This window comes from Nocardia macrotermitis, from assembly GCF_009604405.1.
GTDB lineage: Bacteria > Actinomycetota > Actinomycetes > Mycobacteriales > Mycobacteriaceae > Nocardia > Nocardia macrotermitis.
Genome location: NZ_WEGK01000028.1, coordinates 1 through 55,696, shown reverse-complemented (window position 1 = coordinate 55,696; position 55,696 = coordinate 1). Strand labels below are relative to the sequence as shown.

Annotated in this window: 60 protein-coding genes and 2 pseudogenes (1 of these 62 cut by a window edge); 37 read left to right on the top strand and 25 right to left on the bottom strand. The window is 66.4% G+C overall.

The window, feature by feature from the left end:
• The 3 genes in view from NRB20_RS36100 to NRB20_RS36090 are tightly spaced (at most 59 nt apart) and all read left to right on the top strand, a layout consistent with a single transcriptional unit that may run on beyond the window.
• On the top strand, positions 1-560 hold the 3' portion of the coding sequence (locus tag NRB20_RS36100; protein WP_153415916.1) for a class I SAM-dependent methyltransferase. The gene continues 67 nt to the left of window position 1, outside the view; only the last 560 of its 627 coding nucleotides appear in the window; its start codon lies beyond the left edge, outside the window; it ends in the stop codon at positions 558-560.
• A gap of 37 nt (positions 561-597) precedes the next feature.
• Complete coding sequence (locus NRB20_RS36095; RefSeq protein ID WP_153415915.1) at positions 598-1,080, top strand: DinB family protein; 483 nt, start codon at positions 598-600, stop codon at positions 1,078-1,080.
• Positions 1,081-1,139: 59 nt separating this feature from the next.
• The gene (locus NRB20_RS36090; RefSeq protein ID WP_153415914.1) at positions 1,140-1,511 is read left to right on the top strand and encodes a gamma-glutamylcyclotransferase family protein; all 372 of its coding nucleotides are present in this window, start codon (positions 1,140-1,142) and stop codon (positions 1,509-1,511) included.
• Here NRB20_RS36090 and NRB20_RS36085 read toward each other — a convergent pair.
• Positions 1,508-2,482 carry an Lrp/AsnC family transcriptional regulator gene (locus NRB20_RS36085; RefSeq protein WP_319945847.1) on the bottom strand — a complete coding sequence of 325 codons (975 nt, stop codon included), beginning with the start codon at positions 2,480-2,482 and terminating at the stop codon, positions 1,508-1,510. The genes NRB20_RS36090 and NRB20_RS36085 overlap by 4 nt on opposite strands.
• A gap of 129 nt (positions 2,483-2,611) precedes the next feature.
• Here NRB20_RS36085 and NRB20_RS36080 point away from each other — a divergent pair, with 129 nt between their 5' ends.
• Complete coding sequence (locus tag NRB20_RS36080; RefSeq protein ID WP_153415912.1) at positions 2,612-3,556, top strand: alpha/beta hydrolase fold domain-containing protein; 945 nt, start codon at positions 2,612-2,614, stop codon at positions 3,554-3,556.
• 112 nt (positions 3,557-3,668) lie between these two features.
• On the opposite strand, the gene NRB20_RS36075 is transcribed toward NRB20_RS36080, so the two are convergent.
• Complete coding sequence (locus tag NRB20_RS36075) at positions 3,669-3,959, bottom strand: hypothetical protein (RefSeq protein WP_153415911.1); 291 nt, start codon at positions 3,957-3,959, stop codon at positions 3,669-3,671.
• 188 nt (positions 3,960-4,147) lie between these two features.
• Positions 4,148-4,459 carry a helix-turn-helix transcriptional regulator gene (locus tag NRB20_RS36070; RefSeq protein WP_319945846.1) on the bottom strand — a complete coding sequence of 104 codons (312 nt, stop codon included), beginning with the start codon at positions 4,457-4,459 and terminating at the stop codon, positions 4,148-4,150.
• 63 nt (positions 4,460-4,522) lie between these two features.
• Between NRB20_RS36070 and NRB20_RS36065 the strand changes: the two genes are divergently transcribed.
• The 7 genes from NRB20_RS36065 (at position 4,523) to NRB20_RS36035 (ending at position 9,275) form a co-directional block, all read left to right on the top strand.
• Entirely contained in the window at positions 4,523-4,735 is a 213-nt protein-coding gene (locus NRB20_RS36065) for a type II toxin-antitoxin system VapB family antitoxin (protein ID WP_153415910.1), read from the top strand.
• Positions 4,732-5,172: a PIN domain-containing protein gene (locus NRB20_RS36060; protein WP_153415909.1), complete on the top strand. Its 441-nt coding sequence runs from the start codon at positions 4,732-4,734 to the stop codon at positions 5,170-5,172. Before NRB20_RS36065 ends, NRB20_RS36060 begins: the two co-directional genes overlap by 4 nt.
• A gap of 68 nt (positions 5,173-5,240) precedes the next feature.
• Positions 5,241-6,119 (top strand): LysR substrate-binding domain-containing protein, encoded by an 879-nt coding sequence (locus tag NRB20_RS36055; protein WP_153415908.1) that lies wholly within the window; start codon positions 5,241-5,243, stop codon positions 6,117-6,119.
• A 54-nt stretch (positions 6,120-6,173) separates the two neighbouring features.
• Entirely contained in the window at positions 6,174-7,094 is a 921-nt protein-coding gene (locus NRB20_RS36050; protein WP_319945845.1) for an alpha/beta hydrolase, read from the top strand.
• Positions 7,091-8,161 (top strand): quercetin 2,3-dioxygenase, encoded by a 1,071-nt coding sequence (locus NRB20_RS36045; RefSeq protein ID WP_153415907.1) that lies wholly within the window; start codon positions 7,091-7,093, stop codon positions 8,159-8,161. The genes NRB20_RS36050 and NRB20_RS36045 overlap by 4 nt, the downstream gene beginning before the upstream one ends.
• 50 nt (positions 8,162-8,211) lie before the next feature.
• The gene (locus tag NRB20_RS36040) at positions 8,212-8,538 is read left to right on the top strand and encodes a hypothetical protein (protein WP_153415906.1); all 327 of its coding nucleotides are present in this window, start codon (positions 8,212-8,214) and stop codon (positions 8,536-8,538) included.
• A gap of 47 nt (positions 8,539-8,585) precedes the next feature.
• Positions 8,586-9,275, top strand: coding sequence for an O-methyltransferase (locus tag NRB20_RS36035; RefSeq protein WP_153415905.1), 690 nt, complete (start codon positions 8,586-8,588; stop codon positions 9,273-9,275).
• A gap of 17 nt (positions 9,276-9,292) precedes the next feature.
• Here the strand turns inward: NRB20_RS36035 and NRB20_RS36030 are convergent, their stop codons facing one another.
• Complete coding sequence (locus NRB20_RS36030) at positions 9,293-9,910, bottom strand: TetR/AcrR family transcriptional regulator (RefSeq protein ID WP_153415904.1); 618 nt, start codon at positions 9,908-9,910, stop codon at positions 9,293-9,295.
• Between the two features lie 100 nt (positions 9,911-10,010).
• Here NRB20_RS36030 and NRB20_RS36025 point away from each other — a divergent pair, with 100 nt between their 5' ends.
• The 3 genes from NRB20_RS36025 (at position 10,011) to NRB20_RS36015 (ending at position 13,082) form a co-directional block, all read left to right on the top strand.
• Positions 10,011-10,733: a GntR family transcriptional regulator gene (locus tag NRB20_RS36025; RefSeq protein ID WP_153415903.1), complete on the top strand. Its 723-nt coding sequence runs from the start codon at positions 10,011-10,013 to the stop codon at positions 10,731-10,733.
• A gap of 125 nt (positions 10,734-10,858) precedes the next feature.
• Positions 10,859-12,352 carry an NCS1 family nucleobase:cation symporter-1 gene (locus tag NRB20_RS36020; RefSeq protein ID WP_153415902.1) on the top strand — a complete coding sequence of 498 codons (1,494 nt, stop codon included), beginning with the start codon at positions 10,859-10,861 and terminating at the stop codon, positions 12,350-12,352.
• 4 nt (positions 12,353-12,356) lie between these two features.
• Positions 12,357-13,082, top strand: coding sequence for an aspartate/glutamate racemase family protein (locus tag NRB20_RS36015; protein WP_153415901.1), 726 nt, complete (start codon positions 12,357-12,359; stop codon positions 13,080-13,082).
• Between the two features lie 16 nt (positions 13,083-13,098).
• On the opposite strand, the gene NRB20_RS36010 is transcribed toward NRB20_RS36015, so the two are convergent.
• On the bottom strand, positions 13,099-14,427 hold the full coding sequence (locus tag NRB20_RS36010; protein ID WP_194290135.1) for a Scr1 family TA system antitoxin-like transcriptional regulator: 1,329 nt from the start codon (positions 14,425-14,427) through the stop codon (positions 13,099-13,101).
• 996 nt (positions 14,428-15,423) lie between these two features.
• Between NRB20_RS36010 and NRB20_RS36005 the strand changes: the two genes are divergently transcribed.
• A complete protein-coding gene (locus NRB20_RS36005; RefSeq protein WP_153415899.1) occupies positions 15,424-15,726 on the top strand; it encodes a hypothetical protein in 303 nt (100 codons plus the stop codon).
• Positions 15,727-16,206: 480 nt separating this feature from the next.
• On the opposite strand, the gene NRB20_RS36000 is transcribed toward NRB20_RS36005, so the two are convergent.
• Positions 16,207-16,788: a TetR/AcrR family transcriptional regulator gene (locus NRB20_RS36000; RefSeq protein ID WP_153415898.1), complete on the bottom strand. Its 582-nt coding sequence runs from the start codon at positions 16,786-16,788 to the stop codon at positions 16,207-16,209.
• Between the two features lie 139 nt (positions 16,789-16,927).
• Here NRB20_RS36000 and NRB20_RS35995 point away from each other — a divergent pair, with 139 nt between their 5' ends.
• Together NRB20_RS35995 and NRB20_RS35990 are read left to right on the top strand one after the other, a co-directional pair.
• A complete protein-coding gene (locus NRB20_RS35995) occupies positions 16,928-17,875 on the top strand; it encodes an alpha/beta fold hydrolase (protein ID WP_153415897.1) in 948 nt (315 codons plus the stop codon).
• Between the two features lie 148 nt (positions 17,876-18,023).
• Entirely contained in the window at positions 18,024-18,293 is a 270-nt protein-coding gene (locus NRB20_RS35990) for a type II toxin-antitoxin system Phd/YefM family antitoxin (protein ID WP_153415896.1), read from the top strand.
• Here NRB20_RS35990 and NRB20_RS35985 read toward each other — a convergent pair.
• On the bottom strand, positions 18,275-18,706 hold the full coding sequence (locus NRB20_RS35985) for a type II toxin-antitoxin system VapC family toxin (RefSeq protein ID WP_319945844.1): 432 nt from the start codon (positions 18,704-18,706) through the stop codon (positions 18,275-18,277). The two genes, NRB20_RS35990 and NRB20_RS35985, sit on opposite strands and share 19 nt — an antisense overlap.
• Positions 18,703-18,951 carry a FitA-like ribbon-helix-helix domain-containing protein gene (locus tag NRB20_RS35980; protein WP_153415895.1) on the bottom strand — a complete coding sequence of 83 codons (249 nt, stop codon included), beginning with the start codon at positions 18,949-18,951 and terminating at the stop codon, positions 18,703-18,705. The genes NRB20_RS35985 and NRB20_RS35980 overlap by 4 nt, the downstream gene beginning before the upstream one ends.
• Positions 18,952-19,272: 321 nt before the next feature.
• Here NRB20_RS35980 and NRB20_RS35975 point away from each other — a divergent pair, with 321 nt between their 5' ends.
• From NRB20_RS35975 to NRB20_RS35965, 3 genes are all read left to right on the top strand, one after another.
• A complete protein-coding gene (locus tag NRB20_RS35975) occupies positions 19,273-20,709 on the top strand; it encodes an aldehyde dehydrogenase family protein (protein ID WP_153415930.1) in 1,437 nt (478 codons plus the stop codon).
• Positions 20,710-20,720: 11 nt separating this feature from the next.
• A complete protein-coding gene (locus NRB20_RS35970) occupies positions 20,721-21,590 on the top strand; it encodes a TIGR03619 family F420-dependent LLM class oxidoreductase (protein ID WP_319945842.1) in 870 nt (289 codons plus the stop codon).
• 70 nt (positions 21,591-21,660) lie between these two features.
• Positions 21,661-22,494 carry an enoyl-CoA hydratase/isomerase family protein gene (locus NRB20_RS35965; protein WP_153415894.1) on the top strand — a complete coding sequence of 278 codons (834 nt, stop codon included), beginning with the start codon at positions 21,661-21,663 and terminating at the stop codon, positions 22,492-22,494.
• Positions 22,495-22,532: 38 nt separating this feature from the next.
• Here NRB20_RS35965 and NRB20_RS35960 read toward each other — a convergent pair whose 3' ends face one another.
• The 6 genes from NRB20_RS35960 to NRB20_RS35935 form a co-directional block, all read right to left on the bottom strand.
• Complete coding sequence (locus NRB20_RS35960) at positions 22,533-23,576, bottom strand: phosphotransferase family protein (protein WP_319945841.1); 1,044 nt, start codon at positions 23,574-23,576, stop codon at positions 22,533-22,535.
• 17 nt (positions 23,577-23,593) lie between these two features.
• Positions 23,594-25,060 carry an aldehyde dehydrogenase gene (locus tag NRB20_RS35955; protein ID WP_153415927.1) on the bottom strand — a complete coding sequence of 489 codons (1,467 nt, stop codon included), beginning with the start codon at positions 25,058-25,060 and terminating at the stop codon, positions 23,594-23,596.
• A gap of 32 nt (positions 25,061-25,092) precedes the next feature.
• Positions 25,093-25,842 carry a hypothetical protein gene (locus NRB20_RS35950; RefSeq protein ID WP_153415893.1) on the bottom strand — a complete coding sequence of 250 codons (750 nt, stop codon included), beginning with the start codon at positions 25,840-25,842 and terminating at the stop codon, positions 25,093-25,095.
• Between the two features lie 49 nt (positions 25,843-25,891).
• Positions 25,892-26,374: a hypothetical protein gene (locus NRB20_RS35945; protein WP_153415892.1), complete on the bottom strand. Its 483-nt coding sequence runs from the start codon at positions 26,372-26,374 to the stop codon at positions 25,892-25,894.
• Between the two features lie 188 nt (positions 26,375-26,562).
• Positions 26,563-27,531, bottom strand: coding sequence for a LysR family transcriptional regulator (locus NRB20_RS35940; protein ID WP_153415891.1), 969 nt, complete (start codon positions 27,529-27,531; stop codon positions 26,563-26,565).
• Between the two features lie 178 nt (positions 27,532-27,709).
• A complete protein-coding gene (locus NRB20_RS35935) occupies positions 27,710-28,324 on the bottom strand; it encodes a TetR/AcrR family transcriptional regulator (protein WP_319945840.1) in 615 nt (204 codons plus the stop codon).
• A 146-nt stretch (positions 28,325-28,470) separates the two neighbouring features.
• Between NRB20_RS35935 and NRB20_RS39150 the strand changes: the two are divergent.
• From NRB20_RS39150 to NRB20_RS35860, 16 genes and pseudogenes are all read left to right on the top strand, one after another.
• Positions 28,471-28,956 (top strand): annotated as a pseudogene (locus tag NRB20_RS39150) (NAD(P)-dependent oxidoreductase); the annotation flags it as partial.
• Positions 28,933-29,370 carry an NAD-binding protein gene (locus NRB20_RS39145; RefSeq protein ID WP_319945851.1) on the top strand — a complete coding sequence of 146 codons (438 nt, stop codon included), beginning with the start codon at positions 28,933-28,935 and terminating at the stop codon, positions 29,368-29,370. The pseudogene NRB20_RS39150 and the gene NRB20_RS39145, both read left to right, overlap by 24 nt.
• Before the next feature lie 33 nt (positions 29,371-29,403).
• Positions 29,404-29,682, top strand: coding sequence for a hypothetical protein (locus tag NRB20_RS35925; RefSeq protein WP_153415890.1), 279 nt, complete (start codon positions 29,404-29,406; stop codon positions 29,680-29,682).
• A gap of 98 nt (positions 29,683-29,780) precedes the next feature.
• Positions 29,781-30,740, top strand: a complete 960-nt coding sequence (locus tag NRB20_RS35920; RefSeq protein ID WP_153415924.1) for an aldo/keto reductase — start codon at positions 29,781-29,783, stop codon at positions 30,738-30,740.
• A 210-nt stretch (positions 30,741-30,950) separates the two neighbouring features.
• Positions 30,951-32,174, top strand: coding sequence for a CaiB/BaiF CoA transferase family protein (locus NRB20_RS35915; RefSeq protein ID WP_153415923.1), 1,224 nt, complete (start codon positions 30,951-30,953; stop codon positions 32,172-32,174).
• Positions 32,171-32,596: a Zn-ribbon domain-containing OB-fold protein gene (locus tag NRB20_RS35910; protein ID WP_319945839.1), complete on the top strand. Its 426-nt coding sequence runs from the start codon at positions 32,171-32,173 to the stop codon at positions 32,594-32,596. Before NRB20_RS35915 ends, NRB20_RS35910 begins: the two co-directional genes overlap by 4 nt.
• Positions 32,593-33,789: a thiolase family protein gene (locus tag NRB20_RS35905; RefSeq protein WP_153415888.1), complete on the top strand. Its 1,197-nt coding sequence runs from the start codon at positions 32,593-32,595 to the stop codon at positions 33,787-33,789. The genes NRB20_RS35910 and NRB20_RS35905 overlap by 4 nt, the downstream gene beginning before the upstream one ends.
• Before the next feature lie 32 nt (positions 33,790-33,821).
• On the top strand, positions 33,822-35,291 hold the full coding sequence (locus tag NRB20_RS35900; protein ID WP_153415887.1) for an aldehyde dehydrogenase family protein: 1,470 nt from the start codon (positions 33,822-33,824) through the stop codon (positions 35,289-35,291).
• 26 nt (positions 35,292-35,317) lie between these two features.
• Positions 35,318-36,523, top strand: a complete 1,206-nt coding sequence (locus NRB20_RS35895) for an amidohydrolase family protein (RefSeq protein WP_153415886.1) — start codon at positions 35,318-35,320, stop codon at positions 36,521-36,523.
• A 1-nt stretch (position 36,524) separates the two neighbouring features.
• Complete coding sequence (locus tag NRB20_RS39140) at positions 36,525-36,737, top strand: ferredoxin (RefSeq protein ID WP_319945838.1); 213 nt, start codon at positions 36,525-36,527, stop codon at positions 36,735-36,737.
• A 16-nt stretch (positions 36,738-36,753) separates the two neighbouring features.
• A complete protein-coding gene (locus NRB20_RS35885; protein ID WP_153415884.1) occupies positions 36,754-37,524 on the top strand; it encodes an SDR family NAD(P)-dependent oxidoreductase in 771 nt (256 codons plus the stop codon).
• Positions 37,525-37,528: 4 nt separating this feature from the next.
• Entirely contained in the window at positions 37,529-38,776 is a 1,248-nt protein-coding gene (locus NRB20_RS35880; RefSeq protein ID WP_153415883.1) for a cytochrome P450, read from the top strand.
• Between the two features lie 19 nt (positions 38,777-38,795).
• Positions 38,796-39,221 (top strand): nitroreductase family deazaflavin-dependent oxidoreductase, encoded by a 426-nt coding sequence (locus NRB20_RS35875; protein WP_319945837.1) that lies wholly within the window; start codon positions 38,796-38,798, stop codon positions 39,219-39,221.
• A gap of 14 nt (positions 39,222-39,235) precedes the next feature.
• On the top strand, positions 39,236-39,916 hold the full coding sequence (locus NRB20_RS35870; protein WP_319945836.1) for a TetR/AcrR family transcriptional regulator: 681 nt from the start codon (positions 39,236-39,238) through the stop codon (positions 39,914-39,916).
• 12 nt (positions 39,917-39,928) lie between these two features.
• Positions 39,929-40,999 (top strand): phosphotransferase family protein, encoded by a 1,071-nt coding sequence (locus NRB20_RS35865; protein WP_153415882.1) that lies wholly within the window; start codon positions 39,929-39,931, stop codon positions 40,997-40,999.
• Positions 40,996-42,024 carry a phosphotransferase gene (locus tag NRB20_RS35860; RefSeq protein ID WP_153415881.1) on the top strand — a complete coding sequence of 343 codons (1,029 nt, stop codon included), beginning with the start codon at positions 40,996-40,998 and terminating at the stop codon, positions 42,022-42,024. Before NRB20_RS35865 ends, NRB20_RS35860 begins: the two co-directional genes overlap by 4 nt.
• Before the next feature lie 83 nt (positions 42,025-42,107).
• Here the strand turns inward: NRB20_RS35860 and NRB20_RS35855 are convergent, their stop codons facing one another.
• The 5 genes and pseudogenes from NRB20_RS35855 to NRB20_RS35835 all read right to left on the bottom strand — a co-directional run bounded on the left by NRB20_RS35855 (position 42,108) and on the right by NRB20_RS35835 (position 49,106).
• Positions 42,108-43,721, bottom strand: a complete 1,614-nt coding sequence (locus tag NRB20_RS35855) for an MFS transporter (protein WP_153415880.1) — start codon at positions 43,719-43,721, stop codon at positions 42,108-42,110.
• A gap of 48 nt (positions 43,722-43,769) precedes the next feature.
• Complete coding sequence (locus NRB20_RS35850) at positions 43,770-45,317, bottom strand: AMP-binding protein (protein WP_153415879.1); 1,548 nt, start codon at positions 45,315-45,317, stop codon at positions 43,770-43,772.
• Between the two features lie 172 nt (positions 45,318-45,489).
• Positions 45,490-46,206 (bottom strand): hypothetical protein, encoded by a 717-nt coding sequence (locus NRB20_RS35845; RefSeq protein ID WP_153415878.1) that lies wholly within the window; start codon positions 46,204-46,206, stop codon positions 45,490-45,492.
• Positions 46,207-46,764: 558 nt separating this feature from the next.
• A pseudogene (locus tag NRB20_RS35840) lies at positions 46,765-47,949 on the bottom strand (CaiB/BaiF CoA transferase family protein); the annotation flags it as partial.
• A gap of 2 nt (positions 47,950-47,951) precedes the next feature.
• A complete protein-coding gene (locus NRB20_RS35835) occupies positions 47,952-49,106 on the bottom strand; it encodes an acyl-CoA dehydrogenase family protein (protein WP_319945835.1) in 1,155 nt (384 codons plus the stop codon).
• Between the two features lie 220 nt (positions 49,107-49,326).
• On the opposite strand from NRB20_RS35835, the gene NRB20_RS35830 reads away from it, so the two are divergent.
• A complete protein-coding gene (locus NRB20_RS35830; RefSeq protein ID WP_319945834.1) occupies positions 49,327-49,980 on the top strand; it encodes a TetR/AcrR family transcriptional regulator in 654 nt (217 codons plus the stop codon).
• Positions 49,981-50,073: 93 nt separating this feature from the next.
• Here NRB20_RS35830 and NRB20_RS35825 read toward each other — a convergent pair whose 3' ends face one another.
• The 6 genes from NRB20_RS35825 to NRB20_RS35800 all read right to left on the bottom strand — a co-directional run.
• The gene (locus NRB20_RS35825; protein WP_153415877.1) at positions 50,074-51,549 is read right to left on the bottom strand and encodes an aldehyde dehydrogenase family protein; all 1,476 of its coding nucleotides are present in this window, start codon (positions 51,547-51,549) and stop codon (positions 50,074-50,076) included.
• A 24-nt stretch (positions 51,550-51,573) separates the two neighbouring features.
• A complete protein-coding gene (locus NRB20_RS35820) occupies positions 51,574-52,335 on the bottom strand; it encodes an SDR family NAD(P)-dependent oxidoreductase (protein ID WP_153415876.1) in 762 nt (253 codons plus the stop codon).
• Positions 52,336-52,510: 175 nt separating this feature from the next.
• A complete protein-coding gene (locus NRB20_RS35815) occupies positions 52,511-52,846 on the bottom strand; it encodes a hypothetical protein (RefSeq protein WP_153415875.1) in 336 nt (111 codons plus the stop codon).
• Between the two features lie 10 nt (positions 52,847-52,856).
• Positions 52,857-54,146: an aromatic ring-hydroxylating oxygenase subunit alpha gene (locus NRB20_RS35810; RefSeq protein WP_153415874.1), complete on the bottom strand. Its 1,290-nt coding sequence runs from the start codon at positions 54,144-54,146 to the stop codon at positions 52,857-52,859.
• 27 nt (positions 54,147-54,173) lie between these two features.
• A complete protein-coding gene (locus NRB20_RS35805) occupies positions 54,174-55,364 on the bottom strand; it encodes a CaiB/BaiF CoA transferase family protein (protein WP_153415873.1) in 1,191 nt (396 codons plus the stop codon).
• Positions 55,365-55,379: 15 nt separating this feature from the next.
• On the bottom strand, positions 55,380-55,696 hold a 317-nt coding region (locus tag NRB20_RS35800; RefSeq protein WP_264766416.1), incomplete at its 5' end, for an enoyl-CoA hydratase/isomerase family protein.

Here is a 55,696-nt window from a genome sequence, read left to right as displayed (position 1 = left end):
CGCGACCGAACGACCGTCTCACCGAAATCGTCACCCCGCTGCCGCCCGGAGACGCGTTGGACATCGGCTGCGGTGAAGGCGGTGACACGCTGTGGCTGGCGCGTCAGGGGTGGCGGGTCACGGCCATAGATATTTCGAGGGTGGCGGTCGATCGGCTTGCGGCCCTTGCACTTTCGCATGATCTGGGCGACCGGATCACCGCCGAGCAGCACGATCTGCGCGAGTCCTTCCCACAGGGCGCGTTCGATCTGATCTCCGCCCACTACCTGCACACACCGTTCGATCTGGACCGGGCGATCGTGCTGCGCGAGGCCGCGCACGCGCTGCGGCCGGGTGGGCGGCTGCTGATCGTCGACCACGGTTCGACCGCGCCGTGGTCGTGGATTCAGGATCCGGACGTCCGGTATCCGAGTCCGGGCGAGGTCGCCGACGGTCTCGCACTGGATCCGGCGCGGTGGACGGTCGAGCGGGCCGATACGCCGCGCCGCATCGCGACCGGTCCGGGCGGGCAGACCGCCGAGGTCACCGATCACATCCTGCTGATCCGCCGCGCGGCCTGAACCGACACTGCCCGAACCGATTTCGAAGGAGACCCCGATGCCCACGACCGCCCGTCGCGACACCCCACCGCCACGAACCGGAAGCAGCGAAACCGAGGTCCTGCGCGGTTTTCTCGACTACCTGCGGACCTCGATCGCCGGGAAAGTCGACGGCGCGCCCGAGCCACAGGTCCGCACAGCCGCGGTGCCATCGGGGACGAATCTGCTCGGACTGCTGCATCACCTCACATTCGTCGAACGCGCAATCTTCCTGGGAGACAACGTCATCGACTGGCAGGCGACGTTCCGGGCCGCACCCGAGGACAGCGTCGCCGACGTCGTCCACAGGTACCGGCACACAGTCCAGCGCGCAAACGACGTTCTCGACCGATGCACCGACCTCGACGCACCGGTTCCACGACCGGGAGATTCGGCTCCCAGCATCCGCTGGGCCCTCACCCACATGATCGAGGAGACCGGCCGCCACGCCGGTCACGCCGACATCCTGCGCGAACTCATCGACGGCGCCACCGGCCGCTGACCCTCGCCCACGAATCCCCGAGCCGCGCAGCCGGATTCACGATGTGATCGGATGAACCCATGACCACGCACCTGTTGTTCTCCTACGGAACCCTGCGTCAGCCCGAAGTGCAGCGCAGCGTCTTCGGGCACGAACTCGACGGCCGCCCCGACGAGATCACCGGCTACGAACTCGGCGAAGTCACCATCACCGACCCCGAGGTTCTCGCGGCCAGCGGTTCGGCCGTCCATCCGGTCCTACTGCCCGCAGATGTTGAAAAGGGCATTGCCGGAACGGTTTTCACGCTCGACGACGCGGATCTGCGGGCCGCCGACGACTACGAGGTCGACGACTACGTCCGCACCATGGCACCGTTGCGTTCCGGCGGCCGGGCTTGGGTGTACGTCTCGGCGAGCGCGCAATCCGCCCTCGCCGAGACGACCGACAGCTAACGCGAAGTGCCGGGCACGTTCCCCGCTCGTTTGTACTGGTGGAAGATCGGCGCGGTCTCCAGATGCCGCACGGCCGGGATGGTACCCAATCGCGCCTCGATGTAATGGTAGAGATCGTCGATGTCGCGGCAGCCGACGATCGCGGCGAGATTGGTCGCGCCGGTGGTCGCCGCGGCGAAGGCGACCTCCTCGTGTTCGGCCAATTCCGTTCCCACACTTGCCAACTCGGATGGCGGCACCGATAGCCACAGCATGGCCTGGGTCGGGTATCCGAGTGCGGCCGTGTCGATGTCGACATCGAAATACAGTGCCTTCGCCGCGCGGAGATTCTCCAGGCGGCGCTGCACCGCGGAGGTCGACAATCCGGTGGCCTCGGCCAGTACCCGCAAGCTGCTGCGCCCATCGATCGCCAGCGCCGCGAACAACGCCCGGTCGATATCGTCGGGTGGCGGGTGCGATGCGGCGGTGGTTGGACGGTCGGGACGCAATCGACCGATCTGCGTGGCGTCGAGTGCGCTGGCGCGCGGGCCCCACCCGGTGGCCCCGCCGAAGTAGGTGCGCAGCACGCAGTAGGCCGACACCGCCTTCACCTGCGCCACTCGGGGCAAGCGCCCCAGCAGGGCCGAATCCTGCCGCCGGTGCCCCGACGCCCTGGCGAAGCACACTATTTCGGTGCCGGCCGAGGTCAGGCTGACCCAGGAGGTGTCGGGCCGCTGTGCCAGCCCAGCCGCCAACGTCGCCGCAGCCTCGGGGACACATTGCAGGCGCAGCAACCACAGCACCAGCCCCGCGGTGTCCGGCAGGCCGACGACCCGCAGGATGCCCGCGGATCGCAGGCGGTGGTATCGCCGGGCCACGGTCTGATCGGAGACTCCGAGCACCTCGGCGACCAGTGCGAACGACACCCGCCCGTCGATCTGGAGGGCGTGGGTGATCTTCCTGTCCAGATCGTCGAGTTCAACGGAATTCACCGATCGGACGATAGCGGACATCGGATTCGTGCGAACACCGCCGCGTGGATGGAACCGGCGGAGTTCGCGGGGCACGGTTGAGACCGGGACGCGACATCAGGTTCGCGGTGAAATACGAAGGGACGCACCATGACCGAGATCCGCCCGGACACTGCGGATGATCGCCGGGCCCGGCCCGGACTTCGGATGCGAGCGGTGGTCGCGCTGTTGCGGGCGGGCGGTCAGCGGCGGATGCTCGGCAGCGCCGAGGGGGTGCATGCCGCACTGGTGAAGCGAGATCGGAAGGCGAAGCCCGTGAGGGTTCCGGGTTTCGTCCACAAGGCAGCGTCGGTGATGTGTGAGGACGTGGGTTCGTGGCCGGTGTATCGGGTGACCCCGAATGCCGTGGCGGCGGATGCCACGGTGGTTTTCATGCACGGTGGGGGTTTCATCGGTGAGGTCAAGCGGCCGCATTGGAGTTTCGTTCGCACGCTCAACATCTCGGTACCGGCCGAATGTGTGATGCCGGTGTATCCGCTGGTCCCGCACGCGCACGCGATCGAAATGGTCGCTACCGCAGCGGAGGTGCTGGCCCGCACGATCGAGCGGCGTGGTGCGGAGAAGACCGTCGTCATGGGTAATTCGGCCGGGGCGGGGCTGGCGCTGGCCGCGACGCAGGCGTTGCTGTCGCGGGGCGAACCGCTACCGGCGCGGGTCGTGCTGATCTCGCCGTGGCTGGATCTGAGTCTGTCGGATCCGGGGTTGGGGGCGTTGGCCGAGGTGGACCCGTTCCACCAGCGTCCGGGATTGGTCGAGATCGGCAGGCTCTACGCCGACGAGTTGGATACCCGTGATCCGCGGGTGAGCCCGTTGTTCGGGCTGGTGGCCGGGCTACCGCCATTGACGGTGTTCTGCGGAACCAGGGAGATGGCGTTGGCCGACGCGCGGACGTTGGTCGCCCGTGCGCGAACGGAAGGTGTCGATGTCGATTACCACGAAGGCCGCGGCTTGGTGCACAACTACGCGCTGATGCCCACGCCCGAGGGGCACGCGGCTACCGGCGTCATCATCGATGCGTGTCGTCGCGCCCGTTGACATCTCCGCGGCTCCGGCAACTGCATCGGTTGCTGGACAACGACTTTCGAATACCGGACATTGCGCACGGATACCCGGCGCCGGTGCACGCCGGGTATCCGTGGATGGCGGCTCAGTACGGGACGTCTCGCCAGAGGCGGCAGGTGCCGTCCCAGTAGTACTGGGTGCATCGCCACTGGTACTGCCAGATCCATTGCCAGTGGCCGCAGGCTCCGCTCGAGTAGTACCAGTTGCACCACCAGTAGCCGTCGTGCACCGGTGTGTGGACGGCGCGGGCGGGGACCACGGGTGGGGCGGGGGTGGCCGCGGCGGCTTCGGGTAGTGCGCCGAAGAGCAGTGCCGTGGCGATCGCGGTTCCCCCGAGAATCCGTGTGATGGGCCGAATTCCGAATTTTGTGATCATTTTTCCGTCTCCCGAGATATGTCTCCCCATGCGTTCAACGGTAGAAACGGATACCGTTCGAGAGAACGGATATATCCGGATGTGAACATAAACAGCCTGGTCACAACGCTTTCCGAGGTTTCCGGCCCGGAATCCGGCAGAAATGTCGGATGCTCCGGAAATGATCACCGGATTCCTCGTTCGTCGCGTCAGTTGCGTCGCGCGAATTGGGCCGGTGTTTCACCGTATTGTTTCTTGAACGCACGGATGAAGTGGCTGCTGTCCGCGAAATGCCAGCGCGCGCCGACCTCCGCGACGTTCGGGCGGCCGCGGGATGTGGTCAGGTCGAGGCGGGCCTGTTCGAGACGTCGGCGGCGGATGTAGGCCGCGACCGACTCCTCGAGCTGGGCGAATGCGCGATGCAGGGTGCGGCACCGAGACGTTCGGTTCGCGGGCCAGCGACGCCGGCCGAGCACCGCGGCGGGCATGACCAGCACCCTGGCCCGCGAGCCCCGGCTCACATCCCCACATATTACGTTTCTAGCGTATTATAAATATTACAGATTCGTAATACAGGAGGTGGGATGGCGACAACCGTAGAGATTCCCGAAGAGGTGCTGGCCGAGGCGATGCGGCTGACTGGGCTCGGGACGAAGAAGGCCGTGATCAACTTGGCCATGTCGGAACTCGTGCAAGGTTACCGTCAGCGCGAAGCTCTCTCCCGGCTGGAACGGATGGACCACAATCCGTTCCTGACGCCGGAAGAGCTCGCTGACATCGCGCCGAACGAGCGGTGACCGCTCCGAACGATCAGCCGAGTCTCTACCTGCTCGACAACTCGGTGATGTCGCACTTCTGGAACAGCTCGACGATCAAGCACGCGATCAGACAGTTGGCTGTGAGCGGATCGCTGTGCGCCTGCACAGTAACCATGGACGAAGCCCGCTACAGTGCGCGGAACAAGGCCGACCTAGCGGTTGTCACCGAGTTGTACGGTAGATCGTTCCGCTGGCTCACGGCCGGAGTCGAGGTCGAGGCCATCGTGGCCGATATCAGATCCGCCCTGTGGTCGATTGGCGCCGGCCGGGGAGCCCAGACTACGGATGTCCAGATCGCCGCCACCGCAATGCGGCACAACGCGATCGTCGTCCACAACGACACCGATTTCATCACTATCGGCCGGGCCGTCCCAGAACTGAAGCAGCTACGCATCCGCCCCGAACACCCGCAGTAGCGGACCTGCACGCCGCGTTGACCTCGAGGCGTTGACTCGGCGCGAAAGACACGGATTAGGCTCGGGGTGTGGACGTGACCGTCGCGCATCTTCGCAGCTTTCTGGCCGTTGCCGAGGAATTGCATTTCGGGCGGGCCGCGGAGCGGCTCAATGTGAGTCCTTCGTCGTTGAGTGAGCATGTGGCGACGTTGGAGCGGCGGTTGGGGCGGACGTTGTTCGTGCGGACCTCTCGGAGTGTGAGTCTCAGTGGTGATGGGAAGCAGCTGATTCCGTTGGCGCGGAACGCGGTTCGTGCGGTGGACGAGGTGGTCGGGTGGGCGCGGTCGGATCAAGGGGCCGAATTGCGGGTCGGGGTGGCGGTTTTCAGTCCGCAGTCTCGGGCCATATTGACCGCGGCGCGTGCGGAGATGCCCGAAATACAGTGGCAGGTCAAGCAATTGGGGTTTTCGGATCCATACCGGGCGTTGCTCGATCGGACCGTCGACTGTGCGCTGATTCCGGACGACGGCGCGGTTCCGGAGGCGATCCGCGCGACGCCGCTGTGGACCGATTCGTGTGTGCTGATCGTCGCGGACGGGCATCCGCTGGCCTCGCGGGAGGCGGTCACGGTCGCCGAGCTGGTCGATCAGACCTTCGTCACGGTGAGTGATGCGCGGACCTCGGATCGCTGGCTCGGGGATGCGCTGCGGGACGCCCCACGCACCCTGCCGATCGCGCACAACTTCGACGAGGTGCTGGAGCTGTGCGCGGCGGGGATCGGGGTGAATATCGCCGGGGCGCACGGCAGTCACATCTATCAGCGGCCGGGCGTGCGGTTCGTGCCCATCTCCGATCTGGACGAGCGGCCGACGCATCTGTGCGTCGGCGTGCAGCAGTCGACGCCCGCGCTGCGGCGCTTCACCAAGTTGGCCGTGCGGGTCGCGCGATCATCCGGCTTTGCCGAATGATGCTTCGGAACTTCCCGCTGGTCCTCGGTACCGGAAGTCCGGAAAATCGAAGGTGTGCAAAATAATTCGGTATCCGTCACACGGGATCTGCCGTATGCCGAGAGGGCTACCGGCACACTGCTTCTCGACCTCTACGCCCCGACCGCAACCAGTGCGCCGACGCCGGTCGTGATCTGGTTGCACGGCGGCGCGTGGTTCACCGGCGATCGGACGCTGCTGCCCGACCCGGCCCGATTCTTCGTCGCACGCGGTATCGCGATGGCCTCGATCGAGTATCGGCTCAGCGGTCAGGCCGTATTTCCCGCGCAGCTGCACGACGTGCGATCGGCGATCCGGTATCTGCGCGCCCAGGCCGACACCTGGAATCTGCGGTCCGATCGGATCGGGCTGTGGGGGTCCTCGGCGGGCGGGCATCTGGCCGCGCTGGCCGGGCTCACCGGACATCTCGAACGGCTCGACGGTGAGGCCGAATCCGGTGACGCCCAGGTCACCGCGGTCGCCGAGTCGTACGGTCCGACCGATCTGACCATGGCGCGGGCCCTGCTGCCCGACGGCAGACCCAGCCACGAGGCCGCGTTTCTCGGCGGACCTCCCGAACAGCGGCAGGCGATCGCACTCGCCGCCAGCCCGTTGCATCAGGTCGCGGCCGCCGCGCCGCCGTTCCAAATCTCGCACGGCACAAGCGATCCCGTCATCGCACACGAGGAGAGCGAGCGGCTGCACGCCGCGCTGATCGCCGCCGGTGTCGAGAGCACCCTGTACCTGGTCGAGGACTACAAGCACGGATTCCTGAATCCGGGCGGGCGGATGGAGGCCGGTCTCACCGACGTGATGGACGACGGCCGGCTGCAACGCGAGGGCCGGGCCGCGGCTCGGGTCCGGCGCGCCGGCCTCCGCGATCAGCCCACCACCTTCGGTTTCGACGACATCGGCGACTTCTTCGTGCGCCACCTATCGGAAGGACACACACCATGACGGTCATCGACCTCGAGGCGATGCACCGCACCCGCCCGCTGCTCAACGCGTTGCCGGGCGAGCCCGCGCCCTACTATCTGGCCAGCGGCGAGGGGCAACGTTACGAGATCGACGGACAGCTCTGGACGGTGATCGCGCGACCGGCCGACACCGGCGGACTGTTCGACGCCGCGTTCATCCTGGGGCCACGCGGGGCGGGCGCGCCGTTCCACAGCCTGGCCGCGCATCAGCGCACCTACTACGTCTTCGACGGCAGTGTGCAGTTCTGGTTGCCCGGCCGGAGTCACGTTCTGGCGCAAGGGGATTCGATTCACGTTCCGCCCGGTGTCCCGGTCGCGTACCGCATCCTCGGGCACGGTAGCCGGATGCTGTTCTTCTCGGCTCCCGGTGGTGCGCTCGACGTCCTGCTCGACGACGACGCGCTGGCCCAGGCCCGCGTCGAAGCCCACATGTACACCGAACGCGCGCAGGCCGCCGAGCAACTGCTGCTCCCCCGCGGCGCGCGCCGCCACACCGACGAACCCTTCGCCGCCGCGACCGACGACTGGGACGACGCGCTCCCCGACGGCGTCGAACCGTACTTCCTGCGAGCCCTGAGCGGCGAACGATTGGACTGGCCCGACGCCATCCAGTCGTTCGACGTCCGCGGGCGCAACACCGGCGGCCGGTACTTCTCGGTCCTGTCCGCCGCCGCACCCCAGCCGTATTTCATCCGGCACTTCCACCAGCACCACACCGAGAACTTCTTCTGTATGTCCGGCCGAATCTGGTTGTACGCCAACGGAGAAGAGGTCCTACTGACCCCCGGCGACTTCGTCCACGCCCCCGCCGGAACGATCCACACCTTCGCCATCGAACAACACGGCACCCGCCTGCTCGGCATGCTCACCAGCGACATCTTCGAACCGTTCTTCGAGGTCACCGGCGACCGCACCGACCTGCACACCTACACCGAGGGCCTGCTCAGCCCCGAACTGTTCCAGCAGCGCCTGGCCGCCAACGCCGCGAATCTGGACGTCGTGGTGGTCGGCCCACCGCCCACCCGCACCCGCGCACTCGACCTGTGAGCAGAGCGGCGTCGACCGAGCGAACCTTCGAGCCGTTTAGGCTGAACCCCATGGCTCGCTACGTGATCGACGCCGTCACCCTGCTCCACCTCGTGGACACCGAACTCCCCATCGACCCGAGTCACCAGCTGGTCGCACCGAACTCGATCCGCTCCGCAGCGCTGCAACTGCTCCTCGGGCGGGTCTATTTCGCAGGTAGCGCGAGGGTCGCGGTGTCGATGACCGCTGGCGGGTCGTCTCGAGCTTGGACGCGGTCCGAAGCGTTCGTGAAATGTGAGCAGCTGGCTCAGGACGGAGAGTGCACGCCGGGCCGGCGAGGTTGTTTTTGCAGGTTGGGCGATGCGTTGCGGATGCGGGGTACTCGGCGCGGCGGCTGATGGAAAGCGAGTTTCGTTGGGGCGCAGAATTATTCACAATTGAGGGCATGAGCAAACGTGATCCTTTTGTGCTGTTGGACGGGCGGGCCGCGGGGGTGGTGCGGCGGTTGCATTCGGGGAATGACCGGCAGTTGCCGCGGATGTTGGGGCGGCTTGCGCGGGATCTGCCCGCGCTCGTGCTCGGGCGGCCGCGGCGGGCGGATGCGGATGCGCCCGAGCGGTTCGAGGATGCGTATCTGGCGTTGGGGCGGGAACAGGCCGCTTTCTGTTATGCGCAGGCCAGGGCGGTGCGGGCGCGGCGTGTGGTGGAGTTCGGGACGTCGTTCGGGGTTTCGACGATCTGGTTGGCGGCGGCGGTGCGGGACAACGGAGGTGGGACGGTGATCGGTACCGAGATGGTGGCCGCGAAGGCCGAACGGGCGCGCGCGAATGTGCGGGCGGCGGGGTTGGCGGATCAGGTCGAGATTCGTACCGGGGATGCGTTGGAAACGCTGCGTGACCTCGAAGAACCTGTGGATCTCATGCTCAATGACGGCTTCCCGGACGCGGCCCTGGACGTCTTGCGCCTCATCGCGCCCCGCCTGCGCACGGGGGCGGTGGTGATCACGGACAACGTCGGGGTGATGCGCGGCGATTACGCCGAGTACGTGTCGTGGGTGCGGGATCCGGCCAACGGGTTCGTCTCGGTTCAGGTGCCCTACAAGGGCGGCACCGAGGTGTCGATCCGCGTCGGCTGACGAAAACCGTTGCGCCGCTAGCGATCTCCGCGCAGATACCGGGTCACCATATCGACCAGTTCGTTCTCCACCGCCTCGATCGTGGTGGTGCGCGGATCGGCCATCAGCTTGTGCGTGTTGATCTCCACGGTGAACACGATCAGCTCCGCGGCGATATCGAGGTCGCGGACGTGCACATCCGGATGCCGGGCCAGCAGATCGCGCACCTGACCGACGCGCACGGTTCCGTGCCGGTCGATGGTGTCGAGCAGATGCCGCGACATCGGGGCCTGCTCGATCATGATCCGCAGCAGGCGCGGGTCGTCGCGGTGGCTGTCGACGGCGTCGCGGACCAGCGCCCGCACCAGCGCCTCGAGACTCCCGGGCAACATATCCATCTGCTCGGCCGCGGCCCACTCACCGCGATCGACGTGCCGCACCAGCAGTTCGGCGAGGATCGAGTCCTTGTTCGGAAAGTACTGGTACAGCGAGCCGATCGAGATCTCGGCACGTTCGGCGATGCGGTTCGTGGTCCCGGCGGCATAACCGTACTCGCCGAAGACCTCGACCGCGGCGGCGAGAATGCGTTCCCGGGTCAACTCCGCGCGCACCTGCCGCGGCGTGCGCCGGGGATCGAGGCGGCGGCCCGAGGACATCCGAATCCTCCCGGAAATACGATCAGCGAATTCTGGGTCACATGATGCCCGATGCGGCCGGACCCGTGCCACATCGGTGACGTCCGGTTACGGTTGCCGGATGCCTTCGCGTCCGCGCCTGCCTCGGCTTCCCGAGCTCACCCCGCCGCACGATCCCGGCCGCGGTTACTCGCAGCGGGAGATCCTGGACGAACTGCGGCGGCTGATCCTGGACGGCAATGTGCCGCCGGGCGCGGGGTTGCCGCTGCGCGAGTTGGCGGACCGGTTCGCGGTCAGTGTGATCCCGTTACGGGAGTCGCTGCAAACGCTGATCGGCGAGGGACTGGTGGAGCATCGGGCCAACCTGGGTTACCGGGTGACCCAGTTGACCGCCGCCGAACTGCGCGAGCTGTACATCGTGCGGGAACGGCTGGAGTGGGTGGCGCTGGACGCCGCGGTCGCGGTGGCCACACCCGAGGATCACGACCTGGCGGCCGCGGCCCATGCGCGCATGGAACAGGCTGTGCGCGAGGATGATTCGAGCGCCTTCCATCGTGAGAGCCGCACGTTCCATCTGGCGCTGACTCGTCCGTCGGGGATGGCGCGACTGGTCCACATGCTGGAATCGGCCTGGAACATCACCGAGCCCGTACAGTCGATGGTGCACGTCGATGCCCGGCACCGCGTGGAGTTGCACGCCGATCACGGCCGGATGCTGGCGGCCTTCCGCGCCGGTGACGCGCGAGCACTGCTCGCGGCCGCCGAACTCCACCACACCAGACTGAATCATGTTGTGGCGCAACTACCCACCGACGCGGGGCTGTTCATCGATCCGGAGCCGTGAGTCCGAACCGCGGAGCCGCACGAAAAGATATATTCCTCCTGCAACACGCAGGCAATACTGCCGCACTAGCGTCACAGATCACCATCCCGTTCTCTTTCCGGGATTTGCTAGATCGGACGCGTGAGATGACCGAAACCGTACCGCCGCAACAGATATCGACGACCGCCGACGACGAGCCGGGCTACAGTCCGCGCCTGGCCAACGCGGATCTGACTCCACTGTCCGAGCAGACGTGGAGCACCTACAATATCTTCGCCTTCTGGATGTCCGACGTGCACAGCGTCGGCGGATATGTCACCGCCGGTAGCCTTTTCGCGCTCGGGCTGGCGAGTTGGCAGGTGCTGGTGGCGCTCGTCGTCGGAATCGGCATCGTGTATCTGCTGTGCAATCTGATCGCCAAACCCAGTCAGCGCGCCGGTGTTCCGTATCCGGTGGTGTGCCGCAGCGCATTCGGGGTGTTCGGCGCGAATGTGCCCGCCGTCATTCGCGGGTTGATCGCGGTCGCGTGGTACGGGATCCAGACCTATCTCGCCTCGGCCGCGCTGGATGTGGTGTTGCTCAAGCTGTTTCCGGGACTCGCGCCGTACGCCGAGGTGAAGGACTACGGATTTCTGGGGCTCTCGGCATTGGGGTGGGCGAGTTATCTGGTGCTGTGGGTGTTGCAGGCGTGCGTGTTCTGGCGGGGTATGGACGCGATCCGCAGATTCATCGACTTCTGCGGTCCCGCAGTGTATCTCGTGATGTTCGTGCTGTGCGGATATCTGATCGCCAAGGGCGGTTGGAGTCGTATCGATCTGAATCTGGGCACGGTCAGCCACCACGGTTGGTCCGCGTTCACGGTGATGCTGGGGGCGATCGCGTTGGTCGTCTCGTATTTCTCCGGTCCGATGCTGAACTTCGGCGACTTCTCCCGTTACGCAAAGAGTTTCGGCGCGGTGCGGCGCGGCAATCTGCTCGGGCTGCCGGTCAATTTCCTGGTGTTTTCGCTGCTGGTGGTGGTGACCGCGTCGCTGACGGTGCCGGTGTTCGGGCAGTTGATCACCGATCCGGTGCAGACCGTGGCCCGCATCGACAGCACCACGGCCATCGTGCTCGGCGCGCTGACCTTCACCGTGGCCACCATCGGCATCAATATCGTCGCCAATTTCGTGGCACCGGCCTTCGACTTCTCCAATGTCGCGCCGAGCCGGATCAGCTGGCGGGCCGGCGGGATGATCGCCGCGGTCGGATCGCTGCTGATCACGCCGTGGAACCTGTACAACAGCCCCGACGTGATCCATTACACGCTGGAGACGCTGGGCGCGTTCATCGGGCCGCTGTTCGGCGTGCTGATCGCGGACTATTTCCTGGTGCGCAAGCAGCGCATCGTGGTGGACGATCTGTTCACGATGTCGCCGGAAGGCACCTACTGGTATCGCAAGGGGTATCACCCGGCCGCGATCATCGCGACGGTGATCGCCGCGGCGGCCGCGATGTTTCCGGTGCTGACCGCCGGGCATCTCACGGGTATGTACACCGCGGCTCAGTACAGCTGGTTCATCGGATGCGCCCTGGGGCTGCTGATCTATCGGCTGCTGACCCTGCGGTCCTCGGAAGTGGCTGTGCCACAAGAGAGTTGAGACGATGAAGATCCGTGTCATCAATCCGAATACGACGGCATCGATGACCGCGGCGATCGAGCGGTGCGCCCGGGCCGTCGCCGGTCCGGGCACCGTGGTGGAGGCAGTCACCAACACCATGGGGCCCGCGTCGATCGAGAGTCACTACGACGACGCGCTGGCCGTGCCCGGATTGCTGGCCGAGATCGTCAAGGGCGAGGCCGACGGGGTCGACGGCTACGTCATCGCGTGTTTCGGCGACCCCGGCCTCTACGCCGCGCGGGAACTGGCGAGCGGCCCCGTCCTCGGTATCGCCGAGGCCGCCATGCACACCGCCAGCCTGCTCGGCCGCGGATTCAGCATCGTCACCACCCTCGAACGCACCGCACCGCACGCCCTGGACCTGGCCGAACGCTACGGCATGAGCCGCTCCTGCCGCGGCGTCCACGCCACCGACATCCCGGTTCTGGAACTGGATGATCCCAAGGCGCGCAACGTTATTGCCGAGGAGTGCCACGCCGCGCTGGCCCGCGACGGGTCCGACGCGATCGTGCTGGGGTGCGCGGGCATGGCGGACCTTTGTGAATATCTGACTGCCGAGACCGGGGTGCCGGTGATCGATGGTGTGGCCGCGGGGACCGTCATGGTGCAGGCGCTGGTCACGTTGGGGCTGCGTAAGTCCGGCCGGGGTGAGTTCGCCGCGCCGCCGGCCAAGCAGTACAGCGGGGTGCTCGCCGAATTCACGAGGTGAGGCGCGGCCGGGATCGTCAGCGCGGCAACATATCCAGCCAATGCTCCAGGCGCACAACCGATTCGTCGGGAGTCAGTGCGGTGAAACAGATCATCTCCATGAGTTCGGAATAGACGTCGACATCCTTCTCACTGTCTATGTACAACGCACTCGTATGTTGTTCCAGATAAACGATATCCGGCTTGTCCTTATCGCTGAATCTGAGGAGACTGAACGGCCCCGGCGGGATAATTCGCGACTGGGATCGCGGGAGGACCTGAATGGTGACGCTGCTCAGGCGGCTCTTCTCGATCAAATACGCAATCTGATCGCGCATGATCTTCGGGTCCGCGGGCCCACGATCGAGAGCGAACTCGTCTATCACCGCCCACAATCTCGGCCCCAGCGGATCGGTGAGAATGTACTGGCGACCTTTGCGAAGCCGCACCTTGCGCTCGAGGCTGCCGACATCGCCGGGGACGGTGCCGATGACCGCGCGAGCGTAGTCCTCGGTCTGCAACAGACCCGGAATGAACTGCGCCTCATAGGTTCTGATGGCATCGGCGTTTCGCTCGAAGTGGAGATAGTCCCGGAACCAATCCGGCAGCACGTCTTCGTAACCGGTCCACCAGCCGGAAAAACCCGCCTTACGCGCCAGCGAGAGGCATTGACGGCGAATAGCGGGATCATCCACACCGTAGAGCATCAGCAAACCCTGCAATCTCCCCTCGCCGAAAGCCGTGCGGCCGAGTTCGAAAGACTTGATATCCGAACTCGTACATCCGAGCCGGCCCGCGACGTCTTCGGGGGTCAGCAGTCGCTCTTCACGCAGCTTCCGCATATACCGTCCGAGCGCGATCCTCAGCACGGTCGGATTCATACCCTTCGGCTGCGCGACACGCGTCGCGGCGGGCTCGGACGGCGAGACGCCCGCCGTCGAGTACACGATCAGCGCCTTGCCGATCTCGTTGAGCGCCTGGGCAAGACGGCTACCCTGATCCATGCTGCCCGGCCTCGCAAGCTCTCCCGCGATCGCGTAGGCGTCACTCAGCGCGTGCATCCACAACGCGGGAAGCGACTGCTCGTCAGCGGGAACCGCTTGTTCGCCGTAGGAGGGTTCGAGCGTCGAGACCGGCTCACCACCGGTGAGGATCGCTCGCGCCGAACCCGACTTCCACAGCAGCCCTTGCTCGAGACGATGCAGCGTGCGATCGCTCACCTTGCGCGCGGCTCGCTCCACATCGCCTAGCACTCGGATGCTCAGGCCCGTGGACTCCGCTAAGGCCTCGCGGGTCGACATGCCCAGCTGCATCCTGCGAGCCCCTACGTAACCAGCCAAACGTGCCCAGTCGCCAGCCGTATCCATAGTGGCACTATGCCACTTCATGCCTCTATATTGACAACATCCGGTCTGGATATCGCCGTAGCGAGCGATCGCGAAACATCTTGATCCAGAGCAATTTACGCCCTGCCATGGAACGTCACCTGCCGATACCCAAACCTGTACTCACCAGTATCCGACACAATGCTTTGCTCAGATCCAGCAACCAGCCGAGGTGCGGTTTGCCTAGACTGGATCCGGGGCTACGATGACCCCATGCAGCAAGCGCCGACCGGGCTGAGGGCCGCACAACACAAGCGGCCCAACATGATCCACATGGTCGTTCAAGAGGTGCACTACACAGAGGTCCACACTTCGACAGACCTGCCCCCTCGGCGCTTACAGCAGCACTGACAACATCCCTGGCAATGTACGGGGCGGCACCCTCGACGCACTCCCGCATCGCCGAATACCCACTTCCCGCTCGATAGCGGGATGCAATAACCACAGATACAGGTACGGCCTCACCCAGTCTGGAAACGAAAGTGAGGCCGCATTGCCCTGTGTCACCGAATGATCCACTAGGCGAGGTGATGTTATCGAAGAAGCTCGTCCAAGCCCGACTCGGGGCTACCCACACACGGAGTCGAACTGCTGCCCACCTGGCAGCAGTGGCTGACGGCTGCCGCTGCGGAAGTGTCCGCAGCGGCAGCCCGCCACGATCCCACGCACTCGACGTGCGGGATCGATACCGCCGAAACCGCTCCGTGCGCACGTAGGGACACGCATATCTGTTGCGTCCCAAGCTTTTTCTCAACATCATCTCGATTGGAAAGAATTTCAAATGAATACGACTGCGCTCTGCGCGTCACTCGCAGCCAGCTTCACTCGCACTCGACCTCTCGACACCCTGCCTTCCCATTGGCAGTCGCTCGGGCCGTCCAGCCGCACTACCCGAGAGCGAGTGAGCGCATGAACAACTTCCACCACTGGATCCGCAGACTGTTCGCGGACCGCGCCCCATGGACCACCCGCCTGGCAGTGAGCGTCATCGTGGCTCTGGCAGCGAATTTCGCGGCCGCGCACACCGCACAATGGCACGCGGTCCATGACGCCACACACTGGTCGACCATGCAACTCGCCGCGTTTGTGCTGGTCAACTCAGAGAAAGACGCCATAGCACGAATACTCACCCGACTCCGCGCCATACGCTCGATCGACATCGCGGTCCGTATTCGACCGTGGAAGATCAACGGGCACAACTCTTCCGACGATCAATCCGACAACAGCGACGGCACCGCTGATCCGAAGTCATCGGACGATCCGCCGGACCAGTCCGCATGACCATCCCCACGGTCCCGCCGAAATATCGGCACGAACCCGACATGCTGTCACGAAACTGGTTGTACTGCAACCAGTTCGAAGGGATTCGATAGTTCACCCACCGTGGTCGCATCTCCGGCCACCGAGATACGGACCCCCGAACATCGGGCGGCCCGCACCGCAGGCAAGGCCGATTTCGAGAGCACCCACAAGGGCCCGGACCATCACCGATGGTCCGGGCCACAATCGGGAATAAGTATCCAAGATATGTTGCACTACAACATATTCGGCGACTCACCCAGTGCACACCCCGATCGTATGGACACCGTGGGCAGAACACGAGACTGCGGCCTACCCAGTCGCGAAATGCGTCAGCCGACACAACGCAAACGGCTCGCCCCCTCGGCAAACGGCGATGCGTCGGCGAGCAGCCCGATCACCCATGGCGAGCAGCCCGATCACCCATGGCGAGCAGACGGATCACTTGCGACAGGCCGCCGCTCATTCGGCGGCGAGCGCGTCAGCCAGTGCGGCGCAGGCGGCTTCGGTGATGGCGCGGAGGTCGGGGGGTGGTGTTCCGGCGCGGTGCATTACGGCGAGGGATTGGTTCACTGCGATCAGGAAGAGGGACAGGTTGTCGGCATTCGGGGCGGCGGCTGCGGCTAATACCTCATGGATTCGGGCTTGTTGGAGTTGCAGGAGGGTGTGCACTCGGGTCCGAGTTTCGGGGGGTAATGCGGTTGCGGCGGAGGCTGATTCGGTGATCAGGCAGCCGTCGGGGACGGTGGGGTCGGCGATGCGGGTGAGGGTTACGTCGTAGAAGGCGCGGAGGGCGGATACGGGGTCGTGGGGGTGGGCGTCGAGGGCTTGTTGTTGCCGGTCGCCGTAGGTGGTCGCGTAGTGGTTCAGGGCCTGGAGGAACAGGGCGTCCTTGCCGCCGAAGGTGCCGTACAGGGAGCCGCGGCCGAGGCCGGTGGCGGTGGCGAGCTGGTCGACGCTGGTGTGGGCGTAGCCGTATTCCCAGAAGGTGCGCATCGCCTGGTCGAGGGCGGTGTCGACGTCGAACTGTTTGCGGCCGGACATGGCGCCTCCAAATGCTCGAACAGGGTCGATGTGATCCTACCCGCATCTTGGAATGAATATTCCAACTATCTTTGACTGATCGTTCCAACATGGTTTAGCGTGGGTACGTACCCGAGCACGGATCGCGAGAGGATTCCCCATGAGTACCGCTGCCGAGATCTTCGAAATCCCCACCGGCACAGGGTCTGTGACCGATTCACCGCATCTCCCCGACGGTTTCGCGGACGTGTTCGGCAGTCGCTTCGTCGATATCGGCGAGTTGCGGCTGCACGCCGTCGTGGGTGGCGAGGGCACTCCGCTGCTGCTGATCGGCGGGTGGCCGCAGACCTGGTACGCCTGGCGGCTGATCATGCCGACGCTGGCGCGGAACTACCGGGTCGTCGCGGTGGATCCGCGCGGAGTCGGGTTGTCCGACAAGCCATTCGGCGGATACGACACCGGGACGCTGGCCGCCGACCTGGTGCGGTTGATGAGCGCGCTCGGGCACGACCGGTTCGCGGTCGTCGGACACGACGTCGGCATGTGGATCGGCTACGCGCTGGCCGCCGATCACCCCGAACGCGTCGACCGGCTGGCCGTGCTCGAGGCCGCCCTCCCCGGCCTGCTCCCCTCACCGCCGCTGATGGGCGAGAACCATTTCAATGATCTGTTGTGGCACTTCGCATTCAACAGATTGTCGACGGTGAACGAAGAGCTCGTCCGCGGCCGCGAGGGCATCTTCTTCGGCTACCAGTTCCGCCACAAAGCCGCCACCCCCACCGCCCTCCCCGACCACGCCGTCCGCCACTACATCGACACCCTCGCCGCCGACCCCGACGCCCTCCGCGCCAGCTTCGACTTCTACCGAGCCCTCGACGCCACCATGCACCAGAACGCCCACCGCCGAACCCGCCAACTGACCCTCCCCGTCCTGGCCATCGGCGGCGCCGAATGCTCCGGCGACCGCGTCGCCGCCACCATGCGCGCCGCGGCCACCGAGGTCACCGGCCTGCAAATCCCCCACTGCGGCCACTTCCCCGCCGAAGAAGCCCCCGACGCCCTCCTGGCAGCCCTACTCCCCTTCCTGGAGCGCCCGGACGTCGCCTGATCACCGGAGCACTCCGCGGACAATGAGCAGCCCGTTCATACGGGGCAGAGCCGAGGAGGTCTGTACGAGGCCCGTCGCGGCGGCCTGCTGGGCCGAAAACCGGTCGCAACGCACGCAGTACAACTGACCCAGCTGACATTCTGAACATATGAACCTGATGTCCGCGTCGGATGCGTCTCGCAACTTCGCCGAACTGCTCAGTCGCGTCGAGCGCGGCGAGACCGTGGTGATCACCCGCGATGGCCGGAGACTGGCCATGATCGGCCCGGCACCGGCAGCCAACGGAGGTGAACTCCGCGACGCGTTGAGCAGCTGGCACGAGCGATACCCGGACGATGACCCCACATTCGAGACAGACGTCCTGGGCGCGCCCCGTGCCATCACCCCACCGACATCGCGTCATACGCCCGGGGCGTGACTCCATGGGTCGATGAGTTCGATTCCGGTGTCGGTGAAGTCCTTGGTGTTTCGGGTGGCGAGTGTCGCGTGTCGGCTCGCGCAGATCGCGGCGATCTGGGCGTCCGCCGTGTTGATCGGCTGCCCTTGTCGTTCTCGGGTGAGCACGATGTCGGCGTAGCGTCCTGCGGCGGTCGCGTCGAAGACTTCGATGCGGCCCTGCAGGTCCTCGTACAGCATCGCGTCGATGCCTGCGGCCAGTAGCGACCTTCGCTTTCCGTCGGGCATTCTTCGGACGCCGTACCAGAGTTCCGCGGCCGTCACCGCTGTGGTCGCGACGTCGCCGGAGTCCAGGGAGTCCATCCAGTGCAGGACTCGCTGCTCGGGGGTGGACTTCACCAGTTCGGACAGGACGTTGGTGTCGAGGATGATCACTCGAACACCGCCGCGCGAGGGGGCTCGTCGCGTGCGGGCAGTTCGAGTTCCGGGGCTTCGAGTGCGGCGAATCTGGCGTGGATTCGGCTGCCGAGCCCGCCCGACGCCCGAGCCTGCGGCGAGGACAGGTAGTCCGCCAGGACCGCTCGGACCTCCGCCTCCATGGAACGCCCGTGCCGCGCCGCCTGCACCCGCAGTCGTGCGTGTAGTTCGTCGTCGAATCCGCGAATCGTCAGGGTCGCCATGTCCACCTCGATGCTGTCATTGGTGTCAATGCTAGCACCGTCGCGGCATCTGGATGAGGAACTCGGCAGCATCGCGAACGTCCCCGACCGGCGAATCTGGATGCGGCGTCACCTTTTTCGACACGGCGGACTCCGATCGGTTGACGCGGACCGGGGAGTGAGGGGACGCCGAGTGCGTTGCGGGAATCGGGTCGGAAGCGCCGCGAGACTCGATGCGAGAACAGTATTCTCTTAGACTGGAAACTTAATTGTCGCGGCGAGGAGTGGGCCGAAGTGACCGGTGCGGAGAACGAGACGGGGTTGGCGGCTGGAGATGGGTTGATGCTCATCGATGGGGAGTTGCGGGGGGCGGCTGGTGGGGGGACGTTCGGGGTGGTTCATCCGGGGAGTGAAGAGGTTGTGGGGTGGGCCAGTGATGGGGGTGTGGGGGATGCGAAGCGGGCGGTGGGGGCGGCTCGGCGGGCGTTCGATGAGACAGGGTGGGCGCGGGATGTGGAGTTTCGGTATCACTGTCTGATTCAGTTGGCGGAGGCGCTGGAGCGGCAGAAGGAGTGGCTGCGGCGGGTGCTGGTGACCGAGGTGGGGTGTCCGGTCAGTGTGACGCGCAGTCAGATCGATGAGCCGATCGATGAGGTACGGCACTGGGCCGAGTACGGGCGGCGGTTCGAGTATGTGGCCGACAACGGGGTGCACGAGACGCCGATGGGGCCGGCGTTGCGGAAGATCTACTACGAGCCCACGGGGGTGGTGGGGGCGATCACGCCGTGGAATGTGCCGTTCTATCTGAATATCGCCGAGACCGTGCCCGCGCTGATGGCGGGCAATACCGTGGTGCTCAAGCCCGCGCAGCTCACGCCGTGGTCGGGCACCGAGTTGGGGCGCATCGTCGCCGAGGAGACCGATATTCCGGCCGGGGTGTTCAATGTCGTGACCTCCGACGCGAACGAGGTCGGTGCGGCGCTGAGCGCGGATCCGCGGGTGGACATGATCACCTTCACCGGGTCGACGGCGACCGGGCGGGCGATTCTGGCGGCCGCGTCGGCGACGGTGAAGAAGACGTTGCTCGAACTGGGCGGCAAGTCGGCGCATATCGTGCTCGATGACGCCGACCTGTCCGCCGCGCTGCCGATGGCGGCCCTGATGGCCTGCGTGATGAGCGGGCAGTCGTGCATTCTTCCGTCGCGGATTCTGTTGCCCCGCAAGCACTATGAGGAAGGACTGGGGATCCTCGCGGCGAGTATGGCGAATTTCCCGGTCGGCGATCCGTGGACGCCGGGGATCATGCAGGGGCCGCAGATCAGCCGGACCCAGCGCGAGAAGGTCCTGGGACTGATCCGCGCCGGAATCGACTCGGGCGCAAGGGTTGTCACCGGTGGCGGCACGCCGGAGAACCTGCCTGTCGGCTACTACGTGCAACCCACGCTGCTGGCCGATGTGGACCCGGATTCCCGTGTGGCACAGGAAGAGATCTTCGGACCGGTGCTCACCGTGACGCCCTACGACACCGAGGACGAGGCCGTCGCGATCGCGAACAATTCCATCTACGGACTGTCCGGCGAGGTGTCCGGCGCGGACACCGACCGCGCGCTGGCGGTGGCGCGGCGCATGCGCACCGGCAACGTCACGATCAACGGCAGGAGCCACTTCGGCATCGGCAGCCCGTTCGGCGGCATCAAACAATCCGGGCTCGGGCGGCGCAACGGCGACGAGGGTTTCAAGGAGTATCTGGAATCCAAGACCGTCGGCATGCCGGTCTGATCGGCGCCGACGTGAAATTCTGGACCGGCACCGCATTCACGCCGACCACGGACGCGATCGTGTTGGCGCGCATACTCGACGAGGTCGGCTTCGACGGGATCGTGGTCTCCGACCACCTGATCTATCCGCGCGAACTGAACTCGCCATACCCCTCCCCCACCGGCAAGCCGATGTGGACGCCCGATACCGCCTGGCCCGACTCCTGGGTGCTCATCGGCGCGATGTCCGCTGTGACACAACGGATCCTGTTCAGCAACGCCGTCTACGTGGCACCGGCGCGACCACTGCTGGAGGTAGCGAAACAGGTGGCCACCGCTGCGGTCGTCGCCGAGGGACGGGTGACACTCAGCGTCGGCGCGGGCTGGATGCGCGAGGAATTCGAGCTGCTGGGACAGGATTTCGGCACTCGCGGCAAACGCCTGGACGAGATGATCGAGGCGCTACCGGCGCTCTGGCGCGGCGGGTGGGTGTCGTGGACCGGAAAGCATTACCGCATACCGGAATTGATGATCGAACCGCATCCGCCCGAACCCGTCCCCATCCTGTGCGGCGGCGAGTCGGAGGCGGCGCTGCGGCGCGCGGCGCGGCTGTGCGACGGGTGGGTCGGCAGTGCGTACACCTGGGACGAGGCGGTGCGCAGGGTCGCGCGTCTCACCGCGTTACGACGCGAATACGGCAGGGAGAGCGAACCTTTCGAGATCATGTTCGCGCTGCGCGAAGTGCAGTCGGTCGAGCTGTTCAAACGTGCCGAGGATCTCGGTGTGACGGCGGTGATGTGCAGTCCGTGGGACCGGACGGCCCCGGCGTCCGGCGGGTCGGCCGAGCAGCGCTACCGGCCGCAGATCGAACGATTCGCCGACGACATCCTGGCCAGGATGTAACCCCCGGCCCGCAACGTAATTTCAGCGACGATCCGCGCATCCGGAAGACGCCGCGAGGAAAGGACATCCGATGACGAAACCCTCAGCCGCACAGCAGGATCCGCGGCCGCCCCAGGGCGACTGGCTGGGCACGCCGTATCTGCGGTTCACCCGGGAGGGGCCGTTCGGGGTGTGCAGGCTGGATCGGCCCGAGGCCCGCAACGCGATGACTCCGGCGATGTACTTCGGCATCAAGTACGCGGTCAATCACGTTGGGGCCGATGCGGATCTGGCCGGTCTCTTGATCACCGGCACGGGTGATGTGTTCGCGCCCGGCGGGGATATGGGCGGCGGCGGCAGTGACAACTGGATGACGTTCGGTGCGGCGCTGGGCATGGACGCGCTGCCGTTCGAGACACTGCGTCAGTCGGCGAAACCCGTGGTGGCGGCGGTGAACGGGCTGTGTCAGGGTGGCGGGTTGCAGATCGCGCTGTGCGCCGATATGGCGGTGGTCAGCGAGCGTGCGACCTTCCGGGTGCCCGAACTGTATCGCGGGATCGCCGATACGTACTACAGCCAGATGCTCGCGCGGCTGATCGGGCCGGTGCGCACGCGCGATCTGATGTTCACCGGACGCACCCTCAGCGCGCGGGAGGCGCTGGACTGGGGCATGATCGCCCGTGTCGTGCCACACGAGGAGCTGGGCGAGGCCGCCCGGGAGGTGCTCGCGCAATGCTGCCGCACCGCGCCGGACGCGCGCGCGGCGATCAAGGCCAGTCTGGACAACTACCTCGGCCTCTACGATCGGATCGGCATGCAGGCGAGTCTGCGCAAACCCGAAGCGTCCGAAGGGTTCCGGGCGTTCAAGGAACGTCGCTCACCGGAGTGGGTGCATCCGGATCTGCGGATCGACGGGCGGCTGTGAAGGGTTCCGGCGGTCGAGCCGCGTCCCGAGCCCGCTGATCACCCGATCGCACGAGCGATGTCGATCCCTTGCTGGATCCGCGAAACCACCTCGGCGCGAAAGGATTCCAAGTTCTCGGGCCGCTCCCCCAGCTGCCCGTCGAGATAACGCCGGTACACACCCGCCAGGATCGCCGCGGATCGCCAGGCAGTGAACGCCCGCCAATAGTCGAGATCGGCAACCGAACGCCCCGAACGCTCGGCATAACGCCGAATCAGATCCTCTCCATCGGCGAACCCGGGTAGCAGGCCGGGTGGATGGGAGAATCCCGGCCGCAGATCCGGCACCATCCAGGACCGCAGGAAGTAGGCCAGATCGAGCAATCCCTCACCGAGAGTGCACAATTCCCAGTCGAGCACCGCCAGCAGGCGGCCGTCGCGCTCGATCAGCGCATTGCCCAGCCGGAAATCACCGTGCACCAGACACGGGGTCGTCTCGGCGGGCTGATGTTCGACGAGCCAGCCGTGCAGGACTGTCATATCCGCCAGTTCGTCCAGCCCGGCCGCCGCCCACTGTTCGGACCAGCGCCGCAGCTGACGGCCGAGATAGCCACCGCGACGGGACAATTCGCCGAGTCCGGCTCGGTCGACATCGATGCCGTGCAGGGTCACCAGGGCATCGATCAACTCCTCCCCCGCTCGCTGACGGGCCTGCGCCGAAGGCAGGAATTCCGCCGCGTCGGCCGCCGAGTCCACCACGACGCCGTCGACGTACTCCATCACGTAAAACGGTGCGCCGGTGACCTTTTCGTCGGCACACACACCGAGCATCCGCGGCACCGGCAGGCCGGAACCGGCCACCGCCCGCATCACATCGTGTTCGCGAATCACATTGTGCGCGGTGGCGAGCAGCGGGCCGACCGGCGGGCGGCGCAGCACGTACCGCCGCCCGTCGCGATCGGTCACCAGATACGTGAGATTCGAATGCCCGCCGAGGATCCGCGCGTAGGCGAACGGCGGCGCGGCCCGCTCCACGCGCTCCGCCAGCCACCGTCCGACCGGCCCGACCGCGATGCCGACCTGCGTATCGGAATCCGAACTCACTCACCCTCCACCGTGACTCACCGTATGACGAACGGATTCCCCACCGGCGCACCGGTATTGATCCACACGGTCTTGGTATCGAGGAATTCCTCGATGGCCGCGCTGCCGTTCTCCCGCCCGATACCCGAATCCTTGAATCCGCCGAACGGAGCCATGAAACTCACTGCCCGATAAGTATTCACCCACACCGTGCCCGAACGGACGCGATCGGCCATCCGGAAGCCGCGACCGGTGTCGCTGGTCCACACCCCGGCGGCCAGACCGTATCGGACATCGTTGGCGAGTTCGACCGCATGATCCTCGTCGCGGAACGGGATCACCGCCAGGACCGGCCCGAACACCTCCTCCTGCGCGATCCGCATCCGGTTGTCGACGCCGGTGAGGATCGTCGGCTGCACGAACCAGCCGCCGGTGCCGCATTCGGGCCCGTCGGCCGGACCACCGCCGCACACCACCCGCGCGCCTTCCGCTTTCGCGATCGCGATGTACTCCAACACCTTTCGGTATTGCGCGGGGGTAGTCACCGGCCCTACCTGCGTGGTCTCCAGCATCGGATCACCCATCCGGGCGGTGCGCGCCAATTCGACCACGCGAGAAACGAATTCGTCGTGGATACTCTCCTGGACCAGCAGCCGCGAACCGGCCAGACAGGTCTGCCCGGTGGCCGCGAAGATGCCGGACACCACACCGTTGACCGCCGCGTCCAGATCCGCGTCCGCGAAGACGATGTTCGGTGATTTCCCACCGAGTTCCAGCCCGACGTGCTTGAAATCGCGCGCGGCGGCCTCGCCGATGAACCGGCCGGTGCCGTCGGATCCGGTGAAGCTGATCTTGCGCACCAGCGGATGTTCCACCAGCGGCGATCCGACGTCCGCGCCGAATCCGGTGACCACGTTGACGACGCCCGGCGGCAGGCCGGCCGCGTCGAACAGGCGGATCAGCTCGAGCGTGGAGGCCGAGGTGAACTCCGAGGGCTTCACCACGACGGTGCATCCCGCGGCCAGGGCCGGGGCAAGTTTCCAGATCAGCAGCATCAGCGGCGAATTCCACGGGGTGATGATCCCGACGACGCCGATCGGTTCCTTGCGGGTGTAGGCGAAGTAGCCCTTCTTGTCCAGCGGCAGGACCGCGCCCTCGATCTTGTCGGCCAGGCCGCCGTAGTAGTAGAACCACTGCGGCAGATAGCTGAGCTGGGCGTGCATCTCGGCGAACAGTTTGCCGTTGTCGCGCACCTCGAGATGGGCGAGTTCCTCGGCGTGTTCGGCGAGCACGTCACCCAATTTCCGGAGCAGCGCACCGCGTTGGGTGGCGGTGTATTCCGGCCAGGGTCCCGAGGTCAGCGCGCGATCCGCGGCGCGGACGGCGGCGTCGACATCCTCGACGCCGCCCTTCGCGATCCGTGCCCACGCACTGCCCAGAAACGGGTTGTCGCTGGGGAACCATTCGCCGCCACTGGGCGAATGGTCCTTCCCGTCGATGAACATCGGATAGGTCCGCACCTCGGTCACGGTTCGGCTCAGCCCTTTGCCGGAGCGGCCGGGGCCGCGGCTTGCGGCGCGTGATGCTGGGCCTGCAACTGGTTGAACGTCTGCACACCCGCGGCGATGCCGACCGGAATGGCAAGTGCCACACCGCCTACCATCGCACCCACACCACCGACCGCGACCGCACCCACCAGGCAGGTGGCGGCGAAGGCCGGAACCGTCATGGTGCCCGCGGTCGCCAACGCCATCAGCGTTCCGCCGGTCGCGACGCCGAACGGGCAGCCGATGGCCGCGCCGATCACCGAACCGGCCAGCGCGCCCACGCCCATCGCCATACCCATGTGCGGATTCGCCGCTTCCACAGCCTGATTCAGATCCGACATCACGTCATCGGACTGCGGAGCCGGAGCGGCCGCGGGTTGGGCAGGCTGCGCGACGACCGGCGCCGCGGCGACCTGAACGGGAACAGTATGCGCCACAGTCGATTCCACCGAAGGTGCGGCCGCCGGGATGGCCGTCCCCGCGACGGTGTGCCCGGCCGGATCCTGGAAGCCGAACTGCCCGCCCTGCATCGCCACCGTCCCGATCGGCGTGCGCAGCACGGCCAGACCGGTAGCCGGATCATCGCTGTATCGCACGCCGGGCGCGACCTCGGTGGCGATGCTGGGTGACGCCGCCGGACCGGCCGGCACGGCGGTTTCGGCATTCGCGACGCCCGCCGCCGCGACCACCGCCATGGCGGTCAATGCGGTTACCGCCGCTCCGCGATTTTTGAATGTCATCTTTTCACTCACAGTATCGATAGTTCGGAAATCGGACGGAAAACGAAATTCACGGCGCGCTGTTCTGGACCGGAACCGGTGCGGCGATCAGACCTTTGGAATGCAACGACTGATATTGCTGTGTCAATGCGTTCATGGTCGCGGGAGATCCGGAGATGATACTGCCGACCGTGCCGCCGACGAATCCCAGCGCGGCCGCGCCGATCAGGCAGCCGCCGACGATTCCGACCGGGGTGAGCGGCGCGATGGGGATGAACAGCGTGCCGCCGGTCACCGCCCCGACCGGGCATCCGACCAGGACACCGGCGGTGGTCCCGACGACGCGCCCGAGGGTGGAGTCGTTCGAGAAGGTCCCCGCGATACCGTCGAATGCCTTGAGATATTCCGCGCCCGGATCAACCGGCGCGGCCTGTGGTGAATTATCGGCGGGAGCCGCCGGATTGGGTTCCGCCGCAGGTTGCACCGGATTCACCGCGTCGGCGTTCGCAACGCCCGCGGAGATCACTGTCGCCGCGAATATCATTGCGGCCATGGCGGTGGCTCGAGAAATGTGATACATCGTCGCAGGTCCTCATCGTGCGTGCGAACAAAGGTGGAAATGAGATTCTCTGACACGGAGAATAATGAGCGATGAGCCGTGCGTTTGAAAAATGAAAAATTGCTATGCACCCATACGAGATCGGCATGCCCGCCCCCACGCGATCACCAGGTGCGATCACCTCACGTCCGGCGCGGAGGCATCGGCTCGATCGCGTCCGGATCGCCGTGCCATTGCGCCGAGAGCCAGCCGCCCTCGGACACGGCGGTGCGCATCGCCCGCGCGAGCTCCTGCGCGACGATGTCCACGGCGGCGGGCATCCGGCCGTTGCGCGGCATCCCCAGCACGATCGATCGCCGAATCTCGGGCTGCCGCAACGGCGCTGCGCTCAACCGCCCCGCAGCCACATCCGCGACGATCCCGGCCGCGGGCAGAATCGTCCAGCCGTGCCCGTCCAGGACGAGCAACTTCTGTAGCTGCATCGAATTGGTCTGCACGCCGATGTCGAAGACCACGTCGGCCTTCGCCGCGGCCGCATCGATCAGCACCCGCAGCGCATGCCCGGACGACGGCATCACCACCGGATGCGCCGCCAACTCGGCCAGCGTGACCGGGCGATCCGCGGACAGTCCGGCATCGGCGGTGGCCACGGCCCACAGCTGCTCGCTGACCAGTGGCGCAACATTCAGCGACGGCGAATCGGACAGGTTGTACAGCAGGCTCAGATCCAGGTCGCCGTCGTCCATCCAGCGTTGCAGATGGCCGGAATACGCTGTGAGAATACGCAATTCGATACCGGGATAGCCGTTCAGCACCGCCGTGGTCAGCCGCCCGGCGATCAGATCGACCGAACTCTCCAGCAGCCCGACAGTCACCGATCCGCCCACCACACCCGGCGGCGGGGTGATCTCCGCGCGCGCCCGGCCCAGCTCCCGCAGCGCGCGCCCGGCCCGCTCGACCATCACCGCGCCCGCGTCGGTCAGACGCATGCCGGTGTGGCTGCGTTCGAACAGTTCCACGCCCAATTCGTGTTCCAGCGTGCGGATCTGGCGGGTCACGGCGGGCTGGACCAGGTGCAGCAGTTCCGCGGCGCGGGTCACGCTGCCCACCTCGGCGACGGTGACCAGCGCCTTGAGCTGTTTGAGATCCATGCGCTGCTCCTGCCGGGGCGTTGTCGAGACGAGGGGATCACGAACCGGCATCCGGTCGTCGACACCATCAGATTTCCTGATGTTAGCCGCGGACCGGACCTCCGGCGAGAATCATCCTCTCTCTATACCCCATCAAAATTCTGCGGAAGTAACCCGGACAGCCGATTCATCGAGCCGTTCAGCACGGATCCGCGGGCATGAGTTCGCGCGCGAGCGCCCGCGCGTAGTCGCGGAACACCCGGTCCAGCGGCACCGAGGGGTCCAGCAGCCAGGTCGTTTCCATCCCGCTGAGGAAGGCGGAAACCTCGATGGCCTTCACCACCGGATCGATGTCCGCGCGGAACCTGCCGGTGCGCTGACCTCGCCGGATACCCTCGGCGATGACGTCCAGACCGGCCCGGTGCCGATCGAGCAGGCGATCCCGCAACGGCGCGTCCGGATCGAGATTCTCGGCCAGCAGCACGGTGTACATGCCGATCAGATCGGGTGCGCGACGGAAACGCTCGACCACGTTCTCGATCTCCGCGATGACGTCGCCGCCCAGGTCGGCGTGCTGTTCGTCGTCCTCGTCGCGCGCGTCGAGCACCGCGCGCAGCAGTTGATCCTTGGATTCGAAGTGGTGCAGCAGTCCGGCGCGGGTCACGCCCGCCTTCTCCGCGATCTGGGCGAGCGTGGTGTTGCGCCAGCCGTAGCGGGTGAGCAGGCGTTGCGCGACCACGAGGATCCGCGAACGTCGCTGCTCACCCTTGGCGAGCAGCGCCTGATAAGGCCGGGAGGGCTCGCGACCGGGCACGGATCTCCTTAGCTCGGCGAACTTACCGACTCAACAGTAGGTCTATCGCACCGACGTCACAAGACGCACCCACCATCGCCGTCGAGAAGCTAAGCTCTTGTTAGCGAGAATCTGATTCTCAGCATGATAGAACCAAAGTATCGGGGAAGGAGTCGATCGTGAGTGAGCAGACCATGGACCGTATCGCATTCATCGGCCTGGGCACGATGGGCTCGCGCATGTCCCGGCGGTTGGTCGCCGCCGGATTCGAGATCGTCGGCTTCGACCCGGTCGAGGCGGCACGGGCGGAACTGGTCGCGGCGGGCGGGCGCGCGGCCGTCACGGCGGCCGAGGCGGTGTCGGGCGTCGGTTACGTCATCCTCATGCTGCCCAGCTCCCGGGTCGTGGAGGCCGTGCTCGGCGATGCGGCGCTACTGGACGCGCTGAAGCCGGGCACCCCCGTGATCGATATGAGTTCCTCGGAACCCGAATCGACGCGAAAGTTGGCCTCCGCCTTGGCCGAACGCGGAATTCCGCTGCTGGACGCGCCGGTGTCCGGTGGCGTGAAGGGTGCCGAGGCGGGGACGTTGACGATCATGGCCGGTGGGCCCGAGGACGCGCTCGCGGCGGTGCGGCCGATCCTCGCGCCGCTGGGTAAGGTCCGGCACGTCGGCGAGACCGGGGCCGGGCATGCGGTGAAGGCGATCAACAATCTGCTCGCGGCCACGAATCTGCTGGCCGCGGCCGAAGGGGTGGCCGCCGGCCGCCGGTTCGGTGTCGACCCGGGCGTCATCGTCGAGACGATCAATGCCGCGAGCGGCCGCAGTGCCGCAACCGAACTGAAGTTTCCGCAGAACATCCTGCCCGAGACCTACGACTCCGGATTCGCCCTGGCGCTCATGCTCAAGGACATGCGGATCGCGACGGAGATGGCGCGTTCGGTCGGCGTGCCCGCGACGCTGGGCGAACAGGCCGTCGAACTGTGGAGTCGCGCCGCCGCCGAACTGGATCCGGCGGCCGACCAGACCGATATCGCCCGCTGGGTGGATCGTTCCCGAAATCCCTGACACACCAGCAGTTTTCATTCACCTGGAGTTACCATGACAACCGTCGAATTCAACCCGCAGGCCCGGCGCCTCAGCCTCCGCACCGGCCACACCAGCGCGCCGCGCTCGCCGATCCACTCCACGGTCACCGAGATCCTGGACTACTTCGGCAAGTGCCCGCAGTGCGGATATCACGCCACCGCAGCACATCTCGCGCATACATACTCCGACGGCAGCAGCGATTCGGAGACCATCGCGACCTGCGGGCAGCCCTGCGGTTGGCAGGGGCCGGTGGTCATCACGCGCATGACGTATGCCCGCAAGCGGCGTTAGGGCCGTGTTCGGGGAGGCCAGATCCGAGTGGTTACTCAATCATTTTGAGCCACAAGGGATCAGGGCGACCCGGGCTGGGTCGACTCAGTCGCCCGAGCCTGCGTGGCTGCCCAGCTGGCGAGGAGTTTGAGCCGATCCTCGGACGCGGTGCCGGGTTCGGCCGTGTAGGTGAGGCGGGTGATGGCTATTTCGGTAGTGAGCTGACCGAGGCCGGGCCGCGGGAGGTCGTGGAGAAGGCGCAATCGAGCGGGTTCACATTGTGGGATACCGCGGTGGTGTATGGGATGGGACGTTCGGAGACGGTCCTGGCTCAGGCGCTGAAAGGCTACGCCCGCAACGAGTATCAGCTGTCGACGAAATTCACTCCGCAGGTCGCGGGCGGCGGCGATGATCCGGTCGCGGACATGTTGGAGCAGAGCCTCGACCGACTGGGCACCGACTACGTGGACCTCTACTGGATCCACAATCCCGCCGATGTGGCCCGCTGGACGCCGCGGCTGATTCCGCTGTTGCGCAGCGGCAAGGTCAAGCATGTCGGCGTCTCGAATCACAATATGGACGAGATCGCGCTCGCCGATCGGATTCTCGGCGAGGCCGGGTTTCGGGTGGAGGCGGTCCAGAATCACTACAGCCTGTTGTACCGGAGTTCCGAGCGCGCGGGCATTCTCGATTACTGCCGCGAACACGACGTGCGGTTCTTCTCCTACATGGTGCTCGAACAAGGGGCGCTGACCGGCAGGTACAACCCCGCTCATCCGTTGCCGGAGGGCAGCAGCCGGGCGGACGTGTACAACGCGATCCTGCCCCGGTTGCAGAAGCTGACGGACAGGTTGGCGGCGATCGGCCAGGACCGAGGCACGTCCGCAGCCAACGTCGCCACCGCGTGGGCCATCGCCAAGGGGACCACTCCGATCATCGGGGTCACGAAGGCGGATTACATCGACGGGTTGGTGCGGGCTCGCGATGTCGAACTCGCGGACGAGGAGATCGCGGAGCTCGAGGCGCTGGCAGACGCCACAGGGGTGGACACGCGCGGGAGCTGGGAGCACGACATGTAGCCGGCCGAACGCCGATGATGTACAACATCGCAAACCCACGGGTTCTGTTGAACCCGTGGGTTTTTCACGTTCATGACCCGTGTACGACCGGGACCGGACCGAGTTTCGGCGGCGAATACCGACCCGTTCCAGCTCCCGACCTGCATCTTTAGAGTTTCGCTTCCATAAAACGAGAGTATTGTTCTACTCTGAGTGAGAATTTGATTCTTGCTGGAGGTGGTTGTGGACTCCGAGGCGTTCACGGGGGTTCGGGTGGTCGAGCTCGCGCAGTGGGTGTTCGTTCCGGTGGCGGGGGCGCTGCTGGCGGACTGGGGGGCGGAGGTGATTCGCGTGGAGCGGCCTACCGGGGATCCTTATCGGCAGTTGGCGACGCAGCGGATCGGGGCGGATAGCGATGGGGTGAATCTTTCTGTGGCGCTTGCCAATCGGGGGAAGCGGTCGGTGTCGATCGATCTGGGGACCGCGCGGGGGCGGGAGTTGCTGCACGAGTTGCTCGCGGGGGCGGATGTGTTTCTGACGAACTTTCGGCCGGGGGCGTTGGAGCGGCTCGGGCTCGATGCGGAGCGGTTGACCTCGCGGTATCCGCGTTTGGTGTACGCGCGGGGGCACGGGTTCGGGGTGCGGGGGCCGGGGGCGGACAAACCCGGGTACGACTCGTCGGCGTTCTGGGCGCAGGGTGGGGTGGCGCATGTGCTCACGCCGCCCGAGCGGGATTATCCGATCAGTCAGCGCGGGGCGATGGGTGACCGAAACGGCGCTCTCGCACTGGGATTCGGTATTTCGGCCGCGCTGCTGCGGCGGGAACGCACCGGCAGTGGCGGCATCGTGGACGTCTCGCTGCTGGCGAGTGCGATGTGGATGCTGTCCTCGGATGTGCTGGCCGCGCTGTCGGGTACTCGGCCGCGCGCGGTGTCGGGCCGGGGTGGTTCGGTGAACCCGCTGGTGGGTAGCTATCGCACCAAAGACGGTCGGCACATTCAGCTGGTGTTCCTCGAATCGGATCGGTACTGGGCCGATTTCTGCCGGTTGATCGGACGGACGGAGCTCATCGAGGATCCACGTTTCGTCGACTTGGCCGCTCGCGGAACGAATCTCGCGGAGTGCGTGGCCGAACTCGAGGCCGAATTCGACAAACGGACGTTCCAGGAGTGGAAGGATCTGCTCGCGGATCTGGATGCGCCGTGGGCCCCGGTGCAGGCCGTGGAGGAGTTGCTCGACGATCCGCAGGTGCGGGCCAATCAGTACGTGGGGCAGGTCGAACTCGAGGACGGGCGGACCTACTCGCTGCCGACGGGGCCGGTGCAACTGGACGAGCATCCCCCGCAGTTGCGGCGGGCTCCCGAACACGGTGAGCACACCGAACAATGCCTACTCGACCTGGGCTATTCGTGGGACCAGATCATCGAACTCAAGGATGCGGGGGTCATCCCGTGACGCGCCCGCTGCCGGTCCCGGACGAGACCTCCGCCGAGTACTGGGCCGCGGCCGCCCGGCACGAACCGGTCATCCCCCGCTGCGCCCGATGTGACGCGTATTCCCTTCCGCCCGAGGCGATCTGCCGACACTGCGGTTCGACATCGCCGGAATTCCGGTTCGACCGCGTCAGCGGGGACGGCGTGATCCGGTCGTGGACAACGGTGCATCGAGCGACTCTGACCGGGTTCGCCGACCAGGTGCCGTATCTGCTCGTCGATGTCGAACTGGCCGAGCAACCCGATCTGCGCATGATCGGGCGGTTGCTGGATGGCCCGAACAATGGTGTGCATCAGGGTGATTCGGTTCGGATAGCGTTCGAGGACGTCGGCGAGGACACCGCGATCCCCGCATTCGTCCTCGCCACGACGGAACGACGATGACCGGCCGGTTCCGTGCGGGCGGCACGGTGGCCGTGGTCGGATTCGCGCACAGCGAGGTCCGACGACACTTCGACCGGCCCCTCGGCTCGGTCACCGTCGACATCGCACGCGCGGCAATCGCCGATGCCGGACTGACACCGGCCGACATCGACGGATTCGTCGCTGCCGCACTGTTTCCCACGGCCGGGGCGCACGCGGTTCAGGACGGCGTGAGCACGGTGACGGCGGGCTGGCTGGCACAGCGGATCGGCTCGGAACCCCGCTATGTCGCGGGATTCCAAGGCATCGGCCAGATGCCGGGTTCGGTCGCCATGGCGGTCAACGCGATCGCCGCCGGGGCCGTGGATTACGTTGTGCTGCACCGTGCTCTGCACAATCCGTCCGGCGGTTACCACGACGACCCGGTCACCGCGATCTCCGGTGCGCAGCAGTGGACCGCGCCGCAGGGGTACAGCGGCCCGCTGTCGATGATCGGGTTGCCCTACAACGAATATCTCCAGCGGTACCGGGCCGATCCGGCGGCCATGGCGAACGTCGTCGTGGAGGCCCGCCGCAACGGCGCGGAACTGCCCTGGTCGTACTGGTATCAGCGGCCGATCACCACCGCGGAGTATCTGGCCGCGCCGATGATCAGCGATCCGGTGCGTCGCCTGGACTGCGATATCCCGGTCGACGGCGTGGCCGCGTTCGTGCTGACCTCCGCCGAGCGCGCCCGCGATCTGCCGCACCATCCGGTGTATGTCGCGGGCTACGCCAGTAGTGCAACGAATCCACCTCGCCTGCAATCACATTGGCCGCTCGACGACATCATGGACGGGGGCGCGGCCACCGCGCGACGCCTCTGGGAAGCGACCGGCCTGAGCCCCGCCGACGTGGACCTGCCGCAGTTGTACGACGGATTCTCCCCCTTCGTCTACTTCTGGCTCGAATCGCTGGGCCTGTGCCCGGTCGGCGAGGCGCACCGCTTCGTCCAGGACGGCGGCATCGATTCGACCACGGGCCTGCCGGTGCTGTCCGGCGGCGGCGCGCTGGGAACCGGTCGGATGCACGGCATTCCGCAACTGCTCGAGTGCTATCTGCAACTGTCCGGACGCGCGGGCTCCCGGCAGCGCGAACACGCGACGGTCGGCCTGGCCTGTCAGTCCTCCCCGCATTACGGCGGTGCCGTGCTCTACACCAGTGAGCCGCTATGACCTTGTGCGGCAACGACAAAGGAGATCAGAACATGGCGGAGATCCTGGCCGAGCGACGATCGTATGTGGCCGGTCGATGGGTGACGGGTGAGACTCCGTTCGAGGTGTGGAATCCGGCGGACGAGTCCGTGGTCACCGCACTGCCCTGCACGCCGATCGCCGAGATCGAACGGGCGGTGCTCGAGGCCCGGCGGTCGTTCGACAGCGGCGCGTGGGCCGCCACCGCACCGAAAGACCGTGCGCGCGTGCTGCATACGTTTCTCGATCGGCTCGAACAGGACCGTGAGGCGCTGGTCGCCACCCTGGTCGCCGAGGCCGGGCAGCCGCTCGCCTTCGCCGAACGATCCCAGTTCCTGTCCGGAATCATGTTGGCTCGCAACACCATCGACCTGTATCTGTCGATGCCCGAGGAACAGGCCAATCCGGTTCCGGTGGACGAGTTGACGCGCGGCCGGGTCGCGCTGAGTATCCGCCGTTACGAACCCGTCGGCGTGGTCACCGCGATCACGCCCTACAACGCGGCGTTCATCATGGCCTTGCAGAAGATCGTCCCGGCGCTGCTCACCGGCAATTCGGTGATCCTGCGGCCGAGTCCGCTCACTCCTGTCTCCTCGCTGATCTTCGGCGCGGCAGCCGAGGCCGCCGGACTGCCGCCCGGGGTGTTCGGTGTCGTCGTAGAAGCCGGATCCGCGGGCGCGGAGCTGCTGACGAGTCATCCTGCGGTAGATATGGTTTCGTTCACCGGGTCGACGGCCATCGGTGCCGTGATCGCCGCCCAGGCCGCGCCGACGATCAAACGGGTGGCATTGGAACTCGGCGGCAAATCGGCGCAGATCTACCTGCCCGACGCGGTATCCAGGGCCGGCGCCGGGGCGGCTGCGGTGGTCGGCGGGATGGCGGGACAGGCATGTGTCGCGGCCACCCGGATGCTCGTCCCACACGAAGCCAAAGAGCAAGTACTGGAACAGGTTTCAAAGGTATACGCTGGCCTGAAAGTCGGCGCACCGACCGATCCGGCGACCTCGCTGGGCCCGGTGATCAGCGCCGCCCAACGCGCCCGCTGCGAACACATCATCGCCGAAGCCGTGGCGGCGGGCGCGACCGTACGCCAAGGCGGCCGACGCCCACCGGAATTCGAGCGCGGCTACTACTTCCAACCGACCGTTCTCGACCTACCCGACAACTCCAATCCCGCTGCGCAGCAAGAGATATTCGGCCCGGTGCTGTCGGTGATCGGCTACCGCGACCTCGACGACGCCGTCACCATCGCCAACGATTCCCGCTACGGCCTGTCCGCCCAGGTCTACAGTGCCGACCCTGCCGCCGCGACCGCCGTGGCCCGCCGCCTGCGCACCGGCGCGGTCAACGTCAACACCGCCGTATTCAGCGCCTACGCCCCCAGCGGCGGCTACAAGCACAGCGGCCTGGGCCGCGAGCGGGGCCCGGACGGCATCCGCGCCTTCCAGGAAGTCAAACATCTGGCCATCGGCGAATTCCGGTGACCGCCAACCCATCCGAAGGAGGACCCATGTCCGCACTGTCCCTCGACTGGCTGATCTCGGTCGACGACCACATCCTCGAACCCGGCAACCTGTGGACCGATCGGGTGCCGCGCGCGGACCGCGAGCGCGCCCCGCATCTGGAGATGGGCGCGGACGGCATCGACTGCTGGGTCTACGACGGCAAACGCTTCCCCAGCTCGGGCCTGAGCGCTGTCGCCGGGAAGTCCAAGGAGGAGTTCAGCCCGAAACCCCTGCCCTACAGCGAGATGCGCGCGGGCTGCTACGACGCGACGGCCCGCCTCGAGGATATGAATCGCGCGGGAATCCTTGCCTCCCTGTGCTTCCCGACCGTCACCCGGTTCTGCGGCCAGCTCTTCTCCGAGGCCAGCGATCGCGATTTCGGCCTGGTCTGTCTGAAGGCGTACAACGACTGGATGATCGAGGAGTGGTGCGGCGCTGCGCCCGGCCGCTACATTCCGCTGGTGCTGATCCCGCTGTGGGATCCGAAACTCGCCGCCGCCGAACTCGAACGCTGCGCCGCCAAGGGCGCGACCACCTTCGCCTTCTCGGAAAACCCCGCGCCCCTGGGACTTCCGACGATCCACGACACCGGCGGCTACTGGGATCCGGTGATGGCCGCCGCGAACGATCTGGACATGGTCGTGTCGATGCACGTCGGCTCGTCCTCGACGGTGCCGCAGATCGCCCCCGACGCGCCGTTCCTGGCGAATCTGGCCTGGGGCGCCACCCGCACCTCCGGGGCCATGCTGTCCTGGCTGTTCAGCGGCATGTTCCAGCGGTATCCGAAGCTCAAGATCGCGCTGTCCGAGGGCGAGATCGGCTGGATGCCGTACTTCCTCGAACGCGCCGAACAGGTGCTGGACAAGCAGCGGCACTGGGTCAAGAAGGGGATGAAATGGGGTGATCACGCCGCGAGCCACCACATCGACCTGGATACGCTCGATATCCGGGAGACGTTCCGCGAGCACGTCTTCGGCTGTTTCATCGAGGACACCCACGGCATCGCCAGTATCGATGTGATCGGCGAGGACAACATCATGTGCGAAACCGATTATCCCCATTCGGATTCCACCTGGCCGAACTGTATCCGGACGGTGCGGGGCATCATCGCGCATCTGCCCGAGCAGACGCAGTACAAGATCCTGCGCGGCAATGCCGAACGGCTGTACCGCTTCACCCCCGCCGAACCTCCGGTTCTCGCCGGAGTCTGAGGTGACGGACTGGACCGTCCGGGTGGACCGCCTCGCCTGCCTGGGCTGCGGGGTCTGCCTGGACTACGCGCCGCGCAGCTTCGTGCAGGACGAGGACGGGCAGGCGGTGCTGCGCGAACCGCCCGGCGACGAGCTGGACCGGATCCGCGAGGCGGTGGGCGCATGTCCCACGGGCGCACTGGAATTGGTGATCGGCGGCACGAATGCCGAGTGACGAGAGTGAATATCGAATGATGCTCGAAGGTAAGGGCACGGTGGTGACCGGGGCCGGATCCGGGGTGGGTGCGGCCTCGGCCCTGCGGTTCGCCGCCGAGGGTGCCCGGGTGCTGTGCGCGGACATCCGGCTCGAGGCGGCCGAGGAGACCGCGCGGGCGATCGAGAAGGCCGGTGGCACAGCGGTTCCCATCGCCCGTGATGTCGCCGACGAGGACGAGGTGGTCGCGATGATCGCCACGGCGGTCGAGCAGTTCGGCCGTCTGGACGTGATCTACAACAACGTCGGCGTGCCGACCCCGCGACTGGGCTCGAAACTCGAGGACCATACGGCCGAAGACTTCCAACGACTGTTCGCCATCAACGTGGGCGGGGTGTTCTTCGGCTCCAAACACGCTGTGGCACAGTTCAAACGACAGGGCGACGGCGGCGTGATCATCAACACCGGCTCGGTGGCGGGACTCGTGGCCTGGGGTGGCGCGGTGTATGCCGCCACCAAGGGCGCTGTCCATCAGCTGACCAAGGCCGTCGCGATCGAGGGCGCGCCGTTCGGTATCCGCGCCAACGCGATCTGCCCGGCGGGCATGCCGTACACCGGGTTCATGGCCGCCGGTGGTCTGTCCGGAGATACGGACGCGGTCGCCGAGCGCACCGCCGCGAATCATCCACTGGGCAAACCGATCACCGCCGAGGACTGCGCCGAGGCCGCGGTGTTTCTGGCCTCCGAGCGCGCCGCGAACATCACCGGCGTACTGCTGCCGGTCGACGGCGGATATGTGGCGAGGTGAGATCATGTCCCCTGCAACACAATTGGACCGGGATCGGGTTCGCGAACTGTTCGACCTGCGCGGCTCCTATCTGATCCAGACCGGCGGCGACTACGAGGACGATCCGTATCCGATCTGGCATCGGCTCCGCGCGCAGGCGCCGGTGCAGCCGGGCACGGTGCACGAGTTGACCGGATATCCGCGCCAGGCGGTCTTCCACGGGCTGCCCGAACCGGATCGCGAACATTTCTCCGCATTCGGTTTCGCCGCTTGCGATTCCGCGTATCGCAATCCGGAGGTGTTCGTCTCCGCTCCGCATCCGGTGGACCCCAATCAGGGTCCCGTGGGCGCGAGCAACAGCATGCTCGCGATGAACGGCATCCAGCACCGCCGATATCGAGCGCTGGTACAGCCGTCGTTCACCCCCGCGAACGCCGGGTGGTGGATCTCGCACTGGATCGAGCGGACCGTCCACGAACTCATCGATGGCTTCATCGATGCGGGCCGCGCGGAACTCAACGTCGATTTCTGCGCGGCCATCCCGGTCCTGACCATCACCGGCAGTTTCGGTGTTCCGGTCGATCAGGCATTGGAGATCCGGGCGGCGCTGCACCGGCCGGACCGGGTGGTGGAACTGATCGGTCCGCTCGTGGCCGCGCGACGCGAATCCCCGTGCGACGATCTGCTCAGCGTCCTGGCGCAAGCCGAACTTCCAGGCGAGGACGGCACGCCGGAACGGCTCACCGATGCCGAAATCCATTCGTTCGCAGTGCTTCTGCTCACCGCGGGCTCGGGCACCACCTGGAAGCAGATGGGCATCACCCTGACCGCGTTACTCCAGCGACCCGAACTCCTGGAAGCGATCCGGGCCGATCGCACGCTGCTGCGCCCGGCCATCGACGAGGCGTTGCGCTGGCAGCCGACCGATCCGATGTTCTCGCGATATGTCATGCGGGACATCGACTTCCACGGCGTCCACCTTCCCGAGGGCGCGGTGCTGCACCTGGGCGTGGCCGCCGCGAACCGCGATCCGGCGCGCTGGCCGGACCCCGATGTCTACGACATCACCCGAAAACCCCGCCCCTCCTTCGCATTCGGCAGCGGCGCACACGCCTGCCTGGGCATGCACGTGGCCAAGGCCGAAATGGCGACCGGCATCGGCGCACTACTGGACCGGCTGCCGAATCTGCGCCTGGACCCCGACGCCCCACCGCCGCGCGTCATCGGCCTGTACGAGCGCGGCGCGACCGAAATCCCCGTGCTGTTCGGCTGACCAACCCCCTGGAGGCACCGTGCCCTACCAACCACCCGATATCACCCTGCGGGGTACCGAACACGTCGAGAAATACCGGGAGACCGACGGCGAGATCGGCTACACCTGGAACGGCGTGCCGATCCTGCTGCTGACCACCACCGGCCGCAGGACCGGCACGCGGCGCACCTCCGCACTCATCTACGGACGCGACGGCGCGGACTACCTCGTCGTCGCCTCCACCGGCGGCGCGCCCCGGCATCCGGCCTGGTACCTCAACCTGTGCGAGCAGCCCGAGGCCGAGATCCAGGTCAAGGCCGAACACCTGCGGGTGCGCGCGTCCACCGCGAGCGACGCCGAGCGCGACCGGCTGTGGCGCCTCGTCACGGCATACTGGCCGAACTACGACGTCTACCAGGAACGCACCCGCAGGGTGATCCCGGTGGTCACGCTCAGCCCCGTCTGAAAGGCAGGTCCGCAGTGGTCGACTCGGAATCCTCGGTCGCGCACGACACCCCCGCATGGGCCGATCGCGCCGCGGCGCGGTCCCGTTCGGTGCAACGGTCGCGCATCCGCAGTATCGAACAGGCGCAGACCATCGTCGCCGCGGCCCGCCGCCTGCTCGAGACCGAGGGTTCGGGTTTCACCACCCAGCAGCTGTCCAAGGAGGCCGGTATCGCGTTGCAGACGTTCTACCGGCATTTCGCGAGCAAGGATCAACTGCTGCTCGCGGTGTTCGAGGACTTCCTGATCGAGGCGTCGGCCCGGCTCGCCGAGGCCGCGCGGGACATCCCGGATCCGGTGTCCCGCTTGCGTTTCTACATCTCCTCGACGCTGCGTTCGCTGGACGGCACCCACCGCGCCGCACCGCGATTCATCACCGCCGAGCACTGGCGGCTGTATCAGCTGTTCCCGACCGAGATGGCCGGCGCCAATCAGTCCTTCGCCGATCTGATCGAACAGGAACTGCGCACCGCCACGCAGCAGCAACTGCTGCACTCCGCCGATCCGGCCGCCGACGCGTGGCTGGCGACCAAACTCGTCATGTCGGTGTACCACCACTACGCCTTCGCGCCCACGCCCGCCGATACCGGCGAGATCGGCGAGCGGCTGTGGTCATTCTGTCTGGCCGCCTTCGGCGGCCATCTCCCCGAGAGGTAATGGTGCCGCGCAATGGAGCAAGCACCCGTATTTTCCAAAGGCCGTGATCTCGACGCCGCCCTGGAAGCCCTGCGCCCCTGGCTGGCCGCGCGGCTCGAGGTGGCGCGGGTCGAGATCGATCCGCCCGGTTATCCCAAGGGTGCGGGCGCGTCCAACGAAACCCTGCTGATCCGCGCGCACGCCGGTGGCCGCACCGAGGACTACGCCGTGCGGATCTCCCCCGGTCCGGAACATCAGATGTACTACGAACCCCGGTTCCGGCTGCAATACGACATTCTGCACGCGCTGTTCGGAAGCTCCGAAGTCCGTGTGCCCGAACCACTCTGGTTCGAATCCGATCCCATGATCCTGGGCAGGCCGTTCTATGTGATGCGGCGCATGCGGGGGCGGGTGCCGGTGAGTATGCCGGTGTACAACGCCTCGGGGTGGCTGTTCGAAGCCACTGTCGCGCAACGCCGGACGCTGTGGGAGGACTCGATGCGGCAGCTGGCCGCGATCCATCGGGTGCCGGTCGCGCAGGTGGCGTTCGTGGACCGGCCCGAGCACGGTGCGTCGGGGGACGAGCAGCAGCTGTCGTACTGGCATGCCTACGCGGACTGGGCTTTCGGGGAGAAGACCCCGGAGGTGGCGGTGGCGTTGTTCGAGTGGCTCGAGGCGCATCGGCCGCGCACCTGCGCGCCCGGACTGTCCTGGGGTGATGCCCGGATCGGGAACATCATGTACGACAACGACTTCCGGGTGCTCGGCGTGATGGACTGGGAGCAGGTCTCACTCGCCGGACCCGTGGCCGATCTGGCCTGGTGGCTGCTGTTCGACGAATCGCTGTCGGCGGGGCAGGGCATACCGCGTCTCGAGGGTCTGGGCACTCGCGAGGAGACGATCGCGCTGTGGGCCGAATCCACCGGCCGCGCAACGGATGAGCTGCATTGGCACGAGGTGTTCGCCCGGTTGAAGGTCGGGCTGCTGAGCCTGCACAGCCGTCGTTCGCTGCCGCCGATGGCGGCTACCAGTACCCGGCACTTCTCGTATCTGCATCACGCGTGTGAGTTGGCTGATCTCGTTGTGCCCGAGGTGATTCGATGAAGAACACCGCACCTTACGACGAGGCGGTGGTGCTCTCACCGCAATGGCTCACCGAACTGTTGGGCGCGAAGTATTCCGGGGCCGTCGTGACCGGTACCGAGGTCGTCGAGCGGCTGGAAACCGTGGCCACGAAGGTACGTTTCCGGGTCGAGTACGCCGAGCCGACCGACGCACCCACGGCCTTGTGCGCGAAAGGCTATTTCAATCCCGCACTCCGCCGCGGCACCCGCACCGAGGCCGACTTCTATTCCCTTGTCGCCCATCATCTCCCGCTTCGAACCCCACCGTGCGTCCATGCCGCCGTAGACGAAGACACCGGCCACGCGCTGGTGGTGATGCACGATCTGGTCGCCGCCGGAGCCCATTTCCTGGATCCGCGCGTCGGATACGGAGCCGAGCAGGCCGCGGCCACACTCGATCAGCTCGCGGCCCTGCACGCGGCAACCTGGAATGGGAAACTCCCTGTGCTGGAAGGGAATTTCCCGCCTCGCCCGGTCTCGCTGTCAAAATACCTGACCGTCGATCAACTGCAATCCCAGCTCGATGACGGCCGCGCACAGGCGATCTCGACGAAGACGCACAGCGCCGACCGGCTCATCGCGGCGATGGGCACGATCGGCGCACTGTCCCAGGAGGCAGGCACCTGCCTCGTGCACGGCGATCTGCACACCGGCAATATCTACCAATTCCCCGACGGCAGTCCGGGTTTGATCGACTGGCAGGTCGTGCAGCACGGAGTCTGGGCCCTGGACGTCGCCTACCATCTGGCGACCGTCCTGCACCCGGACGACCTCGCCGAACACGAACGCGAACTGGTCGACCGCTACCGAGACCGCCTGGCCGCCCACGGCGTCACCCCGCCCGACCGCGACCGCGCCTGGTGGCTGTATCGCGCACTCCTGCCCTACGGCCTGTTCATGTGGGCGATCACCCGCGCGGTCGACCGCCCGATCATCGAACATCTCACCGACCGTCTCGCCCGCGCGGTCGAACGTCATCGCAGCCTGGATCTGCTCGGCGTATAAAATGCTGTGCCCGTTCTAATACGAACGGGCACAGCACTATTCGATACAGTAGAGCTGCCGCCCGAGGACGGCAGCTCTTTCCGTCACTCTCCGCCCGTAGCCGGTTTACGCCCGTGCCGCATCAACACCGCGATCACCAGGGCAACAGCGGTAGTCCCGACCATCACCCAGAAACTGTCGGTATACCCACGATCGGCGAACACCTGCGGAATCACCTGCGTCGTCGTATGACCCGCGACGTCGATATGCGCGACAACCGGATTGTTGTTCAACAGCGCCGTGGTCACCGCCATCGCCGCCCCGGTACCCAAACTCATTGTCACACCGAGCATTCCACTGCTGATCCCCTGCTGCTCCGGCGGCACCGCCTCGACGATGAGCGACGGCAACGCGGCATACAGGAACCCGAACGCGATACCGGACAGCCCGTACAACACCAGATAGGTGACCACGCTGTAATCCGAAACAGCGAACCCGATCGCCGACACCGTCAACAACGCGAAGGCAATGATCGACGGTAGCCGTCCACCGATCCGGCGGATCAGCACTCCGGCGAAGGGACCCACGACCATCCCGATCGCCCCGGCCCACATGCCGATGTGCACCGCGTACTGCACCATGCCGTACCCGTTGCCGTAGCTGTACCCGGGATCCAGCAGCACGCGAATCATGTTGAGCGGTATGGGATGTCCCGCCGCCGCCGCGTGCGCGGCGGTGCCCTCGGCGATCTGCCCGCGCAACGTCGCGCTGTCGGGCGTCTGCGTCATGTACCCCAGCGCCAGCGGTTGTACCGCGGTAATCCCGATCCCGATGACCGTCATCAGCAACACGATGCTGACCTTGGGATTGAGCAGCAGCCGCATATCCATGATCGGCCGCGCCACCCGGCGTTCGACCACGACGAAGGACATCAGCAGGAGCAGCCCGACGATCAGCCACAGCAGACTGCTCACCCGGGTCCAGCCCCAGTTCTGCCCGTTGTCCAGATACAGCAGCGTCAGCAACGCACCACCCGACAGCAGTATCGCGCCGAACGGATCGATCCGATCCCGCAGTCGCACAGTCGTTTCCGGCACCAGCCAGATCACCAGCGGAGTCAGCACCACGGTGAAGATCGCCAGGAACCAGAACATCGACCGCCAGTCGAAGTGATCGACCAGCACACCGCCGATCAGCGGTGCGGCCACGCCGGAGAAGCCCACACCGGTCCCGATGAAGCCGAGCCCGATCGGAACATACTTGCGCGGCAACAGATCTCGCACCAGTCCGTAGGAGATGAACTGGGTGGCAATGGCGAACGCCGACAGTCCGCGCCCGATCAGGAATATGGTCCAGTTGCTGGTCAGCGCGCAGATCACCGATCCGATGAGGAACAGCCCGCCGCACACCAGCAGCATGCGTTTCTTACCCCAGATATCGCTGGCCTTGCCGAGAACCGGTGTGGCAGCGGCGCCTACGAGCCCGAGGATGATCACCGCCCAGTTGATATTGCCGCCGACGGTGGGGAACGTCTTGGTCATCTTCTGCAATGCGGCGGCGACCATCGTGTATTGCAGCGGTGAGATCTCGGTGTAGAGGACGATCACCGTGAGTATGACGCCGATGCGGAATTTGGAGGCGTCGTCGAGTCGGGTCGCGCTGTGGGTGATCGGTGCGCCGGTGTCGTCCGGCACAGGACTGGTCTCGATTGCGGACATGGGTGTCTCCCGGAAGGAATGGAACGAACGGCGAAGGGACGCCGGGAATTACGCGGAATGCAGATTCCGGCGCAGCAGGAATTTCTGGACCTTGCCGCTCGCGGTGCGCGGGAATTCGGTCACGATGTGCATCTCCTCGGGCCATTTCTGTTTGGCCAGACCGGCATGCGCGAAATGCGCGCGCAGATCCTCGAGGGTGGGGGCGGACGCGCCCTCGGTCAGCCGCAGGATCGCGGCCACGTGCTCACCCATCCGGGTGTCGGGCGCGGCCACCGCGGCGGCCTCGGCCACCCCGGACATGGTGATCAGGACGTCCTCGACCTCGAGCGCGCTGATGTTCTCACCACCGCGAATGATCAGGTCGGTGGTGCGGTCGGTGATGGTGAGGTAGCCGTCGGCGTCGAGTGCGGCGATATCGCCGGTGTGGTACCAGCCCTCGGCGTCGAATCGCGCGGTGGTGAGCGCGTCGTCGGTGTAGCCCAGGCACAGATCCGGTCCGCGACTGAGGATTTCGCCGTCCTCGGTGACCCGCACCTCCACGCCGTGCGCGGGGCAGCCGTCGGTGTAGATCCGCTTGTCGCGTGAATCGGTGTACTCCGAGACCGTCATCGACGGATGTTCGGTGCTCCCGTAGGACCGCGCGACCTCGATCCCCAGCGCCGTGAGCCGCTCGACGACCGCGACCGGCACCGGCGCACCGCCCAGTCCGGCGTATTTGATCAGCGCCAGATGTTCGGGGGTGAAGTTCGGATGATCGATCAGGCTGGTCATGTAATACGGCACGCCGCCGCCGACCGCGATGCCGTACGTCGTCATCAGGTCCAGCACCTGCGCCGGATTCCAGGTGTCGACCATATCGATGGTGCTGCCCTCGAGCACCGGGACCAGGAATGCGCTCAGCATGCCGATGAAATGGCCGACGGGCGCGGTGATGAGTTGCGGGGTCAGGTCCGCGGGACGACGCGCGGTCATCTGCCGGGTTTCGAACAGCAGGGTGCGATGGCTGTGGACGACGCCCTTGGGCGCGCTGGTGGTGCCGGAGGTGAAGGCGATCAGCACCGGGCCGGCCGGATCCACCGCCGCCCGCTCCCGCCACGGCTCGTCGGCGAGCAGGGCTTCGAAGGCGGTGTCCGGATCACTGCCGCCGACGACGCCCACCACCGGCACCTCGGCATACACCTCGGGATCGTAAGTGCGCGAACCGAATCGGTCGGTGGTGAGGAATGCCTGCGGCCGGACCGAGCCGAGAATGTGGCGCACCTCCCGGGGCCCGTAGATGTGCACGATGGGCACCACCACCGCACCGAGCAGCGAGGCCGCCCAGAACGCGGCCGCGGCCTCCATCCAGTTCGGCAGCTGGAACGCGACGGTGTCCCCGGCGCTGACGCCGCGGGCGCGCAGACCACCGGCCAGGCGCCGCGCCACCAGCTCGACGTCGCCGAAGGTGCCCGTCCACGGCCGGGCGGCGGAATGCACGCGGAACTCGGTGTCCGGTGCGGCGGCCAGTCCTCGGGTGAGCAGATCCGCGATGGTGTCGGCGGTCCACCACCCCTCGCGTTCGTACCGTGCGACCAGATCCGGGGGAATGACACGCATAGTCGAGCTCCAATGCCCTGCACGACGGTCCGCGGCTCGATCCGCCGCGCCGTCGAGGTGATACGAGACGCCGGGCATTCGTCCCGGCGAAGCCCCAAACCGAGAGTGGGACTCTAATCGAGAGTAGAACGTGCTTCTCGTTCTCGAGAGCGAATCGACAGGAAATGGAGAACTATCGGTCGGATTCGGTGGCGGCGAGCCGCCGCGCGCGCCGGGTGATGTCGATGACCACGGCATCACGGTCCTGCTCAGGACGGATTTCGAGGCTCATCGGATCGACCGGGATGTCCCGCCCGCGCGGCCGGGATCCCAGCTGCACCAGATCGCCCGTGACGCCGTGCGCCGGACCGCGGCGGTGGAAGGTCTCGACATCGGCGAAGGATTCGGACGGTTCCCCGGCCAGGGTCAGCGCGTTGGCCTTGAACGCCCGCGCGGCCGCGGACAACCGGTGCTCGATACCGCGCGCGCGTCCGTCGCACCGGCCCCAGAACATGATCTCCTCGGCATGGGCCTCGAGATTGGCCGTCACGCCCGCGCGCACCCGGTCGTCGGAGTCGAATACCGTTGCGGCCACGACGAGTTCGTGCGGCCAGATGGGCGCGGGATTCGGCGGGGAACCGAGCGCGTCCTCCAGATTCAGCACGATCGCACCCAGGAGTTGCAGCGGCGCCGGATTCACCAGATCCGGCACCATGACGGTGACCTCCCAGCCCGCCATCGTCCGATCGAAAACCCAGCCGCCCACCGAGTGCACGGCATCGATGACGTTCGACGCGAAAATCGCCACCCGGTACCGCAGCCGGTGCCGACAGGCGTGGGCGCGGGCGTCGGCGGCCGAGCGGATCGCGCGCACACCGGGTTCGACGGTATCGAGGGTTCGAGCAACCATATGTGTTCCATCCGGTTGATGAGTGCCAAGTCTTCGCCGCCTCGACGGTCGGCGTCAGGTCCCGGTCGAGCCGGGTGGGAGGAGCCTGACGGCGGGCTGCACCGTATTCCTCCTCGAAGCAAACCTACTAACTCTCAAGTAGGTTGGTCACTACGATAGAACGACTACCGCTGATGTGACAAGGCTCTCAACCAAGATCTTTGAATACCGCTTGGACCAGCGCGGATAGGGTCGAGTGCGGCTGTGACGTTCGGCCCTGGCGTCGCGCGGGAGGATGTGATCCGGAGCGTCGCGTGGGAGTCAGTGCCGGCCATCGTGCACCCGTTCGGAGTCGCCTGTCGCGGCATCGGGCGCGGCTGTCATCGCACCCGACCCGCCTGTCGTGGCATCCAGCTCGTCTGCCATCGCACCCGATTCGACTGCCGTCACACCCGACCCAGCTGCCATCGCACCCGATCCGACTGCCGTTGCACCCGCCCCGGCTGCCGTCGCATCCGCCCCGGCTGCCGTCGCATCCGCCCCGGCTGTCGTCGCATCCGCCCCGGCTGTCGTCGCATCCGATTCGCCTGTCAGAGAGTCTGATTCGCTTGCCGGGGAGAGGAATTCCGCATACAGAGCGGCGGTGTGCTGCCCGGGGCGGGGCACCGCGCCCATCACGGGCCGCCAGGTGTCGGATTCGACCGGTGGGACCAGCGCGCGCATATTTCCGCCTGGGATGTCGACCGTGCGCCAGCGATCGCGAGCGGTCAGCTGAGGGTGCCGGGTGAATTCGGCGGGGGTGCGCATGCGGGCGTTGGCGATACCGGCGTGGTCGAGTAATTCCAGGACCGCGTCGGTGTCGCGGGTGGCGAATTCCGTCTCGAGCAGTTCGGTCAGCTCCGCGTCGTGGACGACGCGATCGGGGTTGGTGCCGAAACGCGGATCGTGTTCGAGTTCCGGGCGGCCCAGCACCCCGCGGCACAGCGACGCCCATTCGCGTTCGTTCTGGATACCCAGGAACACAGTGCCATCCGCGGTTCGATAGGGGCCGTACGGCGAGATCGAGGGGTGTTTGGCGGCGGTGCGGCGCGGGGCCGGTTCGCCGTAGGAGAAGTAGGCGGGCTGGCTCATCCACTCCCCCAGCGCGTCGATCATCGCCACGTGCAGGCTCGCACCGGTTCCGGTGTGCGTGCGGTCGTAGAGCGCGGTGAGAATACCGCTGTAGGCGTACATTCCGGTGGCGATATCGGCGAAGGAAGCGCCCGCCTTCGCCGGGACGTCCGGAGTTCCGGTGGACATCACCAATCCGGTTTCGCATTGCAGCAGTAGGTCGTACGCCTTCTTGTCGCGATAGGGGCCCTCCGGTCCGTAGCCGGAGATCGAGCAGTGGATCAGCTCGGGGCGGCTCGCGCGCAGGGTCGCCGCGTCCAGGCCGAGACGTTCGGCGGCACCGGGAATCAGGTTCTGCACGAACACATCCGCGCCCGCCAGCATGGCATCCAGCAGGCGTCGATCGCCGGGCTGCTTCACATCCAGCTCGACGCTCTCCTTGCCGCGATTGAGCCAGACGAAGTAACTGGACTCCCCGTCGACGGCCTTGTCGTAACGTCGGGCGAAATCGCCGCCGGGACGTTCGATCTTCACCACCCGCGCGCCCAGATCGGCGAGCTGCCGGGTCGCCAGCGGCGCGGCCACGGCCTGTTCCAGGGTCACCACGGTGATCCCGTCCAGCGGGCCGCGCGGTGGAATTCGGTTGTCGGGCATGGTTATCGGGCCTTGTTCCGCTCGATCAGCTGCCGGGCGATGACATTGCGCTGGATCTCGTTGGTGCCCTCGCCGACGATCATCAGCGGGGCGTCGCGGAAGTAGCGTTCGACGTCGAATTCGGTGGAATAGCCGTATCCGCCGTGGATGCGCACGGCGTTCAACGCGATCTCCATCGCCGTCTCGGAGGCGAAGAGTTTGGCCATCCCGGCCTCCATGTCGGCGCGCTCGCCCGAGTCGTAGCGCCGGGCCGCGTAGTGCGTAAGTTGCCGTGCGGCAGTCAATTTGGTGGCCATATCGGCCAGGTAGTGCCCGATCGCCTGATGCTGCCAGATGGGTTTGCCGAAGCTCTCCCGCTGCTGCGCGTACTGGATCGCGTCCTCGAGCGCGGCCCGGCCCACCCCCAGCGCCCGGCACGCGACCTGGATGCGGCCGATCTCGAGGCCCCGCATCATCTGCGAGAAACCACGTCCGGTCTCGCCGCCGAGCACCGCCGACGCCGGGACCCGCATATCGTCGAATGTCAGTTCACATGCCTCGACGCCCTTGTATCCGAGTTTGGGCAGATCGCGCGAGACGCTGAAGCCGGGACCGTGCTCGACCAGCAGGATGCTGATGCCGCGGTGCGCGGGTTGCGCGGCCGGATCGGTCTTGCACAGCAGCGCCACCAGGCCGGAGCGGCGCGCGTTGCTGATCCAGGTCTTGGAACCGTTGATCACATATTCCTCGCCCTCGACGCGCGCGGTGGTGCGCAGGGCCTGCAGATCCGAGCCGCCGCCGGGCTCGGTCAGGGCCATCGTGGCGCGCAGTTCGCCGGTCGCCATGCGCGGCAGATAGCGGTCCTGCTGTTCGCGAGTTCCGAAGTCCACCAACAGTTTCGACACCACCGTGTGCCCGCCCATGGCCCCGGCCAGGGACATCCAGCCGCGCGCGAGTTCCTCGGTGACCGCGGCGTAGCAGGGCGTGGAGACGCGGCCGTCGCCCCAAGGTTCGGGGACGGCCAGCCCGTAGATGCCGATCCGTTTCATCTGTTCGATGAGCTTCTCGGGATAGGCGTTCGCGTGTTCGAGTTCGCGCACCGCGGGCCGCACCTGCTGATCCACGAAATCCCGCACGACCGCGACCAGCGCGGTTTCCTCCTCGTTCAGCTCGTCCACGTTCCGGCATCCTCTCCCTCGGCAGCGTCCAGCACGGATCCCGCGACGAGTCCGCCCTTTCATCATCGAATCTGATGACATCGGGAGGGAAATGCCGATTCGTGATGGACCGATGCCGCGCGGGTATGGTGCGCGGAGGAAACGGAGCAAGAATGCGACATCACATTCTCCGGTACAGTGCAACAATGTTCTGCACATATGACAAGGAACAGGATCATCGGTGACAAGCCCCATCGAAGAGCCGGGCTGGAAACAGCGGGCGGTCGAGCGGTCGCTGCGGACCGCCAAGATGCGAGCCGAGCAGCGGGTGCAGCGCTTCCTCGATGCGGCGCAGGCGCTGATCACCGAGAAGGGCAGCACCGACTTCACCGTGCAAGAGGTCGTGGACCGGTCCAAACAGTCGCTGCGTAGCTTCTACCTCCAATTCGACAGCAAACACGAACTGCTGCTCGCGTTGTTCGAGGATTCCCTGGTCCGCACCGCCGACCAGCTGCGCGTCGCGGCCACCAACGCCACGGACCCCGTAGACCGCCTCCGCATCGTCATCGAGCTCCTGTTCGAGCTGTGTCGTCCCGACCCCACCGCCCGCCGCCCGTTGTTCACCGACTTCGCGCCGCAACTGCTGCTCACCCACCCCGCCCAGGTGAAACTCGCCCACGCCCCCGTGCTGATGCTGTTCACCGAACTGCTGGACGAGGCCGCCCAGGGCGGACAACTCCGCCAGGACGTCATCCCCCGTCGCATGGCCGCCATGGTCATGCAGACGGTGATGTTCAGCGCGCAGTCCGCCGAGGATCCGGAGAACGAGACGCAGTATCCGGTGACGGGCGCGGAAGTGTGGGACTTCTGCGCGCGCGGATTCGCCGAGAAGTAGGCGTTCGGTCACGAAACCATGCCGGTACTCCGGATTCCGTTTGTCGCGCAACGAAATCCGGAGAACCCGCGCGCAGGTTCCGGGCGGCACAGCTCAGCCGAGTATGGACGCCAGGGTCTTTCGTTCCAGGAATTCCTCCAGGCCCGCGACGCCCATTTCGCGGCCGATGCCGGAGTGTTTGTAGCCACCGAAGGGGGCGTCGGGGAAGAAGTAGTTGCCGCCGTTGATGCTGAAGGTGCCGGTGCGGACGCGGCGGGCTACCGCGAGGGCGCGGTCGTGGTCGGCGCTGAAGACCGCGCCGGACAGGCCGTAGGCGGAGTTGTTGGCGATGTCGATGGCGTCGTCGTCACCGTCGTGGGCGATCACCGACAGCACCGGACCGAAGACCTCCTCCTGGGCGATTTCGCTGTTCGGGTCGACGTTCGCGAGCAGGGTCGGCTTGTAGAAGTAGCCGGGGCCGGCCTTCTCCCCGCCGGTCACCAGCGTCGCGCCCCCGGCCACCGCGCGCTTGACCAGGCCGTCGACCTTGTCGCGCTGGGCCTCGCTGATCAGCGGGCCCATATAGGTTTTGCGGTCGTTCGGGTCGCCGAAGCGCACCCGGGCCATATTGGCGGCGACCAGGTCGACGACGGTGTCGTGGTCCGCGCGCGGCACCAGCAGACGGGTGGTGAGCGCGCAGGCCTGTCCGGCGTTGAGGGTCGCCGCGAAGGCCGCGTACTGGCCGACGCCCTGGTAGTCGGCGTCGTCGAGGGCGATCGCGGCGGATTTGCCGCCGAGTTCCAGGAAGACGCGTTTGAGGCCGTTTCCGGCGGCGGACATGATCGCCCGGCCCACCGCGGTCGAGCCGGTGAAGGTCACCAGGTCCACGTCGGGGTGGATGGTCAGCGCCTCGCCGACCGGAACCTGTTGGGAGGAAAGGATATTCACCACGCCCGGCGGGATGTCGGTGTACTTCTGGATGAGCTCGCCCAGGGCCAGGGTGATCAGCGGGGTCGCCGGGGCGGCCTTGAGCACCACCGTGCATCCGGCGGCCAGGGCGGGCGCGAGCTTCGCCAGCGCCAGCTGATTCGGGTAGTTGTAGGCGATGATCGCCGACACCACGCCCGCGGCTTCCTTCTCCACCCAGCGCCGGTGCTGCTGGCCGAGATATTCGACCGGGCCCAGATCCTCGGTGAAGGAGTACGTCTTCAGCAGATCGGCGTAGTACCGCACGATCTTGATCGGATCCTCCAATTGCGCTGCGCGCGTGAGGGACAGCGTCGCGCCGACCTCGGCGATGGTGAGTTCGCGCAGTTCCTCGACGTGGTCGGTCAACGCCCGGTGCAGTTGTTCCAGGCACCGGATGCGCAGGGCGACATCGGTGGCCCAGGGGCCGTGGTCGAACGCCTCCCGCGCCGCGGCGATGGCGAGGTGGGCGTCGTTGACGGTGGCGTCGGGGGCGTGGCCGACCAGCGCCTCGGTGGCGGGGTTGTAGGACGGATAGGTTCGTTCGGTGTCGACGAGTCGGCCGCCGATCAGCAGGCGCCGATCGGCCTTCGCCTCGACCACAGCCGCCGGGTTCGTGCTCATGGTTGTCTCCAAAGCTGTTGGTACTCAGGTATTTCGGCCACCGTTGACGCCCAGCACCTGCCCGGTGATGTATCCGGCCTCCTCGGAGACCAGGAATGCGCAGGCCGCGGCGATGTCCTCGGGTCTGCCCGCGCGTCGCACGGGCGTCAGTTCGGCGTGGTGATCCACTGTGCCGCCGAGCAATCCATGACTCTCGGAATTGCGCAGCATCGGGGTGTCCACGAAACCGGGCGGAATCGTGTTCACCGTGATCCCCGACGGACCCAGTTCCAGCGCAAGGGATTTCGTGAATCCGATGACGCCCGCCTTGGCCGCGACATAGTGGCTCATGAACTGCTGGCCGGAGTGCGCGCTCGAGGAGGAGATGTTGACGATCCGCCCCCAGCCCGCGGCCAGCATGTCCGGCACGGCCGCCTGGCAGCAGTAGAACGTGCCGTCCAGGTTGACCGCGAGGGTCCGCCGCCACACCTCATCGGTGATGTGCTGGAACTTCTTGAATCCGGTCAGGCCCGCGTTGTTCACCAGGACCAGCACCGGCCCGAATTCCGCCCGCACCCGCTCGAACGCGGCGTCGACCTGGGCACGCGAAGAGATGTCGACCTCACCGAATGCCGCCGCCGAATGTCCCGCCGCCCGGATCTCCTCGGCGACCAGCTTGGCGGATGTTCCGTTCAGGTCCAGGATCGCTACCTGAAACCCGTTGGCCGCCAAGCGATGTGAGATCGCCCGGCCGATCCCGGAACCACCCCCGGTCACCACGGCGACCCGCCCGTCCCGCTCGCTCATACCGCACCCGCACTGACCGTCGACCTCGGCGGGACCGCATCGTCCGATCGCACCGCACGAACCTCACCGACATTCCGCTCGAGCACGCACGCATCGGCTGTCCGTTCACGCATGCGACCGTCTCGCCCGCCGGTCATGGTCCTGAGTTCGGAAACCTGTTGTCCCATAACCATTCTCACACCACAGGCTCGGAGACGGTGTCGAAGAACGACGCGCCGGAATCGGGGATGCGGGGCTGTTTGAACACGTTCACCGGGTAGGAGACCATCACCAGCGAATACATCAGCCGCAGCAGCTGGGTTTCGGGGTCGGGCAGGTCGTTCAGATCGAACGTGTTGAGGTGCTCGATGGCTTCCTCGGCGCGCGGGGCGATGGCGTCGTAGAAGGCGTCGAGTTGTTCGATGGTGCTGGCCAGGCGGGTGTCGTAACGCTCCTGGCGGGTCGCCTTGGCCCAGGTCTCCACCCAGGGCTCGAGTTCGCTGAATGCTGCGGGGAGAACGGCGGTCGTCATCGTCGGGCTCCTATTTCTGGTCGAGGGTCTGGTGGGCGGTCACGGTGTCCCGGATGACCTTGTGGAAATTGCGGATCATCAATTCCTGATCCGACAGGTGGAACTGCCGGTTCGCGCCGGTCGCCAGCGCCGAATGGGTGGCCTCGACGGTGTTCGAATCCTGCATGGCGAATTCGATGGTGGTCTGCGCGGTCATCTCCTGCGCCAGCCGTTCCGCGGCATTGCGCGGCGGGGTGAAGTAGATGTCCAGCTCGTAGGTGTGCGAGTCGACCGCTTCGGGCCAGTACTGGTAGGTGATGTAGAAATTGCGGGCCCAGATCTGCACCGAGAAGTTCGGGAACAACCAGTAGGCGTCGTTGCCCCAGGACTTGATCCGGCCCGGATTCAGCACGTCGGGCAGGGGGCCGAGGTCGGCGACGTCGTCGGGGCCGAAGAGCCCGGCGCGCAACAGTTTGTAGACCCAGCGCTGATCGCGTTTGGCGGGGCCGAGTTCACCGGGCGCGCGCGGGGGCAGCTGCGGCGGGCCGGGCACCGAGTTCAGCATGTGCGAGGTGAACAGGTCGTAGTAGTACGCGTCGGGCGGCGGGACCAGTTTCTCGGCCTTCGCCACGTCCGGGTTGATGAACCGGCCGTGCACGTACGGCGGGTGGTACCACTCCAGAATCGTGTCGATGGACAGCTTCCAGTTGCCCTTGACCCGGGTCTTGTAGGCGTAGCGCTCGGTCATCTTCTCGAACGGATAGCTTTCCACCGCAGTGAATTTCGGTCCCAGGAAGGTGCGCAGCGGCTGGGCGTGCGGATCGAAGTTCACGAAGATGAAGCCGGCCCAGGTGTCGCAGTGCAGCTCCGGCATGCCCAGCGCGCCCTTGTCCAGATCGAAGAACTGGTCCTCGTTGGTGACGTGGTCGACCTTGCCGTCCAGGCCGTAGCGCCAACCGTGGTACTTGCAGGTGAACACGCGGCACGAACCCGCGGTCTCCTCGGCTGGATGTTCCTGCCACACCACCTTGTTGCCGCGATGCGCGCACACATTGTGCAGGGCCTTGGCGGTGCCGTCGGCCTGCCGCACGATCACGATCGAGCCGAGGCCGGGCAGTTCCCGCGTGAAATAGCTGCCGGTGCGCGGAAGTTGTTCCATCCGACCGACTTTCAGCCACGATCGCTTGAACACCGCCTCCCGCTCGGCGTGGAAGAACTCCTCGGACACCGCGTCGTCGTAGTCGACCGGGCCGGTGCCCAGCTCCGGATATTCGGGCGTGAACTTGCCGCGCCCGGTGGTGAGTTTTTCCTGAATTGCCATGACACAACCTTTCTGAGTTGTCGTGGTTCAGATGACCTTCGCGTCGCGCAGGTGGGCGATCTGTTCGGCGGTGCGGTGCAGCAGCGTGCCGAGGACCTCGTCGGTGTCGGCACCCAATTCGGGTCCGAGCCAACGGATTTCGCCCGGGGTTTCGGAGAGTTTGGGTAACACGTCCGGCACCGACAGCGGGCCGATGCGCGAATCGGTCCGGGTGATGGTGCCGCGGTGGGTGAACTGCGGGTCCCCGAAGATGTCGGCGATCGAATTCAACGGGCCCGCAGGCACTTCGGAGTCGCGGCAGCGTTCGAGGACCTCGTCCCGGGTGAGGGTAGCAACCCAGTCCGCGACCAGCGCGTTCACCTCGTCGCGGGCCGCGAGACGAGATGCCTTGGGGCCGAATCGATCCGGAGCGGCCAGTTCGGGTCGGCCCATTGCCTTGGACAATCGGGCGAACATCTCGTCGTTGGAGCACGCGATGGCGATCCAGCGATCGTCCGCGGTGCGATAATGACTGTGCGGCACCACATTCACGGTGTCCGCGCCCATGCGCTCCCGCACGAAGCCGAATTGCTGGTAGGCGGGGGCGATTTCGTCCAGCACCCGGAAGATCGACTCGTACAGCGCGAGATCCACACACTGACCGCGGCCGGTCACCTCCCGGGCCCGCAGCGCCAGCAGCACGCCGATCACACCGTACAGGCCGGTCAGATAGTCGCCGAGCGAGGTCGATCCGGGGGTGACCGGAGTGCCGTCCGGCTCACCGGCCAGCAGCGACAGCCCGGCGTAGGCGTGCGCGACCCGGGCGAACCCGGGTTGGTCGGCCAACGGCCCGGACTGCCCGTACGCCGAGACCCGCAGCATGATCGCGCGCGGATTGAGCCGCCGGATATCCTCGTAGCCCAGATCCCACCGTTCCATCACCCCGGGGCGGAAGTTCTCGATCACCACATCCGCGCCGATGATCAACTCCCGCAACAGTTCCCGGCCGCGCGGATCGCCGAGATCCAGGGTGATCGACCGCTTGTTGCGGGCCTCGCTGAGCCAGACCAGGGTGTCGCCGCAGTCGGTTTCGGTGCCGAAGCGGCGCAGGTGATCGCCCGTGCCGGGGCGTTCGACCTTGATGACCTCGGCCCCGAACTCACCCAGCACCGTGGCGCAGTACGGTCCGGCGATGTAGGTGCCCAGATCCAGGACCCGGATCCCGTCCAGCGCGTGCATGATGTACCTCGGAATCTATTGCGCGTCAGGCTGGTCGGGGGTGGACCAGGGGTTGTCGTCCCAGGCCCGGTCCAGCGGTTCCATCCGGCCGCCGGCCGGGAAGAAGCGACGCTGGGCGTAGGTCTCGAAGCCGATGCCCTGGCCCATCTGGTCCAGGAAGGCGCGTTTGAGTTCGTGGGTGAACAGCTGGCGGGTGTAGCGCAGTGTCAGCGGCGGGCGCTTCACGAGTTCGCGGGCGAGTTCCCAAGCCCGGTCCAGCACTTGATCTTTCGGCAGCACCTCGGCGACCGCGCCCCAGTCCAGCGCCTCGCGGGCGGCGAGTTTCTTACCGG

Excerpts from the sequence above, each read along its gene's own strand:
- NRB20_RS36095 (WP_153415915.1), top strand. The coding sequence starts at position 598 with ATGCCCACGACCGCCCGTCGCGACACCCCACCGCCACGAACCGGAAGC.
- NRB20_RS36090 (WP_153415914.1), top strand. The coding sequence starts at position 1,140 with ATGACCACGCACCTGTTGTTCTCCTACGGAACCCTGCGTCAGCCCGAA.
- NRB20_RS36080 (WP_153415912.1), top strand. The coding sequence starts at position 2,612 with ATGACCGAGATCCGCCCGGACACTGCGGATGATCGCCGGGCCCGGCCC.
- NRB20_RS36075 (WP_153415911.1), bottom strand. The coding sequence starts at position 3,959 with ATGATCACAAAATTCGGAATTCGGCCCATCACACGGATTCTCGGGGGA.
- NRB20_RS36065 (WP_153415910.1), top strand. The coding sequence starts at position 4,523 with ATGGCGACAACCGTAGAGATTCCCGAAGAGGTGCTGGCCGAGGCGATG.
- NRB20_RS36045 (WP_153415907.1), top strand. The coding sequence starts at position 7,091 with ATGACGGTCATCGACCTCGAGGCGATGCACCGCACCCGCCCGCTGCTC.
- NRB20_RS36040 (WP_153415906.1), top strand. The coding sequence starts at position 8,212 with ATGGCTCGCTACGTGATCGACGCCGTCACCCTGCTCCACCTCGTGGAC.
- NRB20_RS36035 (WP_153415905.1), top strand. The coding sequence starts at position 8,586 with ATGAGCAAACGTGATCCTTTTGTGCTGTTGGACGGGCGGGCCGCGGGG.
- NRB20_RS36030 (WP_153415904.1), bottom strand. The coding sequence starts at position 9,910 with ATGTCCTCGGGCCGCCGCCTCGATCCCCGGCGCACGCCGCGGCAGGTG.
- NRB20_RS36025 (WP_153415903.1), top strand. The coding sequence starts at position 10,011 with ATGCCTTCGCGTCCGCGCCTGCCTCGGCTTCCCGAGCTCACCCCGCCG.
- NRB20_RS36020 (WP_153415902.1), top strand. The coding sequence starts at position 10,859 with ATGACCGAAACCGTACCGCCGCAACAGATATCGACGACCGCCGACGAC.
- NRB20_RS36015 (WP_153415901.1), top strand. The coding sequence starts at position 12,357 with ATGAAGATCCGTGTCATCAATCCGAATACGACGGCATCGATGACCGCG.
- NRB20_RS36010 (WP_194290135.1), bottom strand. The coding sequence starts at position 14,427 with ATGGATACGGCTGGCGACTGGGCACGTTTGGCTGGTTACGTAGGGGCT.
- NRB20_RS36000 (WP_153415898.1), bottom strand. The coding sequence starts at position 16,788 with ATGTCCGGCCGCAAACAGTTCGACGTCGACACCGCCCTCGACCAGGCG.
- NRB20_RS35995 (WP_153415897.1), top strand. The coding sequence starts at position 16,928 with ATGAGTACCGCTGCCGAGATCTTCGAAATCCCCACCGGCACAGGGTCT.
- NRB20_RS35990 (WP_153415896.1), top strand. The coding sequence starts at position 18,024 with ATGAACCTGATGTCCGCGTCGGATGCGTCTCGCAACTTCGCCGAACTG.
- NRB20_RS35980 (WP_153415895.1), bottom strand. The coding sequence starts at position 18,951 with ATGGCGACCCTGACGATTCGCGGATTCGACGACGAACTACACGCACGA.
- NRB20_RS35975 (WP_153415930.1), top strand. The coding sequence starts at position 19,273 with ATGCTCATCGATGGGGAGTTGCGGGGGGCGGCTGGTGGGGGGACGTTC.
- NRB20_RS35965 (WP_153415894.1), top strand. The coding sequence starts at position 21,661 with ATGACGAAACCCTCAGCCGCACAGCAGGATCCGCGGCCGCCCCAGGGC.
- NRB20_RS35955 (WP_153415927.1), bottom strand. The coding sequence starts at position 25,060 with ATGTTCATCGACGGGAAGGACCATTCGCCCAGTGGCGGCGAATGGTTC.
- NRB20_RS35950 (WP_153415893.1), bottom strand. The coding sequence starts at position 25,842 with ATGACATTCAAAAATCGCGGAGCGGCGGTAACCGCATTGACCGCCATG.
- NRB20_RS35945 (WP_153415892.1), bottom strand. The coding sequence starts at position 26,374 with ATGGCCGCAATGATATTCGCGGCGACAGTGATCTCCGCGGGCGTTGCG.
- NRB20_RS35940 (WP_153415891.1), bottom strand. The coding sequence starts at position 27,531 with ATGGATCTCAAACAGCTCAAGGCGCTGGTCACCGTCGCCGAGGTGGGC.
- NRB20_RS35925 (WP_153415890.1), top strand. The coding sequence starts at position 29,404 with ATGACAACCGTCGAATTCAACCCGCAGGCCCGGCGCCTCAGCCTCCGC.
- NRB20_RS35905 (WP_153415888.1), top strand. The coding sequence starts at position 32,593 with ATGACCGGCCGGTTCCGTGCGGGCGGCACGGTGGCCGTGGTCGGATTC.
- NRB20_RS35900 (WP_153415887.1), top strand. The coding sequence starts at position 33,822 with ATGGCGGAGATCCTGGCCGAGCGACGATCGTATGTGGCCGGTCGATGG.
- NRB20_RS35895 (WP_153415886.1), top strand. The coding sequence starts at position 35,318 with ATGTCCGCACTGTCCCTCGACTGGCTGATCTCGGTCGACGACCACATC.
- NRB20_RS35885 (WP_153415884.1), top strand. The coding sequence starts at position 36,754 with ATGATGCTCGAAGGTAAGGGCACGGTGGTGACCGGGGCCGGATCCGGG.
- NRB20_RS35880 (WP_153415883.1), top strand. The coding sequence starts at position 37,529 with ATGTCCCCTGCAACACAATTGGACCGGGATCGGGTTCGCGAACTGTTC.
- NRB20_RS35865 (WP_153415882.1), top strand. The coding sequence starts at position 39,929 with ATGGAGCAAGCACCCGTATTTTCCAAAGGCCGTGATCTCGACGCCGCC.
- NRB20_RS35860 (WP_153415881.1), top strand. The coding sequence starts at position 40,996 with ATGAAGAACACCGCACCTTACGACGAGGCGGTGGTGCTCTCACCGCAA.
- NRB20_RS35855 (WP_153415880.1), bottom strand. The coding sequence starts at position 43,721 with ATGTCCGCAATCGAGACCAGTCCTGTGCCGGACGACACCGGCGCACCG.
- NRB20_RS35850 (WP_153415879.1), bottom strand. The coding sequence starts at position 45,317 with ATGCGTGTCATTCCCCCGGATCTGGTCGCACGGTACGAACGCGAGGGG.
- NRB20_RS35845 (WP_153415878.1), bottom strand. The coding sequence starts at position 46,206 with ATGGTTGCTCGAACCCTCGATACCGTCGAACCCGGTGTGCGCGCGATC.
- NRB20_RS35825 (WP_153415877.1), bottom strand. The coding sequence starts at position 51,549 with ATGAGCACGAACCCGGCGGCTGTGGTCGAGGCGAAGGCCGATCGGCGC.
- NRB20_RS35820 (WP_153415876.1), bottom strand. The coding sequence starts at position 52,335 with ATGAGCGAGCGGGACGGGCGGGTCGCCGTGGTGACCGGGGGTGGTTCC.
- NRB20_RS35815 (WP_153415875.1), bottom strand. The coding sequence starts at position 52,846 with ATGACGACCGCCGTTCTCCCCGCAGCATTCAGCGAACTCGAGCCCTGG.
- NRB20_RS35810 (WP_153415874.1), bottom strand. The coding sequence starts at position 54,146 with ATGGCAATTCAGGAAAAACTCACCACCGGGCGCGGCAAGTTCACGCCC.
- NRB20_RS35805 (WP_153415873.1), bottom strand. The coding sequence starts at position 55,364 with ATGCACGCGCTGGACGGGATCCGGGTCCTGGATCTGGGCACCTACATC.